This is a genomic window from uncultured Dietzia sp. (assembly GCF_937873725.1).
In the GTDB taxonomy this organism is placed as follows: domain Bacteria; phylum Actinomycetota; class Actinomycetes; order Mycobacteriales; family Mycobacteriaceae; genus Dietzia.
This window is the reverse complement of the sequence record NZ_CALMYY010000011.1, coordinates 1-56,852: the sequence shown is the minus strand read 5'-3', so window position 1 is coordinate 56,852 and position 56,852 is coordinate 1. Positions and strand designations below refer to the sequence as shown.

The window sequence follows — 56,852 nt, the reverse complement described above, 5'->3', positions numbered from 1 at the left end:
CGTGCGACGACCACCCGTCCTCCAAGGCGCCGTTCCACATCCGGCTCACCACGGATTCGCCGTACCGCGCCGTGGTGACCGGCTCGCTCGTGGGCACGAAGCGCAGCGGCAGCATGACCACCTGGGAGTTCGACCTCCCCCAGCCGACCTCCACCTACCTGGTCACGGTCAACCTCGGCCAGTACGAGCACCTCGAGGCGGCCGGCGGGACGGTGCCGTTCCACGCGTTCCTGCCCGCCGACCTCAAGCGGGACTTCCGCGTGGCGTTCGCCCGCCAGCTCGAGATGCTCGACGTCTTCACCGACCTGTTCGGCCCGTACCCGTTCGACAGCTACAAGGTGGTGGTGACCGACGACGAGCTGGAGATCCCCCTCGAGGCGATGGGCATGTCCACGTTCGGCCGCAACACGGCCGTGTCCGGGACCGCGGACGAACGCCTGATCGCCCACGAGCTGGCCCACCAGTGGTTCGGCAACGCCGTCACCGCCGCCGAGTGGAAGCACATCTGGCTGCACGAGGGCTTCGCCTGCTACGCCGAGTGGCTGTGGACGGAGTTCTCCGGCGGCGCGGACGCCGGGAGCCACGCGCTGCGCTACTACTCCAAGCTGCAGAACTCCCCCCAGGACATCCTGCTGGCCGATCCCGGGCCCAAGGACATGTTCGACGACCGCGTCTACAAGCGGGGCGCGCTCACCCTCCACGTGCTCCGGCTGACGATCGGAGACGAGAGGTTCTTCGACCTGCTCCGCGCGTGGGTGGCCAAGTACTCGGGCAGGACCGTGACCACCGACGACTTCCTCCACCTGGCCGCCGACCACTCCACCCTCGACCTGCGCCCGCTGTGGAACGCCTGGTTGTTCTCCGAGCCGCTGCCGCCGACCCTCGGCATGCCCGATGTCGACCCCGGCCGCGGCTGACCCCACGCCCACCGCCGGGCGGGGCCCCTCGGGCGGGATGCGGGCGCTGACCCTGGCAACCCTGTTCGCCGCCGCCTCCGGCTACCTGGTGATGCTCATCGCCGGTCGCGCCCTGGGACCGGCGGACTTCCCGCTCTTCGCCACCTACTGGGGCGCGTTCTTCGCGCTCGGCGGCGTGGCGAACGGTCTCATGCAGGAGACCACCCGCGCGGTCCGCTCGGCCCGGGAGGGCGCCGGGACCGATTCCGCCCGGGCGTCGGGGCCGCGCGTGCGCCTGCTCCTCGCCGGGCTGCTGCTCGGGCTGGCGTTGGCCGCCGTCGTGGTGGCGAGCGCGCCGGCCTGGCCCGCCCTGGGGATGCCCACCTTCTCCGGGGTCGGCGTGGCGGTCATGGCCGTCGGGATCCTCGGCTTCAGCCTCCAGGCCGCCACCGCCGGAGCGCTCTCGGGCACCGAACGCTGGGGAGGCTACGCGGTGCTGCTCACCGTGGACGCCGCGCTGCGCCTGGCGACGGCGGCCGTGGCGTGGACGCTCGGCGACGCCGCGCTGGGGTTCGCCGTGGCCACCGTGGCGGGCACGCTCACCTGGATCCTGCTCGTCGCGCTCTCCCCCGCGACCCGGGAATCGCTGCGGTCCGCGCTCGACGTGGCGCGCGGCAGGTTCTGGCGCAACACCGGTTCCGCGATGCTGGCCTCGGCCGGGACCTCGGCGCTCGTGGTGGGCTTCCCCGTCTTCGTCACCGCGACCGTGCGCGAGTCCGACCCGGCGCCCCTCGTCGGCGCGGTGATCCTGGCCATCACCCTCACCCGGGCCCCGCTCCTGGTGCCGCTGACCAGCTTCCAGAGCGCGATCATCGTCTACTTCGTGCAGCGCCGGGCCGGCGGGGCGCGCGCCCTCGCCGCCCCGCTCGGCCTGGTCGCGGCGGTCGGCATCGTGGGCGCGGGGGCCGCGTGGCTGGTGGGGCCGTGGCTCATCCGGGTGCTGTTCGGCGCCGAGTTCGAGCTTCCCGGGGCGGTCCTGGCCGCCCTCACCGCCGCGTCCGTCGGCACCGCCGCGCTGATGGTCACGGGCAACGCCGCCCTGGCCTTCGACCGGCACCTGCTCTACAACGCCGGCTGGTGGGTGGCCGTGGCCGCCGCCGCGATCCTGCTCGTCACCGTTCCCGGCCCGCTCGACGTGCGCTCGGCCATCGCGCTGCTCGCCGGGCCCGGTGTCGGCGTGGCCCTGCACCTGGTCGGGCTCGCCACCGCCCGCGCCGCGGATCCCGCCACATGACCGACGCCCGCCTCACCGCGCGGCGCGCCGCCGAACTCCTGGCCGGACTCGTCGTGGCCGCTCTCGTCGGTTCGCTGACCCTGGCCGCCGTGAGCGCCCTGCCGTTCGCCGATCCCAGCTGGCTGCCCGAGACCTTCGGCGCCACCCTCGCCGCCGGGTTCGTGGTCCTCGCGGGGTGGCTGCTCCTGCGGCGGGCGACCGGCGACCGCGCACTGTGGCTGCTCGGGACCGCGGGGCCCGCGTTCCTGGCCTCCTCGCACCTCGGGCTGCTCCTGCACGGCACGCCGCACTACCTGTTCGGGCTCGCGGGCGATCAGCTCAACCGCGTCGCGTACGTCACGCGCTTCGCCGACTCGCCCGCGCTCCACGACCCCTTCTACGCCGACGCCGCCCCCTTCTACCCGCCGCAGTGGTTCTGGGTGGGCGGCCGGCTGGCAGCGCTGACCGGCGTGGAGTCCTGGGAGTTCTACAAGCCGTACGCCATCGTCACCATGGCCATCGCGGGCGCGATCGCGTTCGTGGCCTGGCGCTGGCTGGTCCCCGCGCGCCTGGCCGTGCTGTTCGGTGTGGTCACCGCCGTGGTGGGCGGGCACACCAACGCCTACGAGCCGTACTCGTGGATCCTCATCTGCCTGCTGCCGCAGGTCGTCGTGGCGACGTTCCTGCTCTGCGCCCGCGCCGCCGCGCACGCGCGGGGCCGGCCGGACGGCGGGCCCACGTGGCCGCTGGTCGTGACGATCGGCGCCTACCTGGGGTGGGCGGCCCTGGACTACACGCTCATCGCGGGGTTCGCGGCGGTGCTCGTGGGCCTCGTCGTCGTCGGCCACGCCTGGCTCGCCCGCGCCGACCGCGGGGTGGTCGCGGCGCTGCTGTCCCGCCTGGCCGGCATGGCCGGCCTCTCCGCGGCGTTCGCGCTGGTGTTCTGGCACCGCTACCTGCTGGCGGTGCTCGGCGGCGCGGAGACCGAGCGTTCCGTGGCCAACCACTTCGCCCCCGAGATCGGCTCGCGCTGGCCCATGCCGGTGTTCGAGGTGTCCGCCGCCGGGCTCCTCGCCCTGATCGGCGTGGGGTGGGTGGTGGTGACGGTCTGGCCGGGCGGCGCCGGCCGGCTCGCCGACCGCGGCGCGGCGGCGGTGACCACCCGGATCGGAACCGGCGAGGTGAGGGGCGGAACCGGCGACGTCTCCATCCCACCCCCAACAAACGACGACGACGAGGCCACCCCCTCCACCCCGGGCTGGCCGCTACCGGCGCCCGCCCGCGCGCTCGTGCTGGCACAGGCGCTGACGCTGATGGTCGTGGCGGTGCTCGGCTGGTACGCACTGTCCGGCCTGCGGACGGTCAGCGGATCCACGCTGCTGCCGTTCCGGATGATCCCGGTCATCACGCTGGCGCTCGCGCTGGCGGGCGTGGTCGGGGCCCTGGCTCTCGCGCGGTGGGCGGTGTCCACCTCGCCCCCGCACGCGCGGGGCCGCGTCGCGGCGGTGGCGGTGGTGCTGGCCGGGCTGGCCGCGATCCAGATGGTCCAGCACGTCTCGGAGGAGGACTCGCACTTCGCCGCAGTCGCCCGCGAGGCCCCGGCGCCCCAGGCGGACGTGCTCGAGGCGATCGACCAGATGACCGGCGGCCGCCGGCCGTCCGACCTGGTGCTGCTCACGTCGGACCCGACCCTGTACGCCTACCGGCCGTTCTTCACCTTCCAGGCGCCCGCCCAGGCCTACGCCACCCCGGCCGGACGCTACGAGGCCAGGCTCGACGAGATCCGCGCGTGGGCCGACGCCGACTCGCCGGCGGACCTGGCGGACGCGCTGGACTCGGGTCCCTTCCGCGGGCCCGACGTGCTGGTGCTCCAACGGAAGGGATCGAGGCGGTGGGTCTTCCCCGCCACCGTCAACGTGATGCCGCTCGAGCGGAACAACACCCGGGAGGAGATCGTCTTCCGCCCCCGGCAGTTCGCCGATCCGGCGCTGTTCGACGTCCGCGAGGTGGGCTCCACGGTCGTGATCGTGCGGCGGTAGGCGGGCCGTCAGCGCGTGCGGAACGTGTGCCCGAGCAGCTTCTTCCCGCCCTCGGCCAGCTTCCCGGCCCTGGCGGCGGTCGGCAGCAGCGACAGCGCGTTGAGGCGCGAGGTGAGGTGCAGGCGCGCGGCCCGCTCGGCGCTCTTCCACCCGCGGGCGGCAAAGGCGTCGGCCTCGCCGGCGAAGAACCGGGCCTCCTCGTCGAAGCGGCGCCCGTCCAGCGCCCGGACCGAGGAGTCGGACGCCGAGTGACGGCGGTAGAGGAACGCCAGGGTGGGGTCGTAGACCATGTGTCCGCCACCGGTGATCACGTCGACCAGCAGCGCCAGATCCTGCACCACGTCCAGGCCCTCGCGGAACCCGATGCGGCGGATCCACTCGGAGTTCCACGCCAGCGACGGGAAGTAGGTCCAGTTACCGTGCATGAGGGAGGTCATGAGCTTCTCGCCGTGCAGCACGGTGCGCCCGTCCGCCTTGGGCGTGGTGAACGACTTGACGGAGTCCGACAACCCCCGCACCGGGGCGCCGTGCTCGTCGATCACGCTGACGCCCACCTCCATCACGGCGGCGTCGGGCACCGCGGCGAAGCCGTCGGCCACCACCTGGAGGTAGTTGGACAGCATGATGTCGTCGGCGCCCATGATCACCACGATCGGCGCGGTCACCATCTCCACGCACTTCCGGTAGTTGCCGTTGGCGCCGAGGTTGGTCTCGTTCTTCTCGTACGACACACGCGGGTCGCGCGCCACGATCTCGGCCATGTAGCGGGCGGGCTCCGGATCCGGGTAGCCGTCGTCCACCACGATGAGCCGGAAGTCCCCGTAGCTCTGCCCGAGGACACTGTCCACGGCCTTCTTGAAGTGGCCGACATCCCCGTAGTAGGGGAGCATCACATCGATGGCCATCAGGGAACCGCCGTCCTTCTCGTCACCGGGTTGTCCGTCTCATCGCATAGTATCGACCCTCGATGAACGGTGACAGTGAGCGCGACACGGGGCTGGGCGGAGCGGGCGGGGACGACCCCGTCCGCAATCGCGACGTCTGGCTGATCGTCCCCTGCTACAACGAGGGCACCGTGATCGAGGAGGTCCTCTCCGCGGCCCGCGGGACGTTCCCCCACATCGTGGCCGTGGACGACGGATCGGCCGACGGTTCCGCCGCCGCGATCCACCGCTCGGGCGCGCACCTGGTGCGCCACCCCGTCAACCTGGGGCAGGGTGCCGCGATCCAGACCGGCGTCGAGTACGCCCGGGCGCAGCCCGGCGCCCGCTACTTCGTCACCTTTGACGCGGACGGGCAGCACCAGGTCAAGGACGTGCTCGCCATGCTCGCGCGGGTGCGCAGCGAGCCCGTGGACATCGTGGTGGGGACCCGCTTCGGCCGCCCGCGCGAGGCCGGCGACCAGGTCCCGCTGATCAAGCGGATCGTGCTGCGGACCGTGGTCCTGCTCAGCCCGCGCACGCGGCGGCTCGGCCTGACCGACGCCCACAACGGCCTGCGGGTGTTCAACCGCCGCGTGGCCGACGAGCTCAACCTGCGGATGAACGGCATGAGCCACGCCAGCGAGTTCGTCGAACTCATGGACACCCACGGCTGGCGGGTCGCCGAACAGCCGGTCGACATCCTCTACACCGAGTACTCCATGTCCAAGGGGCAGTCGCTGCTCAACGGGATCAACATCCTCTCCGACGGATTCGTGGGAAAGAGGTTGCCGCGATGATCAAGGCGCTCCTGCTGCTCGCCGGCGCCGCGCTGGTGGCGTTCTTCCTGGCCAACCGCCGCAAGGCCCGCGCCAAGGCCGGCGTGAAGATCGGGTTCGTGCTGTTCGTGGTGTTCATGGTCTACGCCGTGATCCGCCCCGACGACCTCACCGTGGTGGCCAACTCGCTCGGCGTCCAGCGCGGCACCGACCTGGTGCTGTACGCGCTGGTGATGGGCTTCGCCTTTGTCACCGTCTCGACCTACGTGCGGTTCCGCGAGCAGGAGCTGCGCTACGCGCGCCTGGCCCGGACGATCGCGCTGCAGCACGCCCTGCGGCCGGAGGACGAGGCCGACGACCGCGCGATGGGGCCCGCCCCGGACGACGACGACCCGCTCCGGCGGTGACCGGGGATCCCGCGACCGGGGGCGCGCCCGAGGCGGTGCGCGGTGAGGAGGTGCGCGGTGAGGCGGCCCGGCTCGCGCGGCGGCTCGACGTGGCGGGGCGGCTGCTCGACGAGGCCCGCCCCCCGCGGCACCAGCCCCCGCGTCACCAGCCCCCGCGGATCGACGACGACGACGAGCTGCCCGACCTCCTGGACCCCGCGATCGATCGGGTGACCCGACTGGTCTCGCTGGCCCGGTCGCTGGCGGACGGCACGCTGCCGGAGGAGTCCGCGGGTGAGGCCGCGCGGGCGATCGCGGCCACCCAGCCGGCGCGGCGGCCCCGATGACCGGGGCGGTCCCGGAGAACCCGCCCCCCGACCGGGTGCTCCGGCTGCTCGGGTGGGCGGCCCGGCTCGTGGCGGCCCGGGACGCGATCACCACCGCCCGGGACGCGCTGGCCTCGTCGCCCACCCGCTCCCCCGCCCTGACCGCGCTCGCCGACGCCCTCGACGGCGAGGCCCGCGGGCTGGCCGAGCTCCTCGCGGGCGTGTACCGGCTGGTCGAGCTCGCCGAGGACTCGTGGGACGACCTCGACGGCCCGGACCCGCTCCCCGAACCCGCCCGGTCGCGCCTCCGGGCCGCGCTCGACGGCGCCGCGGACATCGCGTTGGCCGACCTCGCGCGCCGGGCCGGGCTGTCCCGGGGCCCCGAGGGCGGCGCCGGCCCCGCCGCCCGCGCCGCCGTCGCGGCCTGGGCGGACGCCACGCCCGACGAGGTGTACTCGAGCGTCGAGCACCTGAGCAGGGCCGACCGGCGCCTGCTCGCGCTGGCCGAGCCGGAGGCGGTCGGCGGGACCTACGGCGTGCCGTGGGCGGTGCGGGCCCGCGCCACCGCGGTGTCGGTGCGGCGGGCGCTGCACCGAGAGCAGCTGGCCGGGACCCCGTGGAGCCCGCGGATCGGCCGCCTGGAGACCATGGCCCGGCGGGACGGTCGCCGGCGCCGCTCGTTCGTGGCGTTCTCCGCCCACCGGGGCGGGCGGATGATCGAGGTGGTGGGCGAGCTCGGTCCGCGCACCGAGGCGGTCGCCGTCTACGTCCCGGGGACCGGCACCAACCTCGACATGTCCCACGTCAACACCGACGTCGCCGTGGACCTCGTGGCGGCCGGCGGCGGCCGGCTGGCGGTGCTCGCGTTCCTCGACGGCGAGTTCCCGCAGGACATCATGGCCGACGCCGGACGCCCCCGCTTCGCGCAGGAGATGGCCCCGCGGCTGGTCCGGTTCTGCCGCGAGGTGGACCGGGTGATCGAGATCGAGTGCCCGGGCGCCGCCCTCACCGTGGTGGGCCACTCCTACGGCGGCCGGATCGTCGGCACGGCCGAGCGCCTGGGCCTGCGCGCCGACCGCGTGGTCTACGCCGAGTCCCCGGACCTCGGGGTGGGCGTGCGCGGGCCGGCCGACTGGCGCGCCCCCGGCCCGGTCCTGAGGTACTCGTTCACCGCCCCCGGCGATCCCGTGGAGTTGCTGCAGCTCAGGTTCGGGTTGCGCCGGCCCTGGTCCACGTCCGATCTCGGCGACGCCACGGTCCGCCTCGACACCGGGTACTTCCCCGACGGCTCGCCCGTCTACGGCACCCGCGGTCACGGCGGGGTCTTCGACCGGGGGTGCGGCGCGTTCGAGGCCATGCTCTCGGTGATGCTCGGCGGGCGGGTCCCGCTGTGGCGCGACCGCGCGATCCGGGCCCACCGCACCGGCACCCGGCGGGGCACCGACGGCCGGGTATCGCCGACGGTGTGGCGCCACGCCGTGGGGCTGTGGCTGCTCCGGGGACAGGACCCGTACGGGGACCCGGTGGTGCTCTGGGAGGCGCCCGAGCGGCTCGTCGTCGTCCCCCCTCCGACCCGCGCGGGCGGGGATGCGGTTGGCGTACACTCCGGACCTGCCTGATACTGGATCCCATGGCTTCGCCCGGCTCACGGTTCTCCCGCCCCACGACCGGCGTCCTCGGCGTGGGGGCGCTGGGGGTGCTGTCGGTGGGGTTGATCACGGGCGGGCTCTGGTACGACGCGCACCGCAGCACCCAGGCCGTCGACCGCGCGCGGGAGCAGTTCACCGCAGCCCGGGCGGCTCCGGTGACCCCGCAACCGATCGCCTCGACACCCTCCGAGGCGCCGGCCCCGACGTCCCCCGGGACCTCCTCCCCGGTCGCTGTGGAGCAGCCCGGCGGGGGCACCGACGAGGTCGCCGCGGCGCCGGCGGTGACCGTTGTTCCCACCTCCGCGGCGGCGCCGGCGGCCGTGTCGCCCCAGCCTGCCCGCCAGGCGCCCGTCGTTCCCGAGCCACCGGCCGCCGCCGCCCAGCCCGAACCGCCGGCCGCCGGCCGGGACCCCGCCGACGCGCGGTCCCCCGAGCCGGAGGTCACCGGTCCGGTGGATCCCGGGGTCGGCTTCGCGCCCGTGCCGGGGCTGGCCGGGTTCCTCCAGCCGTTCCTCCCCCAGCCGGACCTCCCGCAGCCGAACCCCCCGCAGCCGAACGCGGCGGTCCGAGCTCCGGCCGCCGGGGCCGAGGGGTAGCCCCGCCGAGGGTGCCTCAGTCGCGGAAGTAGTCCACCGTCCGCGCGACCCCCTCGCGGATCGGCACCCGCGGCGTCCAGCCCAGCACCTCGGCGGCCCGGCCGGCGTCCAGCGCCGAGCGGGCGACGTCGCCGAGTCGGGCGGGGGCGTACTCCGGGGCGTCGGCCGCCCCCGCCGCCTCGGCGACCAGGGTGTGCAGGCCGCGGTCGCTGGTCTCGAGGCCGGTGCCCACGTTGAAGCGCAGCCCCGCCGCGCCGGGGACGGTCGCGGCGCGCATGAACGCGTCCACCACGTCGTCGACGTACACGTAGTCCCGGGTGTTGCCGCCGTCGCCGAACACGCGGGTGGGCTGCCCCGCGAGCAGCCGCTGGGAGAAGATCGCCACCACCCCGGCCTCGCCGTGCGGGTCCTGGCGCGGCCCGTACACGTTGGCCGGCGCCACCCCCGCCCACTCGATCCCGTAGAGGCGGGCGAACATCTCGAGGTAGATCTCCCCGGCCACCTTGCCCGCGGCGTACGGGCTCAGCGGGTCGACCGGGCGGGTCTCCGCCACCGGGAGCTCGGTGACGGGGCCGTAGATCGACCCGCCGGAGGAGGTGAAGACGATCCGCCGCACCCCGGCCCGGCGCGCGGCCTCGGCCAGTCGCACGGTGCCCACCACGTTGACCTCGGCGTCGTGGACGGGGTCCTCCACCGACAGGCGGACGTCGATCTGCGCCGCCAGGTGGAATACCACCTCGGGTGCCGCCTGCGCCACCAGGTCCCCGATCGCCGGGTCGGTGAGGTCCATCTCGTGGAAGGCGAACCGGTCCCCCGCCGCGCGGGCGCCGTCGAGGTTCTCCAGACGCCCCCGGGACAGGTCGTCCACGACGGTCACCTCGTGCCCCTCGGCCAGCAGCCGGTCCACCAACGTCGATCCGATGAACCCGGCCCCACCCGTCACGAGCGCCCGCATGTGTTCCCCTCCCGGTGTGCGGCGGTCCCGCCGCGGCGCCTCGTCGGACGACCGCCCCAAGGATACGACCCGTCCCGGGGCGGGGCGGCCCACCGCGCCCGGTCGGGGCCCGTCACTCGGGCCCGTACAGCGCGGACGCGCGGGTGAGCGGGGTGCGCCGGTCGGGCGGGAACGGCGAGTCCGCCGTGACCTGAGCGAGTTCCTCCTCGGTGAACGCCGCGCGGACGGCAAAGATGCGGACCTGCGATTCCGAGTACACCTCGACCAGACCCGGGGTGTCCTCCAGCCGCAGCAGGTGCTCGTTGGGCTTCTGGAATCCCCAGTAGTTGGGCGGGCTGATGTAGACGTAGGTCACGCCCAGCTCGGCGAGCGCGGCGTCGACGTCCGGGTCCACGCCTGCCCGGTCCATCGCGTGGAACAGGAACGTGGTGAGCGGGGCGGTCTCGCCGGGCGGCAGGTAGTGCCGCGCCGTGGACGGCAACCCGTCGGTGGCGTACATCCAGCCCGAGCCCTCGTCCTGATTGGTGTAGATCACGCCGGAGTACGCCCGCGGCTGGTCGGCCAGCCACCGGAACGCGCGCAGGTCGTGGTCGTCGACCATGCGACCCCACCGTTGGTTCTGGCCGGCCGCCACCGCGTACTCGGGGGAGGCCTGGACGACCCACGAGCCGACGCCGACCAGCGCGGCCAGGGCCACGGCCACCCGGGCCATGTCCGCGCCCCGACCGTCCGGGTCGGTGATCGGGTCGATGAGGCGGGTCAGCCACCCCGCCAGCGCCTGGACCGTCACCCCGACGCCCACACCCACCGCGGCCGCCACGACGATCGCCAGGACCACACCGATCCGACGCGGGTCGTTGTAGTACACGCTGCCGATCGCCCGGAGCACGCCGCCGGTCCAGTTGCCGAAGACGCCCATGGCGTTGACGCACACCACCAGCAGCCCACCCCAGAGCAGGATCGGCCACAGCACCAGGCGACGGAGCATGACGATCACGCCCAGCACCGCCAGCGAGAGCAGCACCCAGCGGATGCCCCACTCCTGCACGTGGCGGACCTGCAGGGTCACGGCCTTGCCCCAGGTGGCGGCGCGGTCGGCGTCGATCTGGAACTCGAAGGCCGAGATGTCGTCGGCCTCCTCGGAGACGGTGAGCACCTGGGGCAGCAGCGTGAGCACGCCCGCCACCCCGATCCCGGCCAGGACCACCACGTCCCTGAGCCGACCCCGCACCGGCCGCCACAGCCCCTCGAACAGCCACCAGAACAGGACGAACACGCCGGCGGTGACCATGGCGGAGGGGTGGACGCCACCGATGCCGACGAGCCCCAGCGCGGCGGCGGGCACCAGCCGGCGGTCGGCCAGGGCGGCCACCACCACCGCGGCGACGAGCCCCGCGAGCCCGTTGCCCACCGCGGACGGGGTCGCGGCCACCATGACCTCGACGAACGGCAGTCCGGGGAAGAGCGGGGTGGCCAGCGCGGCGACGGCGGCCGAGGTGGCCGCGGCCGGCCGGGAGAAGCGTCGGTGGGTGATCAGCCAGGCGAGCGCGGCCACGCCCAGCGGGAACACCAGGGCCACGCTGCCGATCTGCACGAGGTTGTAGGTCTCGACCGCGCCGAGCCCCCGCAGCCCCATGACCAGGGCGGCGATGGCATGCCAGGTGCTGGGGTAGTAGAGGGAGGCCCCGTTCTCCGGGTACCGCAGCCGACCGGCCTGGTCGGGGGACGCCAGGCCGACGTCGTGGATGAACCGGATGTAGTTGGCGTGCCAGTGCGCGTCCCAGCCCTGGAAGACGTTCGCCGTGCCGTCGACGGTCGCCGACAGTTCGGTGAGGATCATCTGCCCGATCAGCCAGGCGCTCACCAGCACCGCCGCGGCCGGCAGCAGCCACCACCACGACCGTCGCCGCCCCGACCGCCCGACGGCGCCGCGGCCCGTGGAACCGCGGCCCGTGCGATCGGGGCCATGCCTGCGGCGCCACACCCAGGTGGCGCCGGTGATGAGCAGCCCCACCACCCCGACCACCGCCGCGGCGAACGCCGTCGCCACCGCGTACCCGCCCAGGGACCACTGGACCCCGACCCGGCCGTAGACGTAGGTGGCGATCGCGGCGATGCCGAAGGACACGGGCACGGACGTCCCCACCGCCAGCCGCAGGGGCAGCTGGGCGGCGAGCCCGACGATCGACCCGGGAACCACGAGGAGCGCGGTGAGGGTCAGCATGACCATCGCGATGTCGATGACCCGCCTCCGTCCTCGCGTTCGCGTTCAGTGCCGTTCGCGTCCGGCGTCAGTGACGGCGGACCCGCCCATTATGGTCCACCGGGCCGGCGCCGCTCATCGCGGCACGAGAACGCCCACGGGTCCACGGCCGATGCACAGCTGGGAGACCCCTCCCCCGGGCGTGATCGTCACCCCCGTCCCGGAACCCTCGACCCGGACGTACACCGTGGACAACCCGGCCGCCACGGGCGCTCGCACCTCCTCCCCCTCGTCCAGACGCACGGCGACCGTACCGTCGGCGTCCGACAGATGGTTGAGCTGGAGCACCCAGTCGCGGTGGAGCAGGGGGCCGTCTAGCCCGATGCGGGTGCCGCCGGCGTCGATGCGATGCCCGCAGTCGGCATCGGGCCCCTGCGGGATCGTGCGGCCCGGCACGACGTCGGCCGGGTGGATCCCCCCGGTCGCGTCCACCACGACGGGCTCGGTGGTCCACACCCCGATCGGCGGCAGCCCGGGCACCCCCGCGAGCACCGCGCCCAGCCGGTTCGCGGGCGCGGTGACCGGCAGGAGGACCTCTAGGGGCACGGCGGTCTCGAGCATCGGCGCCCGGCGGTCGCGCAGCGCATCGATCAGCGGGGGGAGGTAGTCGCGGGACGGCTGCTCGGACCAGACGTCGCGGTAGGTGACGGTGGAGTACGACGACGACGAGACCACCACCGCGACCAGCCCCGCCACCGCCCACGGTTCCCACCGGGCGGCGGCGGGCGCGGCGGTCCCCTGTCGGCGGGGCGCCGCGAGGGCCAGCCCCACCACCGCGGCCAGGACCACCACCGAGTCGGCGTGGTAGCGCAGCGTCTGGACGATCTCCGCGGCCGTGTCGGGCCCGAGGCGGCCCACCGCCACCAGGAGGACGGAGACCATCGGATAGCCCGCCGCGAGCACCCAGGCGGGTCCGGTGCGCCGCCTGGTCGTCACGGACCACGCCACCACCGCGACGCAGACCAGCGCGCCCGCCGTCACCGCGACCGCGGTCGGGTCGGTCATCGGCGGGCCCGGATGCCAGCGCTCCCACCGCCAGGGCCCGCCCGCGAGCGTCGGCCCCACCGCGAGCAGGTAGGTGTTGCGACCCAGTGCCCACAGGCCCGGGCCGGGGCCGCGGGAGTCGCTGGGGACCAGCCCCCCGCCGGCGCGGCCGACGGTCGCGGCGAACACCGCCGCCCACGCCGCCAGCACCACGGCCTGCGCCGCCCACATGGCCCGGGTCCGTCGCCACAGCGCGTGCAGGCCCGGACTCCCGCGTCCGACTGCGTCGTCGTCGGCTGCGGCTGCGGCTGCGGCTGCGGCTGCGGCGGATTCGTCGTGCTCACGTCCCGTCCACCACCGACACAGCAGCACCGCGGCGGCCACGACGGGGACCAGCACCGCCTTCTCCACGAAGAGCAACCCCATCGCGGTGGCCAGGACGGCGGCGACCGCGTGCCGGCGGCGGCCCGTCTCGGCAAGGCGGAGGGTCGACGCCACCGCCCAGGCCATCGCGGCCGTGAGGGGCAGGGCGTTGAGGGCCGCCGACCACCACGTGGCCGCGGGCAGCCCCAACGGGATCACCAGGGCCGCCAGCAGCGGGGCCAGCAGGATCGCGCGGCCCCGCAGGATCACCCACAGCATCCGGGCGAGCGCCGCGCCCGCGAGGAGCTGGAGCGCGGCCATCTGGAGCAGCGGCAGCCGGAAGTCCAGGGGCGCCGCGTGGGCGGCCGCCCAGACCAGCGCCATGCCGCCGGGCATGAGGTGGCCGTCGTGGTCGGTGAGCAGGTAGCCCGGGTCGGGCAGGCGATGTGCGGCGGCCTGACCGTGGAGCAGGAGATCGTCCCAGTAGAACCAGCCGGCGGCGGAGACCCACGTGCGCGCGGCCGTGGCCGCCACCACGACGAGCGCGCACAGCCCGACGAGCAGCCTCCCCGACGGCCCGCGCGGCGGGGTCCGGGCCGGGGTCCGGGCCGGGTCGGTGGCGGGCGTGGCGGGTTCTTCGGCGGCGGTCGGCATCGCGCGCCAGGCTAGTCGGGCCGCCCCGACTCACGCTGCCCCTCCGCCCGGGCTTACGCTGCCCCTCCGCCCTGCGCTGCCCCTGCGCCCGGGCTTACGCTGCCCCTCCGGCTTGCGATGGCCGAACGTACGCGATCGCCCCGCTTACGCTGGCCGCGTGGACCATAGGGCCAGCGCACCCGTGGGTGGTGAGGCCGGGAGGCGGCCCCGGGGATGTCCGAGGTGCTCGCTAGGGTGCGGCCATGACCTCCCGGACCACTCGTGCCGCACTGGCCACAGTCGCGGGCGTCCTCGTCCTGGCCGGCATCGGTCGCTGCGCGGGGTCCGAGGGCGGCGACGGCGCGGGGGGCACGATCGGACCTCCCTCGACCTCGGCGCTGGTCCCGGCCGGGCCGACCTCGTCGTCGTCGCCCCTGACGCCACCTCCGCCCGCGCCCGAACCGGTCCCGCCGGCGGAACCCGCGCCCGCACCCGCACCCGAGCCCGAGGCCGGGCCGTCGGCCGACCCGCAGGTCGCGGCCGCCCGCGCCGCGCTGCCCCGGCTCGAGGTCAAGGGCCGCGCGCCCAAGACCGGCTACGACCGCGACCTGTTCGGCCAGGCCTGGTCGGACGACGTGTCAGTGGAGTTCGGTCGCAACGGCTGCGACACCCGCAACGACATCCTGCGGCGCGACCTGCAGGAGATCACGCTCAAGCCGGGGACCCGGGACTGCGTGGTGCTCTCCGGGGTCCTGTACGGGCCCTACACCGGGGACCGGATCGAGTTCGTGCGCGGGCAGGGCACCTCGTCGCTGGTGCAGATCGACCACGTGGTGGCGCTGGCGGACGCGTGGCAGAAGGGCGCGCAGCAGATGACGGCGGAGCGGCGGCGGGATCTGGCCAACGACCCGCTCAACCTGCAGGCCGTGGCCGGCTGGGTCAACCAGCAGAAGGGCGCCGGCGACACCGCGACCTGGCTGCCGCCGCGCCGGGAGTCCCGCTGCGGCTACGTCTCGCGGCAGGTCCTGGTCAAGGAGCGCTACGGGCTGTGGGTGACGCCCGCTGAGCGCGATGCCATGGACAGGATCCTGGCCGGCTGCGGCTGACGTCGCCCGGCCGAGGCCGGCCGAGCCCGGCCGAGGCCGGCCGAGTCAGAAGTCGAAGAAGCCGCCGCCGTCGCCGCCGAACAGGCCGCCGTCGAAGAACCCCCCGCCGCCGTCGCCCCCGCCGTCGCCGCCGAACAGCCCGCCGTCGAAGAACCCTCCGCCGTCGCCGCCCGCGTCGCCGCCGCCGTCGCCGCCCATGAGGCCGCCGTCGAAGAAGCCCTCGCCGCCGTCACCGCCACCCATGTCGCTGACGTCCGCGCCGCCCTCGCCGACCCCGGCCGCGAAGTCCTCGCCGGAGTAGCCGACGCCCGACATCCCCGCGAACATCATGTTGAACATCATCATCGAGCCCATCATCCACACCCCCGTGGTCAGGGCGGAAGCCCACCACGGCTCCGAGTACCAGCCCGCGGGCACCGGCCGGCCGGCCACCACGCCACCCGGGTAGTAGTGCGGGTTCCGATCGCTCGGCTCGGCGGACGCGCTGAGGGGCCGCCCCTCGATGTCGACCGTCCGGTCCTCGGTCACCCGGCCGGCGCGCTCCTGCCCGTCTGTCCTGGGCAGCTCCGGACCGGGGTCCAGGCCAATCGCCGACCGGGCGGCCCGCACGTAGTACAGCCCCTCCAGCGCGGTGTCCTTGGCGAGCCGCGCCTGGACGGGCGTCCGGGCGTTCTCGAGTTCCGTCACGGCCGCCGTGTAGCGCTCGGAGGCGTCCGCCATGGCCTGCTTGGAGGCCTCGTCGGTGCCGTCGAGGTTGAACACCTGACCGCCGAGCCTCTCGACCCAGCGCGCGGCCTCGGCGCGATGGTCCTCGAGATGGCGGTTGTCGTGCGCCTGCAGCTGGGTCTGGCCCTTGTTCTGGCTGCGCGACACCACCGCGACGGCTATCGCGATCACTGCGGCGATGAGGAGGAATTCCACGGGTCGACCTTTCTCGGTACTACCGGCCAGCGTACCGAGATCGCGGGGCGCGGGTCCGCGGCCGCGGGCGAGCCGTCCACCCGGTCAGGCCCCGGTCACGCGGTCGAGCCACGCGGCGGCGGCCCCGTCCACCCCGACGCCGTCGACGACCATCGGCCACGCCCCGTCCATCCCCCCGGCGACCGCGACGCCGGCGAGCAGGCCCTCCCAGAAGGCCGCCGAGCCGAACTCGCCGCGCCACTGCAGGGCGGGCAGGGTCAGCCGGTGGAGGGGGTGCTCGTGGGTCGTGCCGATCGCACCGTGGACCTGATGGACGTTCCGCACCGTCACGGCGACGGCCTGGGAGACCACGCTGCGCGCGACCGCCACCCGGAAGGCGGACAGTGGTCCGCGCAGGTCGGTGGCCAGGGCGTCGGCGACCGCCTGGTCCACCGCCGCGCGGGCGAGGACCGTCTCGGCGGCGATGTCGACGACGAGGTTCTGCACCGACTGGAACGTCGCCAGCGCCCGGCCGAACTGGTTGCGCCCGGTCGAATGGGCGATCGCCGCGTCGAGCATCCCCTCGGCCGCGCCCACGGACTGCACGGCCCGGGCCAGCGCGCCGCGCAGGACCGCCGCCTCCACGTGGGCGGCGTCGACCGGGGTCCACGTGGCGTCCGCGGGCGGGGTGACATCGCCCAGCGACACCGCGGAGGTCCCGTCGGCGGCCGAGATCCCGGCTCGATCGGTCCCGACCTCGGCCACCTCGTGGCGGGCGGCCCCGTCCACGGCGCCGACCCGGCGCACGCACAGGATGGTGTCGGTGGAGCCCGCCCAGGCCACGCGCCGGGCGTGGCCGTGGGGCCCGAGCACCGCGAGGGTCGCCGTGCCGGGGGACGAGTCGTCCAGGCCGGCGGCCCGGCGTAGGGGCCCGACGACGAGGTCGGTCTCGGCGAAGGGGACCGCGACGCCCGCGGCCGCGGCCAGTCGCAGGAGCGCCGCGGCCTCGGCCCAGCCGGCCCCGCTGCCGCCCGTGGCCTCGGGGGCGGTGAGCCGGCCGAGTCCCACCTCGGACAGGGCCCGCCACACGGCGGCCGCGTCGGGGCGGGCGGTGGGTCCGGAGAACTGCGCCAGGACGTCGCCCATCATGGCGTCGAGGTCGCCGTCCCCGTCGAGGTCGACGGGGGCGTCGGCGTTCGCGGTGTTCTCGTTCATCGCATCCCCAGTCCCCGCGCGATCACGCCGCGCAGGATCTCGTTGGTCCCGCCGCGCAGCGTGAAGCCGGGGCGCTGGTGCAGCCCCGCGCGGAGCAGGTGGACGAGCTCGGCCGAGGCCGACTCCCCTTCACCCGGCGAGAACTCGTCGCCGAGCCGGGTGGAGACCACGTCGACGATGTCGCCCTCCGTGGTGGTGCCGAGGAGTTTGACCAGGGCCGCCGGGATGTCGGCCGGCTCACCGCGCTGGAGTGCTCCCGCGATGTTCTGGCTCAGGGCGTGCAGCCCCGCCATCCGCGCCACCGAGCGGCCGAGATCGGTCCGGGCGGGCAGGCGTCCCTCGCCGATCGCGCCGATCTCGGCGGCCAGCAGTCGGAAGGAGGACAGGAACCGCTCCGGCCCGCTGCGCTCGAACGCCAGCTCGGAGTTGACCTGCTCCCAGCCGCTGCCGAGGGTGCCGAAGACCCGCGCGTCGGGGACAAAGACCTCGTCCATCACGACCTCGTTGAAGTGGTGGTCGCCGGACAGGGACACGATCGGGCGGATCGTCACGCCCTCGCTGCGCAGGTCAACGATGAACTGGCTCAGTCCCGCGTGCCGGTTCGACGTATCCAGGGGCTCGGTGCGGACCAGGGCGATGAACGCCTCCGCGTGCTGGGCGCCGGAGGTCCACACCTTGGTCCCGGTGATGGTCCAGCCGCCGTCGACCCGGACGCCCCTCGTGCGCACGCTGGCCAGGTCGGAGCCGGAATCCGGCTCGCTCATCCCGATGCCGAAGCAGCACTGGCCCGCGGCGATGCGGGGCAGGAACCCGCGCTTCTGCTCCTCGGTCCCGTACCGCAGGAGCGAGGGCGCGATCTGACGGTCGGCGACCCACTGGGCGGCCACCGGAGCCCCCACGGCGAGGAGTTCCTCGGTCACCACGAAGCGCTCGAGATGGGTGCGGCCGCGGCCTCCGTACTCGGTCGGGATGGCCATTCCGACCCAGCCCCGGTCCGCGAGCCTGCGGGTGAAGTCCTCGTCCCAGCGGGTGAGCCACGTGTCGATCCACGGCGTGAGACGTCCCGCCGCGATCTCGTCGGCGAGGAACGCGCGCACCTCCGCGCGCAGTGCGTCCATGTCCGCCGACGCGAGGGTGGTCGGTGGGGCGATCCGGGGCGGCATCGGTACCGCTACCGGCCCGTGTAGCTGCCGGGGCGCTTCTCCCCGAACGCGGCGAGCGCCTCGCGGTGATCCTCGGTGTGGTGGGCGAGCGCCTGCATCGTCGCCGAGAGTTCGAGGAGCGACTCCAGCGACTGGTGCTGGGACTCGCGCAGGAGGCGCTTGGCCATCCGGACAGCGTGGGGCGGGTTCTTGGCCACCCGGCCCGCCAGTTCCCGGGCGGAGTCCATCAGGGCGTCGGGCTCGACCACCCTGTTGACCAGCCCCCACTCGGCGGCCTGCTCCGCCGTGACCCGGTCCCCGGTCAGGGCCATCTCCGCCGCCCTCGCCGGGCCTATCGCCCTGGTGAGCAGCCACGCGCCGCCGTCGCCGGGGATGATGCCCAGCTGGACGAAGCTCTCCGCGAACCACGCCCTGGTGGAGGCCACCCGCAGGTCGCACATCACGGCGAGGTCGCACCCCGCGCCCACCGCCGGCCCGTTGACCGCGGCGACCACCGGCACCTCGCAGTGGTACAGGGCTCGGGGGATCCGCTGGATGCCCCGGCGGTACCCGTCACGGAGCTCGTACGGGCTGCCGCCGAACATCCCGGCCCGGTCCACCATGTCCTTGACGTTGCCGCCGGCGGAGAACGCCGATCCCGCCCCGGTGAGCACGACCGCCCGCACGTCGTGGTCCGCGTTGACCGCCGCCACCTGATCGCAGATCGCGTCGACGATCGCCGGATCCGAGATGGGGTTGCGGGCGTCCGGCAGGTTGAGCGTCCACGTCTCGATGTGGTCGGCTCGCTCGACGAGCAGGGGTGTTGAGGCCATGGGGATTCTCCCTGGGTAGCGGGACCGGCGTTCTCGTCCTGACGGTCCGGGGTCGGACTGCGTCACTCGGTACCCGACTGTATCCAGTGGCACCGGTCGCCGTCGCCGTTCCCGGGCTGGCCCCCCTGGGCGCGGTGCCGGGGTCGAGAGACGACGAAACCCCTGCCCGGGTCGGGCGGGGGTGTGTGGAGGTGCTGGTGGAGCCGCGTGTCGGAATCGAACCGACGACCTTTTCATTACGAGTGAAATGCTCTACCGACTGAGCTAACGCGGCGAGCCCTTGTGGGGCGAGGCAACTATATATGACGGGTCGGCGCCGCCGGAAAACGGCCGCCACGCCCCGGCCGAGGGCCGGCTCGCGCCGCCCGTCAGCCCAGCGCCTGCCGGATCGCCCCCACCATCGCCGACACCGCGAACTTGGGTTTGACGTTCACCTCGATCGCGGCGCGGCACTCCTGGATGGCCTCGATGGCCTGCAGGACCGCGGCCGGCGGGTAGTGGCCGCCGAGGCGCGAGGACTCCGCGGCCTTGTCCGGGTGCACCGGGGCGACGTCGCCCACCCCGAGACCGGCCATGAGGGCGTCGCGGTAGAAGCCCGCGAGGTCGACCAACGCGAGGTCCAGGGAGTCGCGGGTCGAGCGGGTGCGCCGCGACTTCTGCGCCTTCTCCAGCTCCTTCACCGCCCCCGCGGCGCCGCGACCCGCCGCCACCGCGCCCTTTCCCGTCCCCCCGACCCCCATGGCGGTGCGCAGCTCCTCCACCTCACGCTCGTCGTTGCCGGTGTTGCGGGCGACCGCCTCCTGTTCCGCGGCGCTGACCAGCCGGTCCGCGAGCGGGAACGCCCGGCCCGGGTTGTGCATGACCATGGGCAGTTCCAGGACCGCGTCCCGGCGATCCCTGGTGGCCTCGTCGGTGGCCAGCCACCGGGCGCGGCCGATGTGCCCGGAGGACACCCCCGCCGCCCACCTCGCCCGGTCCGGGTCCACCCCGCCGCCGGCGAGGAGCGCGCTCTCCACCGCGGCCGCGTCCGGTTGGCGCAGCGCGACGGTCCGGGACCGGGACCGCAGGGTCACCATGATGTCCATCGGGTCCGTGGTGGGCGAGCACAGCAGGAACACGGTCCGGCTGGGCGGCTCCTCGACCACCTTGAGCAGCGCGTTCCCGGACTGCTCGGTGAGCCGGTCCGCCTCCTCCACCACGACGATCTGCCAGCGTCCGGTGCCGGGCCGGCTGGCCGCGCGGTGGATGGTCTCCTTGACGTCCTTGAGGAGGATGTTGACCCCCTGGGGGGCCAGGAGGTGGACGTCCGCGTGGGTGCCCGCCGCCACGGTGTGGCACGCCCGGCACTCGCCGCAGCCCACGATCTCCGGATGCTCGCACTGCAGGGCCGCCGCGAAACACATGGCCGCGACACTCCGGCCGCTGCCGGGTGGACCCGTGAACAGCCACGCGTGGACCATCCTCGCGTCCGTCTGGTCCCAGCCCTGACCCGGCACGCGGGCCCGGGCCGCGTGCGCGGCAGCGGTCAGCTCCGCCACGACCTCGTCCTGGCCGGCCAACCGATCGAACACCCCTGACATGAGCCCACCCTATCCCCGCCCACCGACAGGCCCCGTTCCCGCCGGGCCCGCCTGGAACTACCCTTGGCCCAATGAAGCGTTGGGTCAGGCTGTTCCGGTGGCTGTGGGCCACCCCCTGGCCCGTCTACGCCCTGACGATGGTGCAGGCCAACATCATCGGGGCCGTCTTCGTCTTCGCCTTCCTCCGGTTCGTCCTCCCGATGGACCGGTTCCTCGACCTGGACGAGTTCCGCTTCCTCAACCAGTACCTGTTCATCGGCTACCTGGTCCTGGCGTTCGTCGGCGGCGTCATCGCGTCGACCCTGCTCCTGCTGCCCGTCCTCCGGGTGGACCGCTCGGGCGAGGAGTTCAGCGGCGCGATCCGCAACCGGGCCCTGCGATTGCCGTTCCACCAGGCCCTGGTCTCGGGGGCGATGTGGCTCATCGGCTCGCTGGTCTTCGTGGCGGTGAACGTGGGCCACTCCCCCAGGCTGGCGCTGGTGGTGGGGGTGACCAGCGTGCTCGGCGGCACCACCACCTGTCTGATCTCCTACCTCCAGGCCGAGCGGATCATGCGGCCGATCACCGTGAGGGCGCTCGCGCAGGGCGTGCCGGCCAACCGGCACATGCCGGGGGTGCGGCGGCGGATCTTCCTCGGGTGGGCGCTGACCACCGTGATCCCCGTGGCCGGGATCCTGCTCATCCTCGCCGGCCACTGGGTCGGGCTGTTCGGGGGCGATCCCCAGCTCATCCTCGTCGCGCTCGCGGTCCTGGCGAGCGTCACGGTGATCGCCGGGGCGATCGGGATGGGGCTGGTGTCGGATTCGATCGCCGACCCCGTCCGCGAGATGCAGGAGGGGGTCAAGCGGGTCAAGAAGGGCGACCTCCAGACCCGTGTGACCATCTACGACAGCTCGGAGATCGGCCGCCTGGGCCAGGGTTTCAACGAGATGGTGACCGGTCTCCAGGAGAGGGAGGCCATCCAGGACCTCTTCGGCCGCTACGTGGGCGAGGACGTCGCCCGGAACGCGCTGGAGCGGGGCACCGAGCTCGGCGGCCAGGAGCGGGTGGTCGCGGTGCTGTTCGTCGACCTCACCGGCTCGACCGAGTTCGCCGCCTCCCACGATCCCGCCGACGTGGTGGCGGTCCTCAACGAGTTCTTCCGGATCGCCGTGGAATCCGTCGACTCCAACGGCGGGTACATCAACAAGTTCCAGGGCGACGCTCTGCTCGCCGTGTTCGGCGCGCCGCTGGAGGTGGAGAACGAGGCCGGACGGGCGCTGCGGGCCGCGCGGGCACTCCAGAGCAGGCTGGCCGATCTCTCCCCGCTCTCGGCGGGCATCGGGGTCTCCTACGGAACGGTGATCGCCGGGCACATCGGCCACGCCAAACGCTTCGAGTACACGGTGATCGGGGACCCCGTCAACGAGGCCGCCCGCCTGACCACGCTGGCCAAGATGGAGCAGGGTCACGTCCTGGCGTCCGCCACGACCATCCGCCACGCGGACGCGCCGGAGGCCGCCAGGTGGGTGCTGGGCCGCAGCGTCGAGCTGCGTGGACGCGGCATCATGACCCAGCTCGCCCGGCCGCTCCGGCCCACGCTCGCCGACCGGTGGCAGGCCGGGGACACCGCGCTGCGCCCGGGCGCAGGGGGCCCCGGCGCGGCGGGCGGCTGAGCCGGGTCAGCCGGCTCAGCCGCGCGCGGCGGCCTTCTTCGCCGGAGCCTTCTTCGCCGGGGCCTTCCTGGCCGCGGCCTTCTTCGGCGGGGACTTTACCCGCCGCTCCGACAGCAGCTCCGAGGCGCGCGCGTCGGTGAGGGTCTCCACGGTGTCGCCCTTGCGCAGGGACGCGTTGGACTCGCCGTCGGTCACGTAGGGCCCGAAGCGCCCGTCCTTGACCAGCATCTGCTTGCCGGAGACCTCGTCGATCCCCATCTCGCGCAGCGCCTTGGGCGCGGCGGCCTGCCGGCCGCGCCGCTTGGGCTCGGAGTAGATCTTCAGCGCCTCCTCGAGGGTGACGGTGAAGACCGCGTCCTCGGTGTCGAGGGTCCGCGAGTCGGTGCCCTTCCGCAGGTACGGCCCGTAGCGGCCGAGCTGCGCGGTGATCTCCTCGCCGCTCGCGGGGTCGACGCCCAGCACCCGCGGCAGGGAGAGCAGCTTGAGCGCCTGCTCGAGGGTGACCGTGGCCGGCTCCATGGACTGCATCAGTGACCCGGTCCGCGGCTTGGGGCCGGTGGGGTTGTCGGCCTCCTTCTTGGCCTTGCGGGTGACGGCGGACTTGGCCTTGGTCGCGGCCTTCTTGGCCTCCGTCTTGGCGTCGTCGTCCTTCGCCGCCGCCATGGCGGCGTCGCGCTCGGCGTCGATCCTCTTCTTCTCCGCCTCGGCGTCGGCGAGCACCTTCTTGGCCCACTGCGCCTTCTCCGCGTCGGTGGGCTCGGGCAGCTTCTCCGTGACGTAGGGGCCGAATCGCCCGTCCTTGACCACGATCTCGTGCCCGGTCCCGGGGTCCACGCCCAGCGGGCGCCCGTCCTGGGGGGTGGAGAACAGCTTCTCCCCCACCTCGAGGGTCAGCTCGTCGGGGCTCATCCCCTCGGGGAGGTTGGCCCGCTGCGACTCCTCCGCGCCGTCCTCCCCTGCGATCATGCGCTCGAGGTACGGCCCGTAGCGGCCGACCCGGACGTGGACCGGTCGGCCCTCGGCGTCGTCGAACACGCGGATCGAGTTGATGCTGCGGGCGTCGATCGCCTCGAGGTTCACGTCGACGAGGTTCTTGAGCCCGACCGCGTACTGCCCGCCCCGGTCGTCCCCGGCGGGGTCGCCGAAGTAGAAGCGGCGCAGCCAGTCGTCGCGGTTCTCGCGGCCCTCGGCGATCGCGTCGAGCTCGTCCTCCATGAGCGAGGTGAAGTCGTAGTCGACCAACCGACCGAAGTTCTGCTCCAGCAGCCCGACCACGGCGAACGCGACCCAGCTGGGGACCAGCGCGTTGCCCCGGACGTAGACGTATCCGCGGTCCTGGATGGTGCGGATGATGCTGGCGTAGGTGGACGGGCGGCCGATGCCCATCTCCTCCATGGCCTTGACCAGGCTCGCCTCGGTGAAGCGCGCGGGCGGGCTGGTGGTGTGACCGTCGGCCACCAGGTCCGAGCCCGTGAGAGCCTGCCCCTCGCTCAGGTGGGGCAGCCGCCGCTCGGCGTCGTCCGCCATCGGCTTCTCGGAGGACTCGGTGGACTCCTCCGCCGCCTCGACGTAGGCCTTGAGGAAGCCGGGGAAGGTGATGGTCCGGCCCGAGGCGGAGAACGTCGCGCGGCTGTACCCGGACGGGTTCTCCCCCGCGGCTCCGGTGATCCGGATGCTCACCGAGGTGCCCCTGGCGTCGGCCATCTGGGAGGCGACGGTGCGCTGCCAGATCAGCTCGTACAGGCGGTACTCCTCGGCGTCCAGCACGCTGTGGAGCTGGCCGGGGGTGGCGAACGACTCGCCGGCGGGGCGGATGGCCTCGTGCGCCTCCTGCGAGTTCTTGACCTTGCGCGTGTACTGCCGCGGCGTGGGCGAGACGTACTCGCTGCCGTAGAGCTCCGCCGCCTGCGCGCGGGCGGCCGCGATGCCGCCCTCGGACAGGGTCGTGGAGTCGGTACGCATGTAGGTGATGTAGCCGTTCTCGTACAGCCGCTGCGCGATGCGCATCGTCCGCTCGGAGGTGTAACGCAGCTTGCGGCCGGCCTCCTGCTGCAGCGTCGAGGTCATGAACGGCGCGTAGGGGCGCCGCGTGTACGGCTTGGACTCGACGGAGTCCACGGCGAAGTCGGCACCCTCGAGCGCCCCGGACAGCGCCCGGGCCGCGCTCTCGCCGAGCACCACCGCGTCCTTGGCCGCGCCGGTGGCCTTGAGCTTGCCGTCCTGGCCGAAGTCGCTGCCCCGGGCGACGCGGGCGCCGTCGACGGCGGACAGGCGGGCGGTGAAGCTCCGCGGCTCGCCGGCGTCGCCACCGGTGGCCTCCTGCGTCGCCAGGAGCGCGGTGACGTCCCAGTAGTCGGCGGCGACGAACGCCATGCGCTGGCGCTCGCGCTCGACGATCACCCTGGTGGCCACCGACTGCACGCGGCCCGCCGACAGCCGCGGCATGACCTTCTTCCACAGCACCGGGGAGACCTCATACCCGTAGAGGCGGTCGAGGATGCGGCGGGTCTCCTGGGCGTCGACGAGGTCGGTGTCCAGCTCGCGGGTGTTCTCGGCGGCCGCGAGGATCGCGGGCTTGGTGATCTCGTGGAACACCATCCGCTTGACCGGGACCTTGGGCTTGAGCCCCTCGAGCGGGTGCCGGGCGATCGCCCCGCCCTCGCGGTCGGGGTCGGTGGCCAGCAGGAGCTGGTCCACGCCCGCCAGTTCCTTCTTGAGCTCGGCGACCTTCTTCTTCTTGTCCGCGCTCACCACGTAGATGGGCTCGAAGTCGTGGTCCGGGTTCACGCCCAGCCGCGCCCACGGTTCCTTCTTGTATTTGGCCGGGATGTCGGCGGCGCCCTTGGGTAGGTCGCGGATGTGCCCGACGGACGCCTCGACCACGTAGTCGGGCCCCAGGTAGGGCTGGATCTTGCGGGCCTTGGTGGCGGACTCGACTATCACCAGGCTCCGCTTTCCGCCCGATGCTGTCTGCTTGCTCGCCACTGAACTGCTCCCAACCTGCGCTGATCCGACGGCGACACGACGTCACCGACCTCCGGTCCGGGTTACGGTACGCGTCCCGGGGCCTCACCCATAAAGATTCATACCAGGCCTTTGCCCCCGGACGAGCCCGGTGCCCTACCGGGGGACCGGTGGCGGGCCGGGTGAGGGGCGCGGGGTGTCGAGGTACAGGCCGGACGGAGCCTGCCCGGTGCGCAGGTACTCCAGCACCAGGTCGTCGACCGCCCGGTTGCCGGTGTCGAAGTGGCAGTGCACGGTCCCGCGGATCCGCACGAGCGTGCCGCCGGTGGCCTGGGCGGTGCGCGGGCCGAAGAGGCCGGGGGTGTTGGGGTCGTGATCGGACTGGAGGATCAGCGGCGGCGCGCCCATCTCGTTCGCCTCGATGCGCGGCGGGACCGTCGAGGGCGGGTAGAGGCAGTACTCGGTCTGCTCGGTGAGCGCCCAGACGTCCTCGCTCGTACTGCCCACGGAGTCACTGCTGCCGATCAACGCCGGCGCCAACGGGTTGGACCGGGGCGGCGCGGTCTCGTTGCAGTTGAGGATCTTCAGATAGGTGGCCTGATCGGAGGTGACCGCGGGCCGGTCCGTCTCCTCCTCGAGCCGGTCCTCGAGCTCCTCCGGCGTGGTCTCCTCCTGCACCGTCTCGTCCTGCGCTGCGCCGTGGATCGTCTCCGAGATCACCCACGCGATGTCCGGCCAGGTGTCCGGCGACCGGCTGTAAATGTCGAGGACCCGGAAATACGCCGCGGCGCCGTCCGGGGTCTGGTCGAAGGCGCCGGTGGAGGCCAGCGCCGCGTTCTCCGCCCGCACCGAACCGCTGTTGAGCATGTCCACCGAACCCGGCGCGTCGTCGCCCGGCTGGGCGGGGGGCGGCAGGAACCGGGTCGCGGCGGCCCCGGCCGCCAGGTCGAGCTCGCGGATCTGTCGGTAGACCTTGAGCGGGGTGTCGCCGAGCCGGAAGGTGTCGTCGTGCTCCGCGATCCAGGCCAGGACGTAGTTGCGGGCCTGGTACCGGTTCTCCGCCTGCCGCTGGTGGAGTTCGTACCACCAGGCGTCGGAGGGGCCGACCGAGGAGTCCAGCACCATCCGCTCGATGCTCTGCGGGAACAGCGTCTGGTACATCATCCCGAGCGCCGTGCCGTAGGAGTAGCCGAGGAAGGAGATGCGCTCCAGCCCCATGGCCTGCCGCACCAGCTCGTGGTCGCGCACCACGTTCTCGGTGGTGATGGAGCGCACGAACTCGGGGTCGGTGTCCATGCACAGCTTGGCCAGCTTGTTCAGGTCGGCAGGCGTCAGACTGCCTTCCTCATCCCCCGGCTCGGGCAGGCACTCGAGCGCACCGGCGCCCTCCAGGCCGCGGGGCTGCACGATCACCAGGTCGTTGGTGCGCCGGATCTCGTCGATGGCCGAGTCGTCCTCCCTGTCGAGTGCGGTGTACCAGAGGTCCCGGGCGTCGGCTCCCGGCCCGCCCGGGTTGGAGAACACCGTCCCCTCGCGGGCACCCGTGGCGGTGATCTTGCGGACCTCGATCCCCACCGTGCGGCCGCCGGGGGCGGAATGGTCGACGGGGACCGGGACCGAGGCGCACAGGACGTCGGCGCGGGGCAGGCCGTGGACGATGTCGGCGGGCGAGTCCGCCGGGCACGGGCTCCACGCCAGCGTGTCCACCCCGGCCGGGGTGGGTGTGGGGACGGGGACGGTCGAGGCGACGGGGGGAAGGACGACGACGAGGGCCGCGGTCGCGGTGGCCACCGCGCAGCGCAGGAGAGGGGGCATGGTGGCGAGTTTTTCATCTTTGCAGCTCTGTCGCGGGAGTATCCGTCCACCACCGGCCCGACTGGTGGGCATAGACAGACCGGTCTATGGTTGGCGGGGAGGCCACGGTCAGGGACTGGAACGTGTTACAGTTTTTGGGATTCGTTCGTGGCCCGAGGCGTCGCCGAAACCGGCGTACCGTCGGTGGCCGTACGGGAACCCCGACGAGCCCGACTCATCTCGACGTACTGGAGGTCAGCAGCGGTGGGCAATGTGTCCAAGACCAAGCTGGACAAGGTGGTCATCCGCATCGCGGGCGACTCGGGCGACGGCATGCAGCTCGCCGGCGACCAGTTCACCTCGGAGGCCGCGGCCTTCGGCAACGACCTGGCGACCCAGCCCAACTACCCCGCGGAGATCCGCGCCCCACAGGGCACGATCCACGGCGTCTCCAGTTTCCAGATCCAGATCGCGGACTACGACATCCTCACCGCCGGGGACCGCCCCGACGTGCTGGTGGCGATGAACCCCGCGGCGCTCAAGGCCAACATCGACGACCTGCCCTCCGGCGGCATCCTCATCGTCAACTCCGACGAGTTCACCAAGCGCAACCTCACCAAGGTCGGCTACGAGTCCAGCCCCCTCGGCTCCCCCGCCTTCGAGGCGTTCCAGGTGCACGAGGTGGCCATGGGCACGCTGACCATCGGCGCGGTCGAGTCGGTGGACATCGGCAAGAAGGACGCCGAGCGCTGCAAGAACATGTTCGCGCTCGGGCTGCTCACCTGGATGTACGGCCGCACGGTCGACTCGATCGAGAAGTTCCTCGCCGACAAGTTCGGCAAGAAGCCCGCCATCCTCGAGGCCAACATCCTCGCCCTGCGCGCGGGCTGGAACTACGGCGAGACCACCGAGGCGTTCGCCTCCGAGTACGAGATCCAGCCGGCCCAGCTGCCGCAGGGGCGTTACCGCCAGATCACCGGCAACACCGCGATGGCCTACGGCCTGGTCACGGCCGGCCGCTCCGCCGAGATGCCGGTCTTCCTGGGCACCTACCCCATCACGCCCGCCTCGGACATCCTGCACGAGCTGAGCAAGCTCAAGCAGTTCGACGTGACCACCTTCCAGGCCGAGGACGAGATCGCCGGCATCGGCGCCGCCCTCGGCGCGTCCTACGGCGGGGCGCTGGGCGTCACCTCCACGTCCGGTCCCGGCCTCGCGCTCAAGTCCGAGGCGATCGGCCTGGCCGTGATGACCGAGCTGCCGCTGGTGATCATCGACGTCCAGCGCGGCGGCCCGTCCACCGGTCTGCCCACCAAGACCGAGCAGTCGGACCTCCTGCAGGCCCTGTTCGGCCGCAACGGCGAGTCGCCGGTCGCGGTGATCGCCCCGCAGTCGCCCGCCGACTGCTTCGAGATCGCCCGCGAGGCCGCGCGCATCGCGGTGACCTACCGCACGCCGGTGATCGTGCTGTCCGACGGCGCGATCGCCAACGGCTCCGAACCGTGGCTGCTGCCCGAGGTGGCCGCCCTCCCGGCGATCGAGAAGAACCTCGCCACCCCGCCCGGGGAGGGCGCCGAGGCGGCCGGGACGTACCTGCCCTACGCCCGCGACCCGGAGACCCTGGCCCGCGACTGGGCGATCCCCGGGCAGCCCGGTCTCGAGCACCGCATCGGCGGCCTGGAGAAGGCCAACGGCACCGGCAACATCTCCTACACGGCCGAGAACCACGACCTCATGACCCGGACCAGGGCCCTGAAGATCGCGCTCATCGAGGTCCCCGACCTCGAGGTGGACGACCCGACCGGGGACGCCGAGGTGCTCGTGGTGGGATGGGGCTCCTCGTACGGCCCCATCGGCGAGGCGGTCCGCCGCGCCCGCGCCAACGGCCACCGCGTGGCCCGGGCGCACGTCCGCCACCTCAATCCGCTTCCCCACAACATCGGTGAGGTGCTCGCGAAGTACCGCCGGGTGCTGGTGCCGGAGATGAACCTGGGCCAGCTCGCGATGCTGCTCAAGGCCCGCTTCCCCGCCCAGATCCAGCCCATCACCAAGGTGCACGGGATGGCGTTCTCCGCGGAGGAGTTGCAGACCGCCATCGAGGCCGAGTTCGCGGGCCGGCTCACCCACACCGAGCACGACAAGTACCGCCTCGCGCTGGACGGGGTCGTCACCACCACCGGCGAGCCCGCGGCCCGCAACCGGCGGATCGGCCACACCGCCACCGGCACCACCACCGCCAACCGAACCCGCTGACCTGTCGAGCGAGGAGAGGATCCCCATGACCACCACCGAACCCGGACTCGTCGGCACCGCGCTGCCGCTGGACGCGTTGGCCTCGGTACCCAAGGCCCCGGAGGGCTCGGCGCCGCAGAAGCCCAAGGACTACACCTCCGACCAGGAGGTGCGCTGGTGCCCGGGCTGCGGCGACTACGTCATCCTGGCCACCATCCGCGCCCTGCTGCCCAAGCTCGGCCTCAAGCGGGAGAACATCACCTTCATCTCCGGCATCGGCTGCTCGAGCCGCTTCCCGTACTACCTCGAGACCTACGGGATGCACTCGATCCACGGCCGAGCCCCGGCCATCGCGACCGGCCTGGCCACCACCCGCCCCGACCAGTCCGTGTGGGTGGTCACCGGCGACGGCGACGCCATGTCCATCGGTGGCAACCACCTCATCCACACCCTGCGCCGCAACGTCAACCTCAACATCCTCATGTTCAACAACCGGATCTACGGGCTGACCAAGGGCCAGTACTCCCCCACCTCCGAGCCGGGCAAGGTCACCAAGTCCAGCCCCATGGGCTCCCTGGACTTCCCGTTCAACACCCTGTCGCTGGCGATCGGCGCCCAGGGCACCTTCGTCGCCCGCGCCCTGGACTCGGACCGCAAGGGTCTGACCGAGGTCCTCGAGGCCGCCGCCCGCCACCGCGGCACCAGCTTCGTGGAGATCCTCCAGGACTGCCCCATCTTCAACGACGGCTCCTTCGACCTCCTGCGCAAGGAGGACGCCGGCGACCACCTCATCACCGTGCGCCACGGCGAGAAGATCGTCTTCGGCGACGACGGCCAGCACTGCGTCGTGCGGTCCGGATTCTCGCTCGCCGTCGCCGCCACCGCCGAGGTCGACCAGGCCGACATCGTGGTCCACGACGCCCACGCCGAGGACCCCACCTACGCCCACGCGCTGGCCAACCTGTCCAGCCAGGACCTGCAGTACACCGTCACCGGCATCATCCGCCAGGTCCGCCGCGAGACCTACGACGACCAGGCCCGCGCCCAGGTCGCCACCGCCAAGCAGACCGCACCCTCGGACCTGCAGGCCCTGCTCGACGGCGGCAACACCTGGACCGTCGGCTAGACCGAGCCGCGTCCGACCTGCCCGCGTCCGACCTGACCGCGTCCGACCTGACAAAGCGGGCGGTCACCGCCTCAGATCCGGGCGGTGACCGTCCCCGTGACGCGTCCGCGGGCATCCCAGGTTCGCTCGACCACGTCGATCGTGCCGTGGTGGTCCATGCGCACGGCCGTCGTCGAGCGGGTGCCGTACCAGCGGCCGATCCGGACGAACCGCGAGGAGAGCATCCACTCGTGGCGCAGGGGCACGCCCGTGCGGGGCAGGTGCCGCACCGGGGCCCTGCGTCGGTCGGCGAGCAGGTCGAGCAGGGGGCCCGACCAGTCCGGACCCGAGATCCTCTCCGCGCCGATGAGCGCCCGCACGTCCTGCACCGCCCCCGCCACCTTGGGCCACGGGGTGTCCAACGCGGCGTTGGACAGGCCGTGGACCCCGGTCCCCAGGCGCATCGGCCCCCGCGTCGAGCGGTTGGACGCCCACCACAACTCGTCCAGGTCCCCGGCGAGGAGGTTGACGGGACCGTACCGGTCCAGATCGTCGACGACGTGCCGGGCGAACTCGGAGGCGGGCACCGGCCCGGTCAGCGCCTCGACCGGCAACTCGCCGCGCGAGGCAGGGGCCGGACGGGCGGGGCCGCCCTCGCGCACGTTCGTCACGGCCGCGAACCTCCCACCCGGGGCGAGGGAGAGCCAGGTGCCCCCTGCTGTCTCGTCGCGGCCGGCGACGATCCCCGCCGCGCTCCCCCCGTCGCCCGCCCAGTCGTGCAGCGCTTCGGTGGGCCGGTCGAGGACCTCGTCCCGGTTGGCCACCACGATGAGCGGGTAGCGCGGGTGGACCCGGCGGGCGACCACGAGCATGCACATGTCACCGAAGACTTCCGCACCGGCCGATCCGGCGCAACACCAGGTGGTCCTAGCCCGGCCACGCCGCCGGGGGCACCCCGACGGGGGCCGCTCCGATCGCCTCCGCCAGCCGCGACCGGGCGCGGGCCGTCCCCAGCCGCAGCAGCGGACCGCCACCCCGCGGCCCGACGTACGTCGAGCGGATCCCGGCCCTCGCCAGTGCCTCGCCCAGAGCCGCGCGCCGGGGGGCGTGGTGCTCGACGCCCGCGTCGATCCCCAGGTCGACGGCTCCGCTGTCCGTGATCGTGCCGGCGGTGAGGACCCAGACCCGCAGGGCGCCGGCCGTCGGAATCCACCCCTCCGGCACGGCGGTGACAGCGCCTCGTCGCCACCGCCGCACCACCGGGGCCAGCTCCGCGCACCGCGCGGTGGACACCGTGCACCGGCCGTCCGGTCCGGTCCCGGACCGGACCGGGTCGAGACTCCCCTCGCCCAGGAGCGTCATCAGCGCGTCCGCGCGCCAGGCGGAGTCCAGCACCACGGACACCTGCGCGAGGTCGCCCGCGAGGGTGGACTGACCGCGGGCGGCGAGGGCGCCCTCGAGGTCCGTCGGGTCGGGGACGTGCTCGTCCGCGGCGAAGAACGACAGCTGCGTCACGGTGCCGAGCCTACGGTCGACCCCCGACACACGGCGAGGCCCCCACCGCGACGGGCGGCGGGGGCCCCGGCCGGATCGATCCGCCGATGCTCAGATGGCGCGGACTTCCTGCGCCTGCGGGCCCTTCTGGCCCTCGCCGACCTCGAACTCGACGCGCTGGTTCTCCTCGAGCGACTTGAAGCCGCTGCCCTCGATGGAGGAGTAGTGGACGAAGAGGTCGGCGGAGCCGTCCTCGGGGGCGATGAACCCGTAGCCCTTCTCCGCGTTGAACCACTTGACGGTGCCCTGTGCCATGTTGTTGCGTTCCTTTTCCGTACTGCCAGGTGCGACTCGCGGGATGTCCACGCGCGCCGGGTCGTCGACCGCCCGCGGGAGGCCCGGGGGCGGAGGCGGCGACCGAGACAAGTAGACCACGGGAACCGCGCCCGGAGAACACGTCCGCGCAGGTCGGTCGGAAGGCGCTCGCGCCCACCTCCCCGGGCCCGGCGCCGTGGCCACGTCCCCACCCTGCACTCCCGGAACCCGTCCCCTACGGTCGAGGGGTGACGACATACGGGCGCGAACTCCTGGGGCACCTGCTCGAGCAGCTTCCCGCCGGGGCGTCCCCCGTCACCCACACTGTCGATCTCCCCGCCCGCGAGGCCCGATACGCCGACTGGCCGGCGTGGGCGGACCCGGGGCTGGTGCGGGAGCTCCGCGGCCGAGGCGTGGACCAGCCCTGGGCCCACCAGGTGGACACCGCCGAGCACGCCTACGCGGGCCGTCACGTGGTGGTGGCCACGGGCACGGCCTCCGGGAAATCCCTCGGCTACCAGCTCCCCGCGCTGAGCGCGCTCGCCGCCGACCGGAACGCGTGCGTGGTGTACCTGGCCCCCACCAAGGCCCTGGGCCAGGACCAGCTGTCGTCGGTGGTGTCGCTGGTCGACGCCGTGCCCGGACTCTCCCACGTGGCCCCGGCGTCCTACGACGGCGACACCCCCACCGATGCACGCCCGTGGATACGGGAGAACTCACGGTGGATCGTCACCAACCCGGACATGCTGCATCTGTCCCTGCTCGGTCGGTCCCGCCAGTGGACGCGCGTCCTGCGGGGGCTCCGCTTTGTCGTCGTCGACGAGTGTCACTCCTACCGCGGCGTGTTCGGCTCCAACGTCGCGCTGGTCCTCCGGCGCCTCGACCGGCTCGCGCGGGCCCTGGGCGCCGAACCGACCTTCGTGCTGGCCTCGGCCACCACCTCCGACCCCGGCGCGGCCGCCACCACCCTCGTCGGGCGCGAGTGCGCCGAGGTCACCGACGACGCCTCCCCCCAGGGCGGACGGACCGTCGCGCTGTGGGAACCCCCGCTCATGGAGGGGCTCGCCGGCGAGAACGGTGCCCCCGTGCGGCGACCCGCCCCCGTCGAGGCGTCGACACTCATGGCGGGCCTGGTCGCCGAGGGCGCCCGGACCCTCGCCTTTGTCCGGTCCCGCGCGGGCGCCGAGTCCACCGCGCTCCGGGCCCGCGAGCGCCTGGTGTCCGACCACGGCGCGCGGGGCCGGGAGCTGGCCGGACGGATCGCCGCCTACCGCGCCGGGTACCTGGCCGAGGACCGACGCCGCCTCGAGCGAGGGCTCGCCGAGGGCGAGCTGGTGGGCGTGGCCTCGACGTCCGCTCTGGAGCTGGGGGTGGACATCTCGGGCCTGGACGCCGTGATCAGCGCGGGCTTCCCCGGGACCATCGCCTCGTTCTGGCAGCAGGCGGGCCGGGCCGGGCGGCGCGGCCAGGGCGCCCTGGTGATCCTGGTCGCCCGCGACGACCCCCTGGACACCTACCTCGTCCACCATCCCGAGGCCCTGCTCGGCCGGCCCGTCGAGGCCACCGTGACCGACCCCCGCAACCCCGTGCTCCTGGCCGGCCAGCTGCGGTGCGCGGTGAGCGAACGCCCGATGTCCCACGAGGAGGCCCGGGCCTGGGGCGCCACGGAGGTCCTCGAGGACCTCGCCACCCGCGGCCTGATCAGGCGCCGGCCCGCCGGGTGGTACCCCGCGGCGGACGACCACACCCCGCACGCCGAGGTCGACATCCGCGGAACCGGCGGGGCGGAGGTGGTGATCGTGGACGCGGTCGACGGCCGGATGCTCGGCACCATCGACTCCGTCCGCGCCCGCTCGCAGGTCCACCCGGGCGCCCTGTACCTGCACCAGGGGGAGTCCTTCGTCGTGGACGAGCTGGACCTGGAGGACGGGCTCGCGCTGTGCCACCCGGAGGAACCGGAGTGGACGACCTCCGCCCGGGAGCAGGTGTCGATCGACCTGATCGAGACCCTCGAAACCGTGACCGCGGGTCCGGTGACCCTGTCGCTCGCCCGGGTCGAGGTGACCGCCAGGGTGACCGGCTACCAGCGCCGTCTCCGCGGCGGCGAAATCCTCGACGTGACGCCCCTCGACCTGCCCGAGACCGTCCTGCCCACCCGCGCGGTCCTGTACACCCTCACCCCGCAGCTGCTGCGGGTGGCCGGGCTGGAGGAGGCGGACTGGCCGGGCGCGCTGCACGCCGCCGAACACGCGGCGATCGGCCTGCTCCCGCTGGTGGCGACCTGCGACCGCTGGGACATCGGCGGCGTCTCCACGGCACTGCACCCGGACACGGGCCTGCCCACGGTGTTCGTCTACGACGGGTACGCGGGCGGGGCCGGGTTCGCCGAACGCGGGTTCCGCCGCGCCCACTCGTGGCTGCGGGCGACGCTGGACGCCATCCGCGCGTGCGAGTGCGACACCGGCTGCCCGTCGTGCATCCAGTCCCCCAAGTGCGGAAACGGCAACGACCCGCTCTCCAAGCCGGGCGCGATCGCGCTGCTGGCCGAGGTCGTGGGGCAGCTCGGCTAGGTTCAGGTCCGTGACGCACGGTTCCCCAGACGACTCACCCGGCGACGCGACCACGCGCGTGCTCGTGGGGATGACGGTCCTCGCGGTGGTCGCCGGGGCGATCACCGGATTCGTCGGGGGCGCGTTCCGGTGGCTCCTCGTGCGCGCCGACCACCTGCGGCTGGACATCGTCGAGTGGTCCCACGAGCTGGGCGGCGCGGGCTGGGTGGTCCCGGTCGTGGTGTCCGCGGTGGCCGCCGGTGCCGCCGGGGTGATCGCGTCCCGGATCCCCCTGTCCGCGGGCAGCGGCATCCAGCACGTCGAGGCCGTCGACCGCGGGGAGAGCGAACCACCCCCGGGCCGGGTCCTGCCCGCCCGGTTCATCGGCGGGCTCCTCTCGATGGGGCTCGGGGGCCTCGTGCTGGGCCGTGAGGGGCCGACCGTCCACATGGGCGCCGCCATCGGGGCGTGGTGCGCGCGGGTGGCGCGCGCCACCCGCGACGAGGTCCGCGTCATGCAGTCGGCCCTGTCCGGCGCCGGCCTGGCGGTGGCCTTCAACGCCCCGCTCGGGGGCGCCGTGTTCTGCCTGGAGGAGATCGCGCACTCGATCAGGCTCCGGTACGTGCTGTGGACCATGGCGGCGGTCTCGACCGCGGTGATGTGCAGTCGGGTGGTCCTCGGCGACGAACCGGACTTCAGGATCCTCGACGTGCCGGAGCCCGCGTTCTCCGCGCTGCCGGTGTTCGTCGTGTTCGGGGGCCTCGTGTCGCTGCTGGGCGTGGGGTACAGCCTGTTGATCCGCCTCTTCCTGGACGCGTCCGACTCGCTCTCGGCCGTCCCTGGCCCGGTCAGGGCCGCGGCCATCGGGGCGGTCATCGGCGGCGCCCTCACGGTGGACGCCGACCTCGTCGGGGGCGGGAACGAGCTGTCCCAGGCGCTGCTCACCGGCCAGCAGTTGACCTTCCTCGCCGTCGTCCTGATCCTGGTGGTCAGGTTCGTCACGGGCCCGCTGTCGTACGCGGCCAACACCCCCGGCGGCCTGTTCGCCCCGATGCTCGCGCTCGGCGCCCTCAGCGGGGTGGTCTTCTCGCAGGCCCTGGACTGGATCCGGCCCGGGATGGGCACCCAGCTGCTACCCGCGCTCATGTTGGTGGGGATGGCCACCCTGTTCACCTCGGTCGTGCGGGCCCCGCTGACGGGGGCCGTGCTGGTCATGGAGATGACGGCCACGACCTCCGTCGCCGTCGCCATGTTCGCCGCCGGAGCGACCGCCGTGATCGTGGCCCAGTTGTGTGGGGCTCCCCCGATCTACGACACCCTGCGCGAGCGCATGCTCGGGACGGACGACCGCTGACACGGGACGAGCCTCAGACAGGCCCCGCCCGGGCCACCGCCGACACCGCCCGCGCGCCGAGGACACCGAGTTCCGCGCGCACCTCCGCCCGGACCACCACGTCCCACCCGTCGACGGTGCACACCGTCACCACCGCCCGGTTCACGGCGGCGACCCCCGAGGCCGCTGCGCACGCGTCCTCCCGCGCCTGCAACGCGTGCGCCCCGGCCAGCGCGGCCAGGTCCGCCGCCGACCGGGCGGAATGTGCGGCGACCGCCGCCCGGCCGACGAGGAGAACGGCCACGGCGACCGCCAGGACGGCGGCCGCGGCGAAGGCGGTCACGACGGTCATGTACCCGTCGTCGCGGTCCCCGGGCCACCGCGCCCTCACCCCGGTGTCCCCGGTTCCACGCGCGCGACCGCGCGACCGGAGAGCACGACGCCCGGCAGGCCGCGGGCGGGGGCGCTGACCCGCGCGGTGACGTACTGCTCGGCGCCGTCGACCGACACCTCCGTCCCCGGTGCCGCCGCGCGCCCCGCCGCGACGCCCTCCCTCGCGCCGGACACCGCTGCCACCCGGGCGGCCTCGCGCGCGGCGTCCACGACCCGGATCTGGGTGAGCGCCGCGGCGGCCCCCGACGCCGCGATCGTGATGACCACGACGAGCGAGGCGATCCCCAGGGCCGCCTCGACCGTCACCGAGCCCTCGTCGCGGGTGGCTGCCGCGCGGTGCCGCCCGGGCGCCATCACACGGAGGTGGTGAGCGCACGCTCGATGATCCCGCCGAGCGCGGCGGGGATCGAGTCGCCGCTGACCACCGTGTAGAGGACGGCCCCGAAGGCCGCGGCGGCGATCGTTCCGACCGCGTACTCGACCGTCGACATTCCGGCGTCGCCGGCGGGCGCGTGACGGAACCTGTGGGCCACCGCGGAACGGATCCGGCGGGCGGTGGTGGTGATCGTGGTGCTGAGTCGGGTGTTCATGATGGTGTTCTCCTTCTTCCTGACCGGGGCGGAGTCTCCGCGCCGGAGTGTGTGGGGCCGGGGCGCCGCTCACGGCAGGACCCCCGGCAGCATCCCGTCGGCCAGACCCGCGACAACGGGGAGGACGCCCAGGCAGATGAACGCCGGGAGGAAGCACAGGCCGAGCGGGCCCGCCACCAGGACGGCGGCGCGTTCGGCCCTGGCGGCCGCGGCGGCATCGGCCTCGGATCGCATCCGGCGGGCCGCGTGCCCGAGCGCGGACTGGACCGACCCGCCGGCCTCCGTCCCGCGGGCGAGCATCGACGCCACGGGGGCGAGCCGACCCGTGGCAGGGAGGCCTCGCCACGCCTCCTCCGGTGTGGCACCGAGGCGGACCCTGGCGGCCACCGACCGCAGCGCCTCGGCGACGTCCGGATCGAGGGGCTCTACGGCGTCGCCGACGGCCGCCAGCGCGAGGTGGGTGGGCAGGCCGGCGAGCAGCGCCGCCGCGAGCAGGTCGAGCATCCGCGCCAGCGGCCCGGTCGCGCCCGGCCGGCCCCCGCCCGCTGGGCCCGGGCCGAGGCGGGCCCGGTCGAGCGTGCGGGACAGCACCGGCATGCCCCGCGGCGGATGCGGGGCGCGGCGGCGGGGTCCGGGGGCCACGTCACGGAGCCGTCCTGCGGCCGGCCCGCGCCCGGCCCCCCGCCCCGGGGCCGCGGCGCCCAGCAGCGGGGCGAGACCCATCCCCCCGCCCCGCCCACGATCCTGTCGGTCCACACCAGGCCCGCCGACAGGAACCCCGCCCCGATCAGGCACAGGATCCCGCCGAGTGGGCCGCCGAGCAGGACGCCCAGGGGGTCGGCACCGAACCCGGACCCCAGCAACACGCCGAACCCGGGCAACGCGGTGAGGATCACGGCGGTCGCCCTGGGCCCGGCGAGGGTCGCGTCCACCCGGAGCGCCCGCTCGCGCCGCGACGCGACGTCCTCCCGGAGCCCGTCCACCACCTCCGCCAGCACCACCCCGTGTCGCGTGGCCAGCAGCCACGCGCTGGCGAGCTCGGCCGCCACGCCACCCGTGACGCCGGCCGCGGACGCCGACCGGCCGGGCCCGGTGGACAGCGCCGCCGCGACGTCCCCGCCCAGCCGGGCGTGGGCGGCCGCACGGTCGAGGACGGCGGCCACCCCGGGATCGCCGGCGCGCGCGGCCTCCGCCGCCCGGTGCAGCGCCAGTTCCGGCCCGGCCCCGGCGCGGAGCGTCGACGAGGTGTCGTCGAGCGCCCGCTCCCAGGATCCGAGGGCCCCGAGCCGCCGCCCGCGGACGGCCGCCCGCCTCCGCAGATCGGCGACCGTGGCCCCCAGCAGGGCGGCCGCACATCCGTGGAGGGGTCCCGCGGCGACCGTGCCCACCACCACGGCGACGGCCGGGACGAGGAGGGGCGTGGGGACCCGCGCGAGCGCCCGGCGGAGGCCGCCCGGGGTCGACCGGGCGGTCCCTCCGAGTCCGCGCAGCCGATCACGCGCCGCCCCGCCCGGCCATACGAGCAGCGCCCCGGCGAGGAGCAGCGCCACGGCCGTCACGGCCGGCGTCCCGCCACGAGCGCGGCGAACCCCGCACGACCGGGGACCTCTCCCCCGTCGGCCCGCCAGACGGGATCGACCACGATCCCGTCCGCCTCGCGGCGGACCACACCCATCGAGTCGACGCCCCGCCGGCCATCCGGGTACCGGCGCATCCCCACCACCACCCGCAGCGACGCCGCCACCTGCGCGGACAGCGCCGCGCGGTCGAGGCCGCCGAGCGCCCCCAGCGCCTCCAACCGCGCGGGGAGCTCGGTGGGCGAGTTGGCGTGGACGGTGCCGGCGCTCCCGTCGTGCCCGGTGTTGAGTGCGGCCAGGAGGTCCGCCACCTCCCCGCCGCGCACCTCGCCGACGGCGATCCGGTCCGGCCGCATCCGGAGCGCCTGCCGCACGAGATCCGACATCGCGACCCCGCCTGCGCCCTCGACGTTGCCGTGCCGCACCACCAGCCGGACGACGTGAGGGTGCGGGGGCCTCAGCTCCGGCGAGTCCTCCACGCAGAGCAGCCGTTCACCCGGGGGGACCAGCCCGAGCAGGGCGGCGAGCAGAGTGGTCTTGCCCGACCCGGTCCCGCCCACCACCAGGTACCCCACCCGGGCCTCCACCAGGTCCCGCAGCATCGGCTCCACCGGCGCGGGGACGGTCCCGGACTCCACGAGCCTGTCGAAGGTCGCCTGCGCCGGTCTTGACACCCGTAGAGACAGGCAGGTCCCGTCCACCGCGACCGGAGGGAGCACCGCGTGCAGCCTCCAGGCCATGCCGTCCCGCGAGCGGACCACCCCGTCGGCCCAGGGCCGGGCGTCGTCGAGACGCTGCCCCGCCCGGCCCGCCAGCCGCACGGCCAGCGCTCGCAGTTCCGCCTCGGTCGGCACCACCACGCCGGTCTCCTCGAGCCCCCGTCCGCGGTCGACGAACGCCGGACCCGGCCCGTCGACCACCACGTCGGTGACCCCGGGGCTCGCGAGGAGCGCCTCGAGCGGCCCCGCACCCGCCAGGTGTTCCCGCACCAGGCGGGCGGTCCGGAGCAGGTCGAGGTGCCCGTGCAGCACCTCGGATTCCGCGCGGACGGCGCGCACCACCTCCTCCGGATCCGGCTCCACCCCGAGACCTGCCAGCCGCGCACGGACCCGGTCGACCAGATCGGTCGCCAGAACCGCCGCCCCCGCCCCGTCACCGGACACCGGGAGGCACCTCCGCCAGGATCGCGTCCGCGAGCACCCCGAGGCGCCGCGCGCGGCCGCCCCTCCCGCGGCCGAGCGATCTGCCGAGCCCGCCGGATCCGGCCAGCCCACGGACGGCCCGGATCTCGGGGAGCACGTGCCACCCCGCGATCCCCGCCGAGTCGGCGACGTCCGCGGCGTGGAGCGGGTCCCCCCGCTGGGTGCGGATCACCAGCGCGCCGCGACGCACGTCCCCCATCACCCGACCCGCCGCGACCGCGCCCGGGAGGTCCGCCCTGGTCACGACGACGACGAGGTCGGCACGACCGAGCACCGGGTCGTCGCCCGCGAACCCGCCCGCGTCGCAGACCACCAGTCCGCCCGCCCCGCGATGCGCCAGCACCGCCCCCAGCGCGCCACCGGGGGCGGCGACCCGACCAGGGACGCCGGCGCCGCCGCCCGACGGCTCACGCCGCCTGGCCCGGGCCAGCACCCGGCACCCCGGCACCACCTCCGGAACCGCCTCCCAGAGCGCGTCGGGGTCGGGGCCGCCCAACTCCGCGCGCACGTCCTCCACCCGCAGCCCGGGTTCCGCCTCCGTCCCCAGCACCAGATCGACACCCGTGCCGCGCGGATCCGCCTCGACGAGCAGGGACCGGCCGGAGCCCGCCGCCCGGATCGCGAGCGCGGCGGCCAGCGTGCTCGCGCCGCAGCCACCCACCGCGCCGACGACCGCGACGAGGACCCCGCCCCGACCGGCGACCGGTGACATGAGTGCGCCGATGAGGTCGGCCGTCCCGGACGGCAGGTGGACCACCCCGTCGTCGTCCCCCCCGGCCCCCTCTGCCGCGACCCGCAGGACGCGCGCCCCCGCGACACCGGTCGCGGACTCGGGCCGGTCCGTCACCAGGACGTCGGCGAGCGTCGCGTCGCGGGACCCCGGGTCCAGTGCCAGCGCCGCGAGGACGGCCCGGACGTCCGCGTCGAGGTCCGGGTCCGCGACGTCGACCGCGACGGCGGCCGCGGGACGCCCGGGGCAGTGGTCGGGGACCGGGTGGGGTGCTCGGGTCTTGGGGGTCACGGGGACCAGAGTGGCCCCCGGCCGGAAGGCGGGCGCCGCCCCGGAGCGCGATCGCGGCGCCGCCTGTGGAGAGACCACGGCCTGTGGAGAGCGCGCCGGACGAGGCGATGAAATGCCGCGAAATGCCGAGAAGCCGCAGCAGGGGGGCGCCGCGGCTTCTCGGTCCTACACAACACCCGGACCGTGGGGGGACGATCCGGGCTTCTCTCGGGGGATGCTCTATGTAAGAGCGTGATAAGTATCACTTGTGGGCGAAACAAAGGCAAGGACCGTATCGTGACCGGTGTGACCGCCCACCGCCGCCAGGGCCCTCGGTCAACCAACCGACCGGGCCGGATCGCCGCGTTCTTCGACCTCGACAAGACCATCATCGCCACCTCGTCGGTGTTCGCGTTCAACAAGTCCTTCCTCGGCGAGGGACTGCTCTCCCGCCGGTCGATCATCGACCTGGCATATACCCAGCTCGCCTACAGCCTCTCCGATGCGGACGACGACCAGATGGTCAAGGTCCGCCAGGCCATGGCCACCGCCACCAAGGGATGGGAACCGGCGGAGGTCGAACGGATCGCCACCGAGGCGCTCACCGAGACGGTCTCCCCGACGGTTTACGCCGAGGCCCAGGAACTGCTCGCCGAGCACCGGGCGCTCGGGCACGACCTGGTGATCGTCTCGGCATCCGGCGAGGAACTGGTGGCGCCGATCGCGCGGATGCTGGGGGTCGACCACTACGCGGGCACGCGGATGGCCCTCGACGCCGAAGGTCGGTACGGCGGATCGATCGAGTTCTACTGCCAGGGCACCGGTAAGGCCGAGGCGATTTGCGGGTTCGCCGACCGGTACGGGTACGACCTCGACGGCTCCTACGCCTACTCGGACTCCTCCACCGACATGCCGATGCTCGAGCTCGTGGGCCATCCCACCGTGATCAACCCGGACAGGGCCCTGCGCCGCGAGGCGCTGTCCCGGGGGTGGCCGATCCTGACCTTCGAGAACCCGACCCCGCTCCTGCCCACCCTCGAGCGCGCGTCCGGCCCGATCGTCGGGCTCACGTCGATCGCGGTCGCGATCCTGGCGGCCGTGGTGTCGTTCGCCCGCGACTCCCGCCGGCACGACTGACCTCACCCGGCAGGAACCCAACAAGTCGCCATGGCCGGAACGACCCAAGACCGCCGGCGATCCTTGTGGGGTCGCACCATCGCCCGCACCGTGCCCCGGGCGGCATGCTCGGGGGACGGTGGCAAAGACGCCAGGGACGCGGCGGAAGAGAAGCCGCGGCCCCCCGCCCCACACCACCGTCATCGACATTCCGGAACCCACGCGACGGATGACGCCCGAGAGGCAACACCAGCCGTGGGTCCGCGCCGGCCGTCACCGACGGTCGTCCCGGACCGGCGACACGGCGGACCACAGGACGCTTGGTACCCGGATCTCTCGATGGAACCGCAGTGAGTTGGCGGGTCGGCCCGGCGCCGGCCCGCCATTCGCTCGTCAGGCCCCTGCCGCGTCGGCGATCGAGGTGGCCTCCCGCGCGCCGGCCTCCAGCGCGCCGCAGCAGTGGCGGATCCACGCCGCGACCCCCTCCTCGGTGCCGGAGACGAATCCGTCCAAGGCCGCCCGGTGCGCGCCGGGGTCCCGATAGAAGGTCACCTCCGGCACGCCCAGGCAATGGGGATCCAGCCCGGTGGACACGGTGACCAGGCGAAATGCGGCCCGGGCCACGAGCCCGTCACCGGACCCGAACGGCCGCAGTCCCGACAACTCGCCCAGGACCACCGCCGCGAGGACCGGAGCGGGCACCCCGGTCCCACCGGTGACGAGTTCGGCGAGCCCCTGGAGCCGCTCCGCCACCCCCGGCTCGGGTCGGGGCCGCCCGAGGGCCTCCGCGTGGACCTCCGGACCGGACGCCGCCAGCAGGTGCAGGTGGGCCAATTCCTGGAGCGGGGACCGGGTCCACACCGCGACGGCCCGTTCGAGCGACTCGCCGGTCAGCTCGCCGGCGACCCGCAGCGCGGCGGTGAGCACCTCGTCGTGTTCCCCGTCCGCGTCCAGCCGCACCGACGCGCCCTCCACGCCGGCCGAGGCCCGCGCCCCGCGCAGGACGGACTCGGCCGCGGTCGTCGGCCACCCGCGGCGGTTGGCGGGGTGGCGGTGCACCGTGGCGAGGGCCGCCCGGGCAGCCTCGGACGACTCGGCCACCCCCGGGAGGGCGACCAGCGGGGCGAGGGGGTCCTGGGCACGAGGGGTCACGCGGTCGAGGTTACCGACCCGCCCCCGCCCGCCGTTTCACGCACCGGAAACCACCGACACGTGGGCGGATCGGCACCCTCAACCGATGTCGAGCTGATGTAATCAGCGTACGCCCGGGACCGCCCGAGCCCGCCCACCGACGACCCCGGAGACCCCGTGACGCTCAAGGATCAGCTCGACGCGCTGCTGGACGCGACCGCCTTCGACTCCACGGGGACGAAGATCGGCGCGGTGCGGCAGGTGTACGTCGACGACGCCACCGGAAAGATCACGTTCGCGACCGTCTCGACGGGGATCTTCTCCTCCGACGCGATCGTGCCGCTCCACGGCGCCCGGCTCCTCGACGAGGAGCTCCACCTGGACCACACGCGCTCGGTCATCCGGGACTCCCCGCGTCCCGATCGCACCGAGGACGGGCTGACCCCCGACCAGGAGTCCACGCTGCTCGAGCACTACGGCATCGAACCGCAGGACGGCGGGCGCGAGACCGCCGCGCCCGAGCCCGAGCCCGAGCCGGATCCGCCCGCCGAGCCCGAGGTCGCGCCCGGGAAGAAGACCACCCCGCCCGCGCCCGGGAAGAAGACCGAGACGCAGACCACGGAGGAGACGACGACCGCGACGACGACGAGGTCCGCGAACGAGGCGTCGGCGACGCCGCCGGCGAGCGGGGCCCGGCCGGCCGACGAGCCCGGAGTCGATCGCGGCGGATCGGCGCCGACCGACGACGCCTGACCGGGCCGGCCCCCTCGCTCACCCCCTGGTCCCCCCGTCGGGTGCGTTGCCGACCGCAGCATCGTCCATGTGACTACGCTCACACGCAAACGGTCCGGTCGTCCCCGCCGTGTCGACTCCGGCCGCCGTGAACCCAACCACGAGGAGAGCTGCTGATGACCGCTTCCGATCACGACCTGTCCTTCGATCCCGACCCCGCCTTCACCGCCCAGGCCAACGCGCAGGCCGACCTCTACGACAGGGCCTCCGCCGACCGGCTCGCGTTCTGGGACGAGCAGGCCCGCCGGCTGGACTGGTCCAAGGAATGGTCCGAGGTGCTGGACTGGTCGGACGCGCCGGTCGCCAAGTGGTTCGTGGGCGGCGAGCTCAACGTGGCCTACAACTGCGTGGACCGCCACGTCGAGGCCGGAAACGGCGACCGGGTGGCCATCCACTGGATCGGCGAGCCGGAGGGCGACGCCCGCGACATCACCTACGCCGAGCTCAAGGACGAGGTCAGCCGCGCCGCCAACTACCTCGACTCGCTCGGCCTGGTGGCCGGGGACCGCGTGGCCATCTACATGCCGCTGCTTCCCGAGGTGTACATCGCGATGCTCGCGTGCGCCCGCCTCGGTCTGACCCACTCGGTCGTCTTCGCCGGCTTCTCGCCCAACGCGCTGCGCTCGCGCATCGACGACGCGGAGGCCAAGGTCGTCATCACCGCCGACGGCCAGTTCCGCCGCGGCAAGCCCGCACCGCTCAAGGCCGGGGTCGACGACGCGCTCTCCGGCAACGGTGTCGACGCCGACGGCCGCGCCGAGTCCGTGCAGACGGTCCTCGTCGTGCGCCGCACCGGCCTCGACGTCGAGTGGACGGACGGCCGCGACGTCTGGTGGGACGAGGTCGTCCCGCAGCAGTCCGCCGACCACACCCCGGAGGCCTTCGACTCCGAGCACCCGCTCTTCCTGCTCTACACCTCCGGCACCACGGGCAAGCCCAAGGGCATCGTCCACACCACCGGCGGCTACCTCACCCAGGCCTCCTACACCCACCACAACGTGTTCGACCACAAGGCCGGGGAGGACGTCTACTGGTGCACGGCGGACGTCGGCTGGGTCACCGGCCACACCTACGGCGTGTACGCGCCGCTGTCGAACGGCGCGGAGTGCATCGTCTACGAGGGCACCCCCAACTCCCCCGACGAGCACCGGCACTTCCAGATCATCGAGAAGTACGGCGTCACGATCTACTACTCGGCGCCGACCCTGATCCGCACGTTCATGAAGTGGGGCACGGAGATCCCGGCCGCGCACGACCTGTCCTCGATCCGCCTGCTCGGCTCGGTCGGCGAGCCGATCAACCCGGAGGCGTGGCGCTGGTACCGCGAGAACATCGGCGGCGGCAAGGCCCCCATCGTCGACACCTGGTGGCAGACCGAGACCGGGGCGATCATGATCTCCCCGCTGCCGGGCGTCACGGCGACCAAGCCGGGATCGGCCATGCGGCCCCTGCCCGGGATCGAGGTGGCGATCGTCGACAGCGACGCCAAGGAGGTCGCGGCCAACGAACAGGGGTTCCTCGTGATCACCGACCCGTGGCCCGCCATGCTCCGGGGCATCTGGGGCGACATGGACCGCTACCGCGACACGTACTGGTCCCGGTTCGCCGAGGAGGGGTACTACTTTGCCGGTGACGGCGCCAAGTGGGACGCCGACGGCGCACTGTGGGTGCTCGGCCGCGTCGACGACGTCATGAACATCTCCGGGCACCGCATCTCCACCTCCGAGGTCGAGTCCGCGCTCGTCGGCCACCGCGCCGTCGCCGAGGCCGCCGTGGTCGGCGCCAACGACGAGACCACCGGGCAGGCGATCGTCGCCTACGTGATCCTGCGCGGCAACGTCGACGCCGAGGAGGACCGTCAGGCGCTCATCAACGAGCTGCGCGCCGAGGTGTCGCGGGAGATCTCCCCGATCGCCAAGCCCCGCGACATCACGATCGTCCCGGAACTGCCCAAGACCCGCTCCGGCAAGATCATGCGTCGGCTGCTCAAGGACATGGCGGAGGGCCGCGACGGCGGGGACACCTCGACCCTGTCCGATCCGACCATCATGGAGCAGATCAGGGAGAAGGGCACCCGCGGCTGACCGGGTAGCGGGTGAAGGCAGCCACGTGTCGTGGCACGATGGACGGCGGTGCATCCGTCGCCTGACAATGGAGGAACAACCGTGAGCCACGCCCAGGGAACCCACACGCCGACCGGGGCCTCGATCCCTCTGCATGACGCGGACTCGATCGGCCGGGGCGACGCCAGCATCGGAACCCTGGTCAAGAACGCCTCGACCCAGGTGTCGACGCTGCTGCGGGCGGAGATCGAGCTCGCCAAGACCGAGGTGGCCGAGCAGGTCAAGAAGGCCGCCACGGGGTCCGGCTTCTTCGTCGCCGCGCTGGTCCTGCTCCTCATGTCGTTCTTCCCGTTCGTGTTCATGTGGGCCAAGCTCATCTCGATGTGGTTCGGCACCAAGACGTGGGACTGGATGGGCTTCCTCATCGTGTTTGTGGTCCTGGTGCTCCTGGCCGCGCTGTTCGGGTTGCTGGGCTACCGCAAGGTCAAGAAGATCCGTAAGCCGCAGCGCACGATCGACTCGGTGTCGGACCTCAAGCTGGCGATGCCCACCGGTGCCGAGCCCAGGCCCGGGACGGTCCGCACGACCGAGACCCCCCTGCCCGCCGCGACCCGCTGAAGACTCCCGGTCACAGGCCGCCCGACCCGTCGATAGTCAGGATCGACGGGCCGTGGCGGCATCGTGACGTCTCGGCCAACGGAATCCGCCTCCATGTGGCGGAGTCCCTGCCGGCCGACACGGTCCCCGGGGTGCTCCCGCCGCTGGTCGTGCTGATCCACGGCCTGGACGGCATCTGGTGGACCATGCGCGCGCCCATGGTCGCGCTCGCCGAGGCGGGCTTCCACGCGGTGGCCGTGGACCTGCGCGGTCACGGCGACTCGGACAAGCCGCCGAGGGGGTACGACGCCTGGACGCTGTCCGCCGACATCACCAACCTGATCCGCGCTCTCGGGCACTCCTCCGCGGTGATCGTGGGGCAGGGGGAGGGCGGATTCGTCGCGTGGACCGCTGCGTACCGGCGGCCGCGCGCGGTGCGGGGCCTCGTCGTCGTCGGCTCCCCCCACCCGCTCGCCACCCGCCACGCCGCGCTCCGCGACCCCGTGCAGCGCCGCGCCCTGGCCCCCCGCCTCCTGGCGGACCAGGCCCCCCGCCTGCCCGAACGCCGGCTCACCGCGAACGGCGCGGCGGCGGTCGAGGACACGCTCCGAGCCCGCTCCGGGCGGTCCTGGCCGGAGACCGCCGACTTCCGCGAGTCCGCCGCGCTGCTCCGGCGGGCCATGCTCATCCCCAAGGTCGCGCACCTGTCGCTGGAGAGTCGGCGCTGGATGGTCCGCAGCCAGCTCCGCCCCGACGGTCGCGACTTCCGGCGTACCGTCTCCCGCGTGGTGGACCAGCCGGTGCTGGGCATCAGCGGCGCCGAGGACACGTTCATCCGGCCTGAGACGGTGCGCGCGTCCGCCCGGTGGGCCCGCGATTTCCACGCCGAGCTCGTCCCCGGGGCCGGCCACTACCCCGCGATGGAATCCCCGGCCGCGACGTCCCGGCTGATCGTGGACTTCGCCCGGCGCGTGAGCGGACCCCCGTCCGGTCCGCCCGGCTAGCGCACCCGGCCCCTCCGCCCCGCGGCGTACGCTGCCCCTCCGCCCCGCGGCGTACGCTGCCCCTCCGACCTGCGCTGCCTCTCTGCACGCGATTACCGGGGTCGCGCTGCGGGAATGGACCATTCCGCCAGCGCAAGCCGGGGAGGCAGCGCAAGCCGGGGAGGCAGCGCAAGCCGGGAGGCAGCGCTTGTCTCGGGGAGGAGGGCTCGCAGCCCCTGGGTCAGCGGGCCCCCACGCAGGAGCCCGTGCCGACCGGCGACACCGAGGCCACCGCCGCCTCCAGCTGTGGCAACACCTGCTCGACGGTGAGCGCGTACCCGGTGTCGGCGGCATCCATCGCGGCGCCGAACACCACACCCACGACCTCGCCCTCCGGTGTGATCAGCGGCCCGCCCGAGTTGCCCTCGCGGACCATGCCCCGGAGGATGTACACCTCGCGCTCGACGGTCTGCTCGCGGTAGATGTCCGGACCACGCAGCGTCACCCGCTCCCGGATCCGGGCCGAGTCCGCCCGGAAGGGGCCGTTCCCGGGGAAGCCCACCACAACAGCGTCGTCGCCGGTCCGGGACCGCCGCTCGGCGAAGGTCAGCACCGGCGCCTCCAGACCGGGCACGCGGAGGACGGCGATGTCGACCCGCGGGTCGTAGACCACCACGTTGGCGTCCAGCTCCTCGTCACCGACCACGACCCTCACCGAGCCGGTGCCCGCCACCACGTGCGCGTTGGTCATGACGAGCCCGGGGGCGGCCACGAAGCCCGACCCCTCGAGCGCCCGGCTGCAGGACTCCGCCCGGCCCAGGATCTTGAGCACCGACGGCTCCACCCTCGCCACCACCTCGGATCCGGCGAGAACCGGGTCCGGCGGCGCGACCTCCTGCATGGGGGTGGTGCCGAACGGGCCGAGGATGTCCGGGAACCCGGTGGTGCCGAGCATGGCGGTGAACGCGGCGGGGATCTTCTGCAGTTGCTCGGGCGCGACGTCGTCGATCTTGGCCAACACCGAGGACCCCCGCACCGCCTTGCCCGGGCCGGGGCCCTCCTGGGCCGCGATCGGGACGGCCACGAGCCACGCCACGAGCAGCACGGCCGCGGCCTGGAACACGGCGCCGACCGTGCTGTCGAGGAGCTTGGCCCCCGTGCCGGAGATGTAGCGTCGGGCGGCGCGACCGATGGTCACACCGGCGACCTGGCCGACGATCACCATCACCGCGATGATCGCGAGCCCCGCCACGAGCCGACCCACCGGCGCGTCGATCTCGCGGACCAGGTGGGGCGCGACGAGAAGCCCCGAGGTGGCGCCGATGCCCACGCCCAGCAGCGCGAATCCCGAGGCGGCGGCGCCGTTGATCCAGCCGGAGATCGCCGCGGCCGCGGCGAGGGCGTAGAGCGCGAAGTCGAGCCACTGCGAGCCCGTCACCGGTATCCCCTGCGGGGGTTGTCGGCGGGCAGGTCGAGCGGCTCCTCGGCGGTGGCAGGGACGGCGGTGGCGGGGGCCGCGTCCGGGAAGGCGGACCGGGCTCCCGGCACCCCGGCGACCGTCCGGTCCGCCAGCGGGTCGGAGGACTCCCGTCGCGCCTCCTCCGCCGACATCCGGTACCGCTCACCGTTCGCCGAGGCCGCCAGCGTCTCCTCGAGGTCGCGGATGTCGGTGGTGTCCCAGTCCAGGTCCCAGCCGGCGGAGTGGAACATCGCCGCGATGATCCCGGCGGTGAAGCCCCACACCACCAGGTCGTCGTGGAGGAACGCCGGTCCGGTCCACCCCGTGGAGTGCCGCAGCAGGAAGCGGTTGGCCGGGTCGAGGAGCTCGCCCACCGGCACCGTCATGACGCGCGAGGTCTCGCCGGCGTCCACGACCCCCACCTCCATCGGTTCGCGCCAGTACCCCAGCACCGGGGCCACCGAGTAGTTGGAGACGGGGATGTACAGCTCGGGCAGCACCGCGAGCACATCCACGCCCGAGGCCTCAAGTCCCGTCTCCTCCCACGCCTCGCGCAGCGCGGCCTCGACCGGGCCGCTGTCGGTGGGGTCGACCCCGCCGCCGGGGAACGAGACCTGTCCCGAGTGGCTGCGCAGCGTGGGCGCGCGGTGGGTGAGCAGGACGCGGGCGTCCTCCGGGGGCGTCGGGCCCGGCGCATCCGCGGAACCGGAGAACAGCACCAACACGGCGGCGTCGCGGTGCGGGCGCCCCACCTCGTTGGGCCCGCGGTCCTCCGGGGGCCTGCGCCTGGGCAGCAGCCCGTCGAAGCTGCCGTCGGTGCACGCCGCCATGAGCGGATCCATCCAGCCGGGGTGCGGAACGCCGGTCACGTCGCCGGGCCGGGGCACCGGCCCGCTCCGCCCGGTGCCGGTCACGCGGCCACCCCCAGGTACTCCTCCACGGCGTCGAGCACGTCCCGCTCGCTGTCCATCGGTTCGACCAACACGTGCGCGACGGTCCCGTCGGCCCTGACGAACACCGTCAGGGGCAGGACGGGCGGCGCGCCCAGCAGGGTCGGCAGCTCCTCGTCCTGGTCGGAGACGGAGATCAGCTCGTCGATCCCGAGCGCGGCCAGGGTGTCGAACCCCTTGGTCTCCGACGGGTCGGTGTGGGAGAGCACCACCGCGACGTCGCCGCCGAGCGCGGCCTGCGCGTCGCGGATCGCGGGCAGCTCGCGGCGGCACGGCTCACACCAGTACGCCCACAGGTTGACCACCATCGGCCGGCCCGCCTGGATCTTGCCGAGCGTGGTGGTCGACCCGTCGTCCATGCACCGCACCATGAACCCGGCCACCGGGCCGTCGGTGGTGGCCGGAACGGCGCTGTCGCGGCAGGCCGGCAACCCGGCCGAGGCGCGGGTCCCCGCGTCGACCACCGTCTGCGGCTCGTCCGCCGGGGGCGCGCCCACCGGCGGCGCGGTGGGGGTGGACGCGGCTCGGCCGCCGGCCTCGTCGTCGTCGGCCAGGGTGGAGAGGAGGGCGACGACGACGCCGCCCAGCGCCACCAACGCCCCCGGGGACCATCTCAGCGAGGCGCTCACGCCCGACCCCCCACCCCGCCCAGTCCCAGCAGGTGGTCGCGTTCGGGTCCCGCCACGAGGCGGGCGGCGGCCACGGGATCGAGCGGGCCGGCCTCGCCCGCGGAGGGGCAGTCGTCGGCCAGGACGCACGCCCCGCAGGCCGCCGTCCGCGCGTGGCACACCCGACGCCCGTGGAAGATGATCCGGTGGCTGGCGTCGGTCCAGGTCGCCCGCGGGAGCAGGCGCGCCACCTCACGCTCGATGCGCACCGGGTCCGTGGCCTCCGTCCAGCGCCACCGCGCCACCAGCCTCATGAAGTGGGTGTCCACGGTCAGGCCGGGCACCCCGAACGCGTTGCCGAGCACCACGTTGGCCGTCTTCCGTCCGAAGCCGGGGAGGGTGACCAGGTCCTCGAGCCGCCGCGGCACCTCGCCGTCGAACCTCTCCACCAACGCCGCGCCCAGGCCCTGGATGCTCCGGGCCTTGTTGCGGTAGAAGCCGGTCGGCCGGATCAGGGCCTCGAGCTCCTCGGGGTCCGCGGCCGCGTAGTCGGCGGCCGTGCGGTAGCGGGCGAACAGCGCCGGCGTGACCTCGTTGACGCGCTTGTCCGTGCACTGGGCCGACAGGATCGTGGCCACACTCAGCTCGAGCGGATCGGAGAAGTCCAACTCGCAGTACACGTGGGGGAACGCCTCCTCGAGGGTGCGGAGCATGCGGCGGGCTCGACGGGTGCGCCCGAGGTCGGTTTCCACCCCCCTCGCGGCCGCTCCCCGTCTGCGGCGCGTCGTGGAGGCCGGGGCGGGGTCGGGCATGAGTCCACATTACGGCCCGCCGGACGAGCGGGTCGGCCCCCCGCCGACACGCCGGCTGTGTGTACCGGCGTCCGGGGGTGTTTACTCGGGGGCATGCAGGGAATCCTCGTCGTCCTGGTCCCGGTCCTCCTCGCCGGTTTCGCACTCCTCATGGACCGGTTCGAGAACGCGATCCTCGACCAACCAGAGCAGATCGACGACTGACGTCCCGCTCCGACCGCGCGTTGGGCACATCTCGGGCGATCTACCGGCTACAGTGGCTTTCGCCACACGCACGCCATGGCGCGGACACCCATGTCCACGCCCGAACGGAGGGTCACAGACTGTGACGATCGATCGCCGCACGGACCAGTCTGCCGACGACGTGCTCACCCGGGCCGGAATCTTCCAGGGTGTCGAACCCGCCGCGATCTCGGCGCTGCGAGCCGACCTCACCGCCGAGGAGTACTCCAAGGGTGACGTGATCATCCGCGAGGGCGAGCAGGGCGACAGCCTGTACATCGTCACCTCCGGCAAGGTGAAGCTCTCCCGCAAGGCCCCGGACGGCCGCGAGAACCTGCTGTCCATCCTCGGCCCGTCCGACATGTTCGGCGAGCTGTCCATCTTCGACCCGGGCCCGCGGACCTCCTCGGCCGTGTGCGTGACCGACGTGGCCGTGCAGTCCATGGACCGCTCCGCGCTCAAACGCTGGATCGCCGAGCGCCCGGAGATCTCCGACCAGCTGCTCCGCGTGCTGGCCCGCCGCCTGCGCCGCACCAACAACAACCTCGCCGACCTGATCTTCACCGACGTCCCCGGCCGCGTCGCCAAGGCCCTGCTGCAGCTGGCCCAGCGCTTCGGCACGCAGGAGGGCCCCAACATCCGCGTGACGCACGACCTCACGCAGGAGGAGATCGCCCAGCTCGTCGGCGCCTCCCGCGAGACGGTGAACAAGGCGCTGGCCGAGTTCGCGCACCGCGGCTGGCTGCGCCTCGAGGGCAAGAGCGTCATCATCTCCGCCCCGGAGCCCCGGCCCCGCCGCCCCCGCCCCCCCCCCGCCCCCCCCCCCCCCCCGCCCCCCCCCCCCCCCCGGCCCGCGCCCCCCCCCCCCCGCCGGCCGGCGGAATCCGCTACTCCCCTGCGCGATCCGCTGCCTGTAACCGGGTAGCGGACCACGCAGGTCGGTAGCGGATTGTCCGGTGGGGTGGATCACGCGCCCGGGCCGAGCCCGAGCCTCTCCTGGCGACGCATGGCGCGTTCGACCTGGTCGACGATCCGCCGCGGATGTCGCAGGTCCTCCCAGGTCCACCGGAGAACAACGAACCCGGCGTCCTCGATCTGACTCTGTCGACGTCGTTCGGCGTTCCAGGAACCCCTGATCTGCTCCTGCCCGGTTCCGTACTTGGCAAAGCCGTCGGCCTCGCCGACCAACCGCCACTCTCGCCAGTAGAGGTCGACGCGGAATCGTTCGCCCCCACGCACTCCGAGCCACACCTGGAGCTCCGGTTCCGGCACGCCGCCCAGGACGAGGATCACCCTGATCAGGGACTCGAGCACCGACTCCGCGAGACCCGAGGTCAGGGCGGGCAGAGCGCGGGCGCGGGCCGCCCCGGAGCGACCCCTCGCGGCGTCCGCCTCCGCCTGCAGATCGCTCCGGGTGACCAGGCTCCGCCGGATCGCCGCATCGCCCGCGCACACCCCGCTCTCCAGACTGACCGTGCGTGCCACGTCGATGATCGTCCGCGCCGGCGACGTCACCTCAATCCCGTCCACCACCGTCGTCGACCCGACCACGGGCAGGTTCCAGCACGTCAACGCGCTGCTCCGACGGCTACCTCCGCCCGGACGGTGCCTGGTGGCGGACGGCCTGTCGAGCGGGACACCGTGGAGTGGCAATCCGTGCAGCGCGAGCGCGGAGCCGTGCGAGATGACCGTCCCCGGCTCGATCGCCCGCGCGGCCGCCCGGGTGCGGTCGAGGAAGTCCCGCCGCGCCGCCTCGTACGACGGGACACCGGCGACTGATCCGGGTTCGTCGTCACGCTCGATGTACAGGCCGGAGCGCAGCCGCCGCAGCCGCCCGCGATCCACGAGCTTCGCGGTCTCACGCCGGTCGATCCCGCGGGCGGCGAGATCTGCGGGCGACAGGAGGGCCGGCGGTATGTGGTCGTTTCCAGACGAGTGGGCCATGGGGTCGATCGTCGCGCCCGCGGCATCCGCGCCCGGACCGGCGAGCTGGGATTATCCGGGGGCCTGTGGATGGCTCGGCCCCCTGTGGACAACCACCATCCACCCCCCATCCCCGCCGATCCGCTACTCCGCTGCACGATCCGCTCCCCGGATGCGAGTAGCGGACCGTGCAGCGGAGTAGCGGATCGCGGGGGGCGGCGGGGAGCGGGCGGCGGGGGGTCAGGCGTCGGGGGCGGGGGTCAGGCGTCGGGGGCGTCGAGGCGGTCGAGGTGGCGCAGCGCCACCAGCGTCGACTGCTCGGCCACCATGAGCAGGAACGGCGAGACATCGCGGTAGATGTGCCGGGTGATGGCCTCGGCCGAGGCCTCGCGGCCCAGCTCGGCCCGCGCGGCCACGATCTGCTCGAGCCGGTCCCGCCGGTGCCGTCCGAGCACCTGCGCGGCGCGGCCGGTGTTCTCCACGTCGGGCCCGTGCCCCGGGATCCCGATCACCCCGTCGGCCCGCGCGGCGAGCAGATCCATGCTGCCCAGGTAGTCGCCGAGGTCGCCGTCGGTCGAGTCCAGCACGGTCGAATCCCGGCCGAGGATCGTGTCCCCCAGGACCACGCAGTCCGGCGGAGCGGTGAACCCGGTGCCCGCGACCCGCACCTCGAGGCTGACCGAGTCGGCCGTGTGCCCCGGGGTGCCCAGCACGATGATGTCCAGGCCCGCGGCGTGGATCACCTCGTCGTCGTCGCCGCCCGTCACCAACGGCGCGGCGTCGCGGCAGAACCGCTCCTGCACGGCCCGGACCGGGGCGGCGGTGAACGTGCGCAGGTGATCGATGCCGTCGGTGTGGTCGCCGTGGCGATGGGTGACGACGACGAGCTCGATCTCGCCGACGATGGCCGCGATCCGCTCGGCGTGCGCGAGGTCGTCCGGCCCCGGGTCCACCACCACGCAGGTGGGCGACCCGGGGGCCCGCAGGACGACCGTGTTGGTCCCCTCGAAGGTCATCTCCGAGGGGTTGTCGCAGAGGATCACCCCGGCCAGGTCGGTGACGGGGCGGAGCGTCTCGTACGCCGGGAAGCCGATCGGGGCCAGACCGCCGCTCATCGCCCTAGCCCTCGACCTCGACGATGAGCTCGACCTCGACGGGCGCGTCGAGCGGCAGCTCGGAGACGCCGACCGCCGAGCGGGCGTGGACGCCGGCGTCGCCGAAGATCTCCCCGAGCACGTCCGAGGCCCCGTTGACCACCGCGGGTTGGGCGTTGAAGCCGGGGGCGGAGGCGACAAAGCCCACGACCTTGACGATCCGCACCACCGCGTCGACGCCCACGAGCGCGTCGACCGCCGCGAGGGCGTTGAGCGCGCAGGTCCTGGCGAGCCCGGCCGCCTGCCCCGGGTCCACCTCGGCACCGACCTTCCCGGTGGCGGCGAGGGCGCCGTCGACCATCGGCAGCTGACCGGAGGTGTAGACGTACGCCCCGGTCCGCACGGCGGGGACGTAGTTGGCCACCGGCGGCACGACCGTCGGCAGCGCGATGCCCAGCTGCTCGAGCTTGCGGCTCCAGTAGCCCGCGGACTCCGAGTCGGGCATCAGAGCTGCCGCTTGAGGTAGGCGACGTGCTGCTCGCCGGTCGGGCCGGGCAGCACCGACACCAGCTCCCAGCCGTCACTTCCCCACTGGTCGAGGATCTGCTTGGTGGCGTGGGTGAGCAGCGGGACGGTGGCGTATTCGAACCGGGCTGCGGAGGTGGCTTCGCTCATGCCCCCCACTCTAGGGAAGTCGAGAGCGTCACGCGTGCGGTGGCGTCTGCGTTTACTGTGGAGCGCATGCCAGCCACTGAGAGTCCGGGAACGCGGGCGACCATCGCCGACGAGCTGTCCACCGGGTGGGCCGACGGGTCCGCCCGAGCAGAACTCCACTACGTCTCCGGGAAGGGGGGCACGGGCAAGACCACGGTCGCGACCGCGCTGGCGCTCGCCCTGGCCTCGACCGGGAAGCGGGTGCTGCTGGTCGAGGTGGAGGAGCGGCAGGGCATCGCCCGGATCTTCGACCGCGCGCCGCTGCCCTACCGCGAGGAACTGGTGGCCCGGGTCGACGGCGGCGGGAAGGTGTTCGCGCTGGCGATCGACGTCGAGGCGGCGATGCTCGACTACCTCGACACCTTCTACCACCTCGGCGTGGTGGGCAAGGTCATGAAGTCGGTGGGCGCGATCGAGTTCGCCACGACCATCGCCCCCGGCCTCAAGGACGTGCTCCTCACCGGCAAGGTCTACGAGGTCGTCACGCGCGAGCACGCCCGGAAGGAGGTCGTGTACGACGCCGTGGTGGTGGACGCGCCGCCCACGGGGCGGATCGGCAAGTTCCTCGACGTCACCACCGCGATGGCGGACCTGGCCGCGGGCGGCCCGATCCGCCGTCAGGCCGACGCGGTGTCCGAGCTGGTCCACTCCCCGCGGACCGTGGTCCACCTGGTCACGCTGCTCGAGTCGCTGCCGGTCCAGGAGACCGTCGAGGCGATCGCCGAGCTCAAGAGCCACGGCCTGCGGGTCGGTCAGGTGATCATCAACCGGGCCGAGACCAGGCACCTGGACGACGCCGCGCTGGAGCGGATCGCCGAGGAGGAGATCGACGCCGCGGCGGTCCTCGCCGGCCTCGAGGTGGCCGGGGTGGAGCTCGACGACGAGGGCCTGCAGGGGCTCCTCGTGGAGGCCATCGAACACGCCCGCGTCGCGCGCGGCCAGCTCAAGGCCGGCGACACCCTGACCTCCTCCGGCTGCCCCACCCTCGTGCTGCCGGCCCTGCCCAACGGGGTCGAGGTCGCCGACCTCTACGACCTCGCCTCCGCCCTCGTCGACCAGGGAGTGAGCTGACATGACCCGTCGCCTCGACATCACCGCCATGCTCACCGACCCCGCGACCCGGGTGGTGGTCACCACCGGCGCCGGAGGAGTGGGCAAGACCACGACCGCCGCCGCCGTGGCGCTGCGCGCCGCCGAACTCGGCCGCGACACCGTGGTCCTCACGATCGACCCCGCCCGGCGCCTGGCGCAGGCCCTGGGGATCGACGACCTCTCCAACGAACCGTCCCGGGTGGAGCTCGGCCCGGAGCACGCGGACTCGGGCGGGTCGCTGCACGCGATGATGCT

50 protein-coding genes, 1 tRNA gene and 2 pseudogenes (1 of these 53 running past the window's edge) are annotated in these 56,852 nt (G+C 73.7%); 22 read left to right on the top strand and 31 right to left on the bottom strand.

All coding sequences use genetic code 11. The features are described from left to right. The 3 genes in view from Q0444_RS00805 to Q0444_RS00795 are tightly spaced (each overlapping or abutting the next) and all read left to right on the top strand, a layout consistent with a single transcriptional unit that may run on beyond the window. Positions 1-917, top strand: the 3' portion of a protein-coding gene (locus tag Q0444_RS00805) for a M1 family metallopeptidase (protein WP_291086154.1). The gene continues 478 nt to the left of window position 1, outside the view; only the last 917 of its 1,395 coding nucleotides appear in the window; the start codon falls outside the window, past its left edge; the stop codon is at positions 915-917. After that, a complete protein-coding gene (locus tag Q0444_RS00800) occupies positions 895-2,190 on the top strand; it encodes a polysaccharide biosynthesis protein (RefSeq protein WP_291086157.1) in 1,296 nt (431 codons plus the stop codon). The genes Q0444_RS00805 and Q0444_RS00800 overlap by 23 nt, the downstream gene beginning before the upstream one ends. Then, positions 2,187-4,208 carry an arabinofuranosyltransferase gene (locus tag Q0444_RS00795; protein ID WP_299020622.1) on the top strand — a complete coding sequence of 674 codons (2,022 nt, stop codon included), beginning with the start codon at positions 2,187-2,189 and terminating at the stop codon, positions 4,206-4,208. Before Q0444_RS00800 ends, Q0444_RS00795 begins: the two co-directional genes overlap by 4 nt. An 8-nt stretch (positions 4,209-4,216) precedes the next feature. Here Q0444_RS00795 and Q0444_RS00790 read toward each other — a convergent pair whose 3' ends face one another. Continuing rightward, on the bottom strand, positions 4,217-5,113 hold the full coding sequence (locus Q0444_RS00790) for a glycosyltransferase family 2 protein (RefSeq protein ID WP_291086165.1): 897 nt from the start codon (positions 5,111-5,113) through the stop codon (positions 4,217-4,219). A 62-nt stretch (positions 5,114-5,175) separates the two neighbouring features. Here Q0444_RS00790 and Q0444_RS00785 point away from each other — a divergent pair, with 62 nt between their 5' ends. The 5 genes from Q0444_RS00785 to Q0444_RS00765 are packed head-to-tail and all read left to right on the top strand — an operon-like array spanning position 5,176 to position 8,864. Further along, complete coding sequence (locus Q0444_RS00785; protein ID WP_291086170.1) at positions 5,176-5,928, top strand: glycosyltransferase family 2 protein; 753 nt, start codon at positions 5,176-5,178, stop codon at positions 5,926-5,928. After that, complete coding sequence (locus Q0444_RS00780; protein WP_291086173.1) at positions 5,925-6,314, top strand: DUF2304 domain-containing protein; 390 nt, start codon at positions 5,925-5,927, stop codon at positions 6,312-6,314. The genes Q0444_RS00785 and Q0444_RS00780 overlap by 4 nt, the downstream gene beginning before the upstream one ends. Next, positions 6,311-6,640: a hypothetical protein gene (locus Q0444_RS00775; RefSeq protein WP_299020618.1), complete on the top strand. Its 330-nt coding sequence runs from the start codon at positions 6,311-6,313 to the stop codon at positions 6,638-6,640. The genes Q0444_RS00780 and Q0444_RS00775 overlap by 4 nt, the downstream gene beginning before the upstream one ends. Continuing rightward, positions 6,637-8,238, top strand: a complete 1,602-nt coding sequence (locus Q0444_RS00770) for an alpha/beta hydrolase (RefSeq protein ID WP_299020615.1) — start codon at positions 6,637-6,639, stop codon at positions 8,236-8,238. Before Q0444_RS00775 ends, Q0444_RS00770 begins: the two co-directional genes overlap by 4 nt. Before the next feature lie 11 nt (positions 8,239-8,249). Further along, positions 8,250-8,864 carry a hypothetical protein gene (locus tag Q0444_RS00765; protein WP_291079838.1) on the top strand — a complete coding sequence of 205 codons (615 nt, stop codon included), beginning with the start codon at positions 8,250-8,252 and terminating at the stop codon, positions 8,862-8,864. A gap of 16 nt (positions 8,865-8,880) precedes the next feature. On the opposite strand, the gene Q0444_RS00760 is transcribed toward Q0444_RS00765, so the two are convergent. The 3 genes from Q0444_RS00760 to Q0444_RS00750 all read right to left on the bottom strand — a co-directional run bounded on the left by Q0444_RS00760 (position 8,881) and on the right by Q0444_RS00750 (position 14,083). Next, entirely contained in the window at positions 8,881-9,819 is a 939-nt protein-coding gene (locus tag Q0444_RS00760; protein ID WP_291079840.1) for an SDR family NAD(P)-dependent oxidoreductase, read from the bottom strand. Positions 9,820-9,931: 112 nt separating this feature from the next. Continuing rightward, positions 9,932-12,049: a DUF6541 family protein gene (locus Q0444_RS00755; protein WP_299020608.1), complete on the bottom strand. Its 2,118-nt coding sequence runs from the start codon at positions 12,047-12,049 to the stop codon at positions 9,932-9,934. Between the two features lie 108 nt (positions 12,050-12,157). Continuing rightward, complete coding sequence (locus tag Q0444_RS00750; protein WP_299020605.1) at positions 12,158-14,083, bottom strand: hypothetical protein; 1,926 nt, start codon at positions 14,081-14,083, stop codon at positions 12,158-12,160. A gap of 242 nt (positions 14,084-14,325) precedes the next feature. Here Q0444_RS00750 and Q0444_RS00745 point away from each other — a divergent pair. After that, positions 14,326-15,165 (top strand): annotated as a pseudogene (locus tag Q0444_RS00745) (HNH endonuclease family protein); the annotation flags it as partial. A gap of 48 nt (positions 15,166-15,213) precedes the next feature. Here the strand turns inward: Q0444_RS00745 and Q0444_RS00740 are convergent. The 6 genes from Q0444_RS00740 to Q0444_RS00715 all read right to left on the bottom strand — a co-directional run bounded on the left by Q0444_RS00740 (position 15,214) and on the right by Q0444_RS00715 (position 20,838). Continuing rightward, on the bottom strand, positions 15,214-16,089 hold the full coding sequence (locus Q0444_RS00740; RefSeq protein ID WP_299020601.1) for a DUF1542 domain-containing protein: 876 nt from the start codon (positions 16,087-16,089) through the stop codon (positions 15,214-15,216). 84 nt (positions 16,090-16,173) lie between these two features. Continuing rightward, positions 16,174-17,283 carry an acyl-CoA dehydrogenase family protein gene (locus tag Q0444_RS00735; RefSeq protein WP_299020599.1) on the bottom strand — a complete coding sequence of 370 codons (1,110 nt, stop codon included), beginning with the start codon at positions 17,281-17,283 and terminating at the stop codon, positions 16,174-16,176. Further along, the gene (locus tag Q0444_RS00730) at positions 17,280-18,446 is read right to left on the bottom strand and encodes an acyl-CoA dehydrogenase family protein (protein ID WP_299020596.1); all 1,167 of its coding nucleotides are present in this window, start codon (positions 18,444-18,446) and stop codon (positions 17,280-17,282) included. The genes Q0444_RS00735 and Q0444_RS00730 overlap by 4 nt, the downstream gene beginning before the upstream one ends. A gap of 8 nt (positions 18,447-18,454) precedes the next feature. After that, complete coding sequence (locus Q0444_RS00725; protein WP_291079749.1) at positions 18,455-19,258, bottom strand: crotonase/enoyl-CoA hydratase family protein; 804 nt, start codon at positions 19,256-19,258, stop codon at positions 18,455-18,457. A 198-nt stretch (positions 19,259-19,456) separates the two neighbouring features. After that, positions 19,457-19,532 (bottom strand) — tRNA-Thr (locus tag Q0444_RS00720). 94 nt (positions 19,533-19,626) lie between these two features. Then, entirely contained in the window at positions 19,627-20,838 is a 1,212-nt protein-coding gene (locus Q0444_RS00715; RefSeq protein ID WP_291079747.1) for a DNA polymerase III subunit delta', read from the bottom strand. 71 nt (positions 20,839-20,909) lie between these two features. Between Q0444_RS00715 and Q0444_RS00710 the strand changes: the two genes are divergently transcribed. Further along, positions 20,910-22,493, top strand: a complete 1,584-nt coding sequence (locus tag Q0444_RS00710) for an adenylate/guanylate cyclase domain-containing protein (protein ID WP_291079745.1) — start codon at positions 20,910-20,912, stop codon at positions 22,491-22,493. 15 nt (positions 22,494-22,508) lie between these two features. Here the strand turns inward: Q0444_RS00710 and topA are convergent, their stop codons facing one another. Both topA and Q0444_RS00700 read right to left on the bottom strand, forming a co-directional pair. Further along, entirely contained in the window at positions 22,509-25,436 is a 2,928-nt protein-coding gene (topA, locus tag Q0444_RS00705; protein ID WP_299020638.1) for a type I DNA topoisomerase, read from the bottom strand. Between the two features lie 177 nt (positions 25,437-25,613). Further along, a complete protein-coding gene (locus Q0444_RS00700) occupies positions 25,614-27,272 on the bottom strand; it encodes an alpha/beta fold hydrolase (RefSeq protein ID WP_291079741.1) in 1,659 nt (552 codons plus the stop codon). A gap of 243 nt (positions 27,273-27,515) precedes the next feature. Between Q0444_RS00700 and Q0444_RS00695 the strand changes: the two genes are divergently transcribed. Next, positions 27,516-29,504, top strand: a complete 1,989-nt coding sequence (locus Q0444_RS00695) for a 2-oxoacid:acceptor oxidoreductase subunit alpha (RefSeq protein ID WP_291079739.1) — start codon at positions 27,516-27,518, stop codon at positions 29,502-29,504. Between the two features lie 25 nt (positions 29,505-29,529). Beyond that, positions 29,530-30,609, top strand: a complete 1,080-nt coding sequence (locus tag Q0444_RS00690) for a 2-oxoacid:ferredoxin oxidoreductase subunit beta (RefSeq protein ID WP_291079737.1) — start codon at positions 29,530-29,532, stop codon at positions 30,607-30,609. A gap of 71 nt (positions 30,610-30,680) precedes the next feature. Here Q0444_RS00690 and Q0444_RS00685 read toward each other — a convergent pair whose 3' ends face one another. The 3 genes from Q0444_RS00685 to Q0444_RS00675 all read right to left on the bottom strand — a co-directional run bounded on the left by Q0444_RS00685 (position 30,681) and on the right by Q0444_RS00675 (position 32,397). Further along, positions 30,681-31,466: an NRDE family protein gene (locus Q0444_RS00685; RefSeq protein ID WP_291081194.1), complete on the bottom strand. Its 786-nt coding sequence runs from the start codon at positions 31,464-31,466 to the stop codon at positions 30,681-30,683. Between the two features lie 49 nt (positions 31,467-31,515). Then, a complete protein-coding gene (locus tag Q0444_RS00680) occupies positions 31,516-32,103 on the bottom strand; it encodes a hypothetical protein (protein WP_291081195.1) in 588 nt (195 codons plus the stop codon). A 90-nt stretch (positions 32,104-32,193) separates the two neighbouring features. After that, a complete protein-coding gene (locus Q0444_RS00675) occupies positions 32,194-32,397 on the bottom strand; it encodes a cold-shock protein (RefSeq protein WP_067711447.1) in 204 nt (67 codons plus the stop codon). A gap of 248 nt (positions 32,398-32,645) precedes the next feature. Between Q0444_RS00675 and Q0444_RS00670 the strand changes: the two genes are divergently transcribed. Together Q0444_RS00670 and Q0444_RS00665 are read left to right on the top strand one after the other, a co-directional pair. Beyond that, on the top strand, positions 32,646-34,967 hold the full coding sequence (locus Q0444_RS00670) for a DEAD/DEAH box helicase (protein WP_291081197.1): 2,322 nt from the start codon (positions 32,646-32,648) through the stop codon (positions 34,965-34,967). A 70-nt stretch (positions 34,968-35,037) separates the two neighbouring features. Then, positions 35,038-36,300: a chloride channel protein gene (locus tag Q0444_RS00665; RefSeq protein ID WP_299020637.1), complete on the top strand. Its 1,263-nt coding sequence runs from the start codon at positions 35,038-35,040 to the stop codon at positions 36,298-36,300. A 13-nt stretch (positions 36,301-36,313) separates the two neighbouring features. Here Q0444_RS00665 and Q0444_RS00660 read toward each other — a convergent pair whose 3' ends face one another. The 7 genes from Q0444_RS00660 to Q0444_RS00630 all read right to left on the bottom strand — a co-directional run bounded on the left by Q0444_RS00660 (position 36,314) and on the right by Q0444_RS00630 (position 41,062). Continuing rightward, positions 36,314-36,631, bottom strand: a complete 318-nt coding sequence (locus tag Q0444_RS00660; RefSeq protein ID WP_299020556.1) for an Rv3654c family TadE-like protein — start codon at positions 36,629-36,631, stop codon at positions 36,314-36,316. Positions 36,632-36,666: 35 nt separating this feature from the next. After that, positions 36,667-37,026, bottom strand: coding sequence for a TadE family type IV pilus minor pilin (locus Q0444_RS00655; RefSeq protein ID WP_291083875.1), 360 nt, complete (start codon positions 37,024-37,026; stop codon positions 36,667-36,669). Next, the gene (locus Q0444_RS00650; protein ID WP_291083872.1) at positions 37,026-37,262 is read right to left on the bottom strand and encodes a DUF4244 domain-containing protein; all 237 of its coding nucleotides are present in this window, start codon (positions 37,260-37,262) and stop codon (positions 37,026-37,028) included. Before Q0444_RS00650 ends, Q0444_RS00655 begins: the two co-directional genes overlap by 1 nt. 69 nt (positions 37,263-37,331) lie before the next feature. Further along, positions 37,332-37,766 carry a type II secretion system F family protein gene (locus Q0444_RS00645; protein ID WP_299020551.1) on the bottom strand — a complete coding sequence of 145 codons (435 nt, stop codon included), beginning with the start codon at positions 37,764-37,766 and terminating at the stop codon, positions 37,332-37,334. Further along, a complete protein-coding gene (locus Q0444_RS00640; RefSeq protein WP_299020549.1) occupies positions 37,688-38,821 on the bottom strand; it encodes a type II secretion system F family protein in 1,134 nt (377 codons plus the stop codon). Before Q0444_RS00640 ends, Q0444_RS00645 begins: the two co-directional genes overlap by 79 nt. Next, entirely contained in the window at positions 38,818-40,002 is a 1,185-nt protein-coding gene (locus Q0444_RS00635; RefSeq protein WP_291083861.1) for a TadA family conjugal transfer-associated ATPase, read from the bottom strand. The genes Q0444_RS00640 and Q0444_RS00635 overlap by 4 nt, the downstream gene beginning before the upstream one ends. Continuing rightward, complete coding sequence (locus tag Q0444_RS00630) at positions 39,992-41,062, bottom strand: chromosome partitioning protein (RefSeq protein WP_291083858.1); 1,071 nt, start codon at positions 41,060-41,062, stop codon at positions 39,992-39,994. Before Q0444_RS00630 ends, Q0444_RS00635 begins: the two co-directional genes overlap by 11 nt. A 276-nt stretch (positions 41,063-41,338) precedes the next feature. Between Q0444_RS00630 and Q0444_RS00625 the strand changes: the two genes are divergently transcribed. After that, on the top strand, positions 41,339-42,178 hold the full coding sequence (locus Q0444_RS00625; RefSeq protein WP_299020544.1) for an HAD family phosphatase: 840 nt from the start codon (positions 41,339-41,341) through the stop codon (positions 42,176-42,178). A gap of 372 nt (positions 42,179-42,550) precedes the next feature. Here Q0444_RS00625 and Q0444_RS00620 read toward each other — a convergent pair whose 3' ends face one another. Next, on the bottom strand, positions 42,551-43,309 hold the full coding sequence (locus tag Q0444_RS00620) for an oxidoreductase (RefSeq protein ID WP_291083852.1): 759 nt from the start codon (positions 43,307-43,309) through the stop codon (positions 42,551-42,553). A gap of 156 nt (positions 43,310-43,465) precedes the next feature. Here Q0444_RS00620 and Q0444_RS00615 point away from each other — a divergent pair, with 156 nt between their 5' ends. The 4 genes from Q0444_RS00615 to Q0444_RS00600 all read left to right on the top strand — a co-directional run bounded on the left by Q0444_RS00615 (position 43,466) and on the right by Q0444_RS00600 (position 47,744). Then, positions 43,466-44,041 carry a PRC-barrel domain-containing protein gene (locus tag Q0444_RS00615; protein ID WP_291083849.1) on the top strand — a complete coding sequence of 192 codons (576 nt, stop codon included), beginning with the start codon at positions 43,466-43,468 and terminating at the stop codon, positions 44,039-44,041. Positions 44,042-44,196: 155 nt separating this feature from the next. Beyond that, positions 44,197-46,164 carry an acetate--CoA ligase gene (gene acs / locus Q0444_RS00610; protein WP_291083846.1) on the top strand — a complete coding sequence of 656 codons (1,968 nt, stop codon included), beginning with the start codon at positions 44,197-44,199 and terminating at the stop codon, positions 46,162-46,164. An 81-nt stretch (positions 46,165-46,245) separates the two neighbouring features. Beyond that, entirely contained in the window at positions 46,246-46,761 is a 516-nt protein-coding gene (locus tag Q0444_RS00605) for a phage holin family protein (protein WP_291083843.1), read from the top strand. A 95-nt stretch (positions 46,762-46,856) separates the two neighbouring features. Next, positions 46,857-47,744 (top strand): alpha/beta fold hydrolase, encoded by an 888-nt coding sequence (locus Q0444_RS00600; RefSeq protein ID WP_299020536.1) that lies wholly within the window; start codon positions 46,857-46,859, stop codon positions 47,742-47,744. A gap of 220 nt (positions 47,745-47,964) precedes the next feature. Here the strand turns inward: Q0444_RS00600 and Q0444_RS00595 are convergent, their stop codons facing one another. From Q0444_RS00595 to nth, 4 genes are read right to left on the bottom strand one after another with little or no spacing between them, the layout of a single operon-like run. Continuing rightward, positions 47,965-49,161: a MarP family serine protease gene (locus tag Q0444_RS00595; RefSeq protein WP_299020533.1), complete on the bottom strand. Its 1,197-nt coding sequence runs from the start codon at positions 49,159-49,161 to the stop codon at positions 47,965-47,967. Next, positions 49,158-50,096, bottom strand: a complete 939-nt coding sequence (locus Q0444_RS00590) for an NUDIX domain-containing protein (protein ID WP_291083834.1) — start codon at positions 50,094-50,096, stop codon at positions 49,158-49,160. The genes Q0444_RS00595 and Q0444_RS00590 overlap by 4 nt, the downstream gene beginning before the upstream one ends. Further along, a complete protein-coding gene (locus Q0444_RS00585) occupies positions 50,093-50,761 on the bottom strand; it encodes a TlpA disulfide reductase family protein (protein WP_299020527.1) in 669 nt (222 codons plus the stop codon). Before Q0444_RS00585 ends, Q0444_RS00590 begins: the two co-directional genes overlap by 4 nt. Next, the gene (gene nth / locus Q0444_RS00580; protein WP_299020524.1) at positions 50,758-51,552 is read right to left on the bottom strand and encodes an endonuclease III; all 795 of its coding nucleotides are present in this window, start codon (positions 51,550-51,552) and stop codon (positions 50,758-50,760) included. Before nth ends, Q0444_RS00585 begins: the two co-directional genes overlap by 4 nt. Before the next feature lie 325 nt (positions 51,553-51,877). Here nth and Q0444_RS00575 point away from each other — a divergent pair. Then, a pseudogene (locus Q0444_RS00575) lies at positions 51,878-52,549 on the top strand (Crp/Fnr family transcriptional regulator); the annotation flags it as partial. Between the two features lie 191 nt (positions 52,550-52,740). On the opposite strand, the gene Q0444_RS00570 reads toward Q0444_RS00575, so the two are convergent. From Q0444_RS00570 to Q0444_RS00555, 4 genes are all read right to left on the bottom strand, one after another. Next, the gene (locus Q0444_RS00570; protein ID WP_299020521.1) at positions 52,741-53,718 is read right to left on the bottom strand and encodes a hypothetical protein; all 978 of its coding nucleotides are present in this window, start codon (positions 53,716-53,718) and stop codon (positions 52,741-52,743) included. Positions 53,719-53,957: 239 nt separating this feature from the next. Beyond that, a complete protein-coding gene (locus tag Q0444_RS00565) occupies positions 53,958-54,812 on the bottom strand; it encodes an MBL fold metallo-hydrolase (protein WP_291079366.1) in 855 nt (284 codons plus the stop codon). Between the two features lie 4 nt (positions 54,813-54,816). Beyond that, on the bottom strand, positions 54,817-55,296 hold the full coding sequence (locus Q0444_RS00560; RefSeq protein WP_299020518.1) for a RidA family protein: 480 nt from the start codon (positions 55,294-55,296) through the stop codon (positions 54,817-54,819). Beyond that, positions 55,296-55,466, bottom strand: a complete 171-nt coding sequence (locus tag Q0444_RS00555; RefSeq protein WP_291079368.1) for a DUF4177 domain-containing protein — start codon at positions 55,464-55,466, stop codon at positions 55,296-55,298. Before Q0444_RS00555 ends, Q0444_RS00560 begins: the two co-directional genes overlap by 1 nt. Before the next feature lie 66 nt (positions 55,467-55,532). Between Q0444_RS00555 and Q0444_RS00550 the strand changes: the two genes are divergently transcribed. Both Q0444_RS00550 and Q0444_RS00545 read left to right on the top strand, forming a co-directional pair. Continuing rightward, on the top strand, positions 55,533-56,576 hold the full coding sequence (locus Q0444_RS00550) for an ArsA-related P-loop ATPase (protein WP_291079369.1): 1,044 nt from the start codon (positions 55,533-55,535) through the stop codon (positions 56,574-56,576). A gap of 1 nt (position 56,577) precedes the next feature. Beyond that, positions 56,578-56,852 (top strand): ArsA-related P-loop ATPase (locus Q0444_RS00545; RefSeq protein WP_299020514.1); only part of this gene is annotated, 275 nt, incomplete at its 3' end.

Bases quoted from the DNA above. Each gene is read 5' to 3' on its own strand.
- Q0444_RS00725 (WP_291079749.1), bottom strand. From the start codon at position 19,258: ATGGCCTCAACACCCCTGCTCGTCGAGCGAGCCGACCACATCGAGACG.
- Q0444_RS00685 (WP_291081194.1), bottom strand. From the start codon at position 31,466: ATGTGCATGCTCGTGGTCGCCCGCCGGGTCCACCCGCGCTACCCGCTC.
- Q0444_RS00795 (WP_299020622.1), top strand. From the start codon at position 2,187: ATGACCGACGCCCGCCTCACCGCGCGGCGCGCCGCCGAACTCCTGGCC.
- Q0444_RS00750 (WP_299020605.1), bottom strand. From the start codon at position 14,083: ATGCCGACCGCCGCCGAAGAACCCGCCACGCCCGCCACCGACCCGGCC.
- acs (WP_291083846.1), top strand. From the start codon at position 44,197: ATGACCGCTTCCGATCACGACCTGTCCTTCGATCCCGACCCCGCCTTC.
- Q0444_RS00700 (WP_291079741.1), bottom strand. From the start codon at position 27,272: ATGCCCCCTCTCCTGCGCTGCGCGGTGGCCACCGCGACCGCGGCCCTC.
- Q0444_RS00765 (WP_291079838.1), top strand. From the start codon at position 8,250: ATGGCTTCGCCCGGCTCACGGTTCTCCCGCCCCACGACCGGCGTCCTC.
- Q0444_RS00800 (WP_291086157.1), top strand. From the start codon at position 895: ATGTCGACCCCGGCCGCGGCTGACCCCACGCCCACCGCCGGGCGGGGC.
- Q0444_RS00675 (WP_067711447.1), bottom strand. From the start codon at position 32,397: ATGGCACAGGGCACCGTCAAGTGGTTCAACGCGGAGAAGGGCTACGGG.
- Q0444_RS00550 (WP_291079369.1), top strand. From the start codon at position 55,533: ATGCCAGCCACTGAGAGTCCGGGAACGCGGGCGACCATCGCCGACGAG.
- Q0444_RS00555 (WP_291079368.1), bottom strand. From the start codon at position 55,466: ATGAGCGAAGCCACCTCCGCAGCCCGGTTCGAATACGCCACCGTCCCG.
- Q0444_RS00730 (WP_299020596.1), bottom strand. From the start codon at position 18,446: ATGCCGCCCCGGATCGCCCCACCGACCACCCTCGCGTCGGCGGACATG.
- Q0444_RS00660 (WP_299020556.1), bottom strand. From the start codon at position 36,631: ATGACCGTCGTGACCGCCTTCGCCGCGGCCGCCGTCCTGGCGGTCGCC.
- Q0444_RS00650 (WP_291083872.1), bottom strand. From the start codon at position 37,262: ATGAACACCCGACTCAGCACCACGATCACCACCACCGCCCGCCGGATC.
- Q0444_RS00715 (WP_291079747.1), bottom strand. From the start codon at position 20,838: ATGTCAGGGGTGTTCGATCGGTTGGCCGGCCAGGACGAGGTCGTGGCG.
- Q0444_RS00785 (WP_291086170.1), top strand. From the start codon at position 5,176: ATGAACGGTGACAGTGAGCGCGACACGGGGCTGGGCGGAGCGGGCGGG.
- Q0444_RS00690 (WP_291079737.1), top strand. From the start codon at position 29,530: ATGACCACCACCGAACCCGGACTCGTCGGCACCGCGCTGCCGCTGGAC.
- Q0444_RS00565 (WP_291079366.1), bottom strand. From the start codon at position 54,812: ATGAGCGGCGGTCTGGCCCCGATCGGCTTCCCGGCGTACGAGACGCTC.
- Q0444_RS00760 (WP_291079840.1), bottom strand. From the start codon at position 9,819: ATGCGGGCGCTCGTGACGGGTGGGGCCGGGTTCATCGGATCGACGTTG.
- Q0444_RS00560 (WP_299020518.1), bottom strand. From the start codon at position 55,296: ATGCCCGACTCGGAGTCCGCGGGCTACTGGAGCCGCAAGCTCGAGCAG.
- Q0444_RS00770 (WP_299020615.1), top strand. From the start codon at position 6,637: ATGACCGGGGCGGTCCCGGAGAACCCGCCCCCCGACCGGGTGCTCCGG.
- Q0444_RS00755 (WP_299020608.1), bottom strand. From the start codon at position 12,049: ATGGTCATGCTGACCCTCACCGCGCTCCTCGTGGTTCCCGGGTCGATC.
- Q0444_RS00710 (WP_291079745.1), top strand. From the start codon at position 20,910: ATGAAGCGTTGGGTCAGGCTGTTCCGGTGGCTGTGGGCCACCCCCTGG.
- nth (WP_299020524.1), bottom strand. From the start codon at position 51,552: ATGCCCGACCCCGCCCCGGCCTCCACGACGCGCCGCAGACGGGGAGCG.
- Q0444_RS00570 (WP_299020521.1), bottom strand. From the start codon at position 53,718: ATGGCCCACTCGTCTGGAAACGACCACATACCGCCGGCCCTCCTGTCG.
- Q0444_RS00735 (WP_299020599.1), bottom strand. From the start codon at position 17,283: ATGAACGAGAACACCGCGAACGCCGACGCCCCCGTCGACCTCGACGGG.
- Q0444_RS00665 (WP_299020637.1), top strand. From the start codon at position 35,038: ATGACGGTCCTCGCGGTGGTCGCCGGGGCGATCACCGGATTCGTCGGG.
- Q0444_RS00780 (WP_291086173.1), top strand. From the start codon at position 5,925: ATGATCAAGGCGCTCCTGCTGCTCGCCGGCGCCGCGCTGGTGGCGTTC.
- Q0444_RS00645 (WP_299020551.1), bottom strand. From the start codon at position 37,766: ATGCTCGACCTGCTCGCGGCGGCGCTGCTCGCCGGCCTGCCCACCCAC.
- Q0444_RS00655 (WP_291083875.1), bottom strand. From the start codon at position 37,026: ATGGCGCCCGGGCGGCACCGCGCGGCAGCCACCCGCGACGAGGGCTCG.
- Q0444_RS00790 (WP_291086165.1), bottom strand. From the start codon at position 5,113: ATGGCCATCGATGTGATGCTCCCCTACTACGGGGATGTCGGCCACTTC.